This window comes from Streptomyces sp. NPDC002490 (assembly GCF_040296045.1).
Taxonomy (GTDB): domain Bacteria; phylum Actinomycetota; class Actinomycetes; order Streptomycetales; family Streptomycetaceae; genus Streptomyces.
Window position 1 is genome coordinate 1 of record NZ_JBEOWM010000021.1, and the last position, 54,641, is coordinate 54,641.

The 54,641-nt window shown below is 72.7% G+C and carries 57 protein-coding genes and 1 tRNA gene (1 of these 58 running past the window's edge); 30 read left to right on the forward strand and 28 right to left on the reverse strand.

Annotation, left to right across the window (positions count from 1 at the left end; genetic code table 11):
• Positions 1-76 precede the first annotated feature (76 nt).
• The 3 genes from ABT092_RS15510 to ABT092_RS15520 all read right to left on the reverse strand — a co-directional run bounded on the left by ABT092_RS15510 (position 77) and on the right by ABT092_RS15520 (position 2,312).
• Positions 77-706 (reverse strand): CoA transferase subunit B, encoded by a 630-nt coding sequence (locus ABT092_RS15510; RefSeq protein ID WP_351243949.1) that lies wholly within the window; start codon positions 704-706, stop codon positions 77-79.
• 125 nt (positions 707-831) lie between these two features.
• On the reverse strand, positions 832-1,587 hold the full coding sequence (locus ABT092_RS15515) for a CoA transferase subunit A (RefSeq protein WP_351243951.1): 756 nt from the start codon (positions 1,585-1,587) through the stop codon (positions 832-834).
• Between the two features lie 11 nt (positions 1,588-1,598).
• Positions 1,599-2,312 (reverse strand): GntR family transcriptional regulator, encoded by a 714-nt coding sequence (locus tag ABT092_RS15520; RefSeq protein ID WP_351243953.1) that lies wholly within the window; start codon positions 2,310-2,312, stop codon positions 1,599-1,601.
• 217 nt (positions 2,313-2,529) lie between these two features.
• Here ABT092_RS15520 and ABT092_RS15525 point away from each other — a divergent pair, with 217 nt between their 5' ends.
• The 4 genes from ABT092_RS15525 to ABT092_RS15540 all read left to right on the forward strand — a co-directional run bounded on the left by ABT092_RS15525 (position 2,530) and on the right by ABT092_RS15540 (position 5,905).
• Positions 2,530-3,390 carry a fumarylacetoacetate hydrolase family protein gene (locus tag ABT092_RS15525; protein ID WP_351243955.1) on the forward strand — a complete coding sequence of 287 codons (861 nt, stop codon included), beginning with the start codon at positions 2,530-2,532 and terminating at the stop codon, positions 3,388-3,390.
• A gap of 42 nt (positions 3,391-3,432) precedes the next feature.
• Positions 3,433-4,359: a VOC family protein gene (locus ABT092_RS15530; RefSeq protein WP_351243957.1), complete on the forward strand. Its 927-nt coding sequence runs from the start codon at positions 3,433-3,435 to the stop codon at positions 4,357-4,359.
• 240 nt (positions 4,360-4,599) lie between these two features.
• Entirely contained in the window at positions 4,600-5,106 is a 507-nt protein-coding gene (locus ABT092_RS15535) for a DoxX family membrane protein (RefSeq protein ID WP_351243959.1), read from the forward strand.
• 82 nt (positions 5,107-5,188) lie between these two features.
• A complete protein-coding gene (locus ABT092_RS15540; protein ID WP_351243961.1) occupies positions 5,189-5,905 on the forward strand; it encodes an SDR family oxidoreductase in 717 nt (238 codons plus the stop codon).
• A gap of 48 nt (positions 5,906-5,953) precedes the next feature.
• Here ABT092_RS15540 and rpsR read toward each other — a convergent pair whose 3' ends face one another.
• Genes rpsR through ABT092_RS15555 form a run of 3 tightly spaced genes read right to left on the reverse strand, consistent with a single transcriptional unit; the run spans position 5,954 to position 7,561 of the window.
• Positions 5,954-6,190, reverse strand: a complete 237-nt coding sequence (rpsR, locus tag ABT092_RS15545) for a 30S ribosomal protein S18 (RefSeq protein WP_351243963.1) — start codon at positions 6,188-6,190, stop codon at positions 5,954-5,956.
• A 37-nt stretch (positions 6,191-6,227) separates the two neighbouring features.
• Entirely contained in the window at positions 6,228-7,385 is a 1,158-nt protein-coding gene (locus ABT092_RS15550) for a CobW family GTP-binding protein (RefSeq protein ID WP_351243965.1), read from the reverse strand.
• Positions 7,385-7,561: a hypothetical protein gene (locus tag ABT092_RS15555; protein WP_351243967.1), complete on the reverse strand. Its 177-nt coding sequence runs from the start codon at positions 7,559-7,561 to the stop codon at positions 7,385-7,387. The genes ABT092_RS15550 and ABT092_RS15555 overlap by 1 nt, the downstream gene beginning before the upstream one ends.
• Before the next feature lie 65 nt (positions 7,562-7,626).
• Between ABT092_RS15555 and rpmB the strand changes: the two genes are divergently transcribed.
• The 3 genes from rpmB (at position 7,627) to ABT092_RS15570 (ending at position 8,966) form a co-directional block, all read left to right on the forward strand.
• Positions 7,627-7,863, forward strand: coding sequence for a 50S ribosomal protein L28 (gene rpmB, locus ABT092_RS15560; RefSeq protein WP_351243969.1), 237 nt, complete (start codon positions 7,627-7,629; stop codon positions 7,861-7,863).
• Positions 7,863-8,168 (forward strand): 30S ribosomal protein S14, encoded by a 306-nt coding sequence (gene rpsN, locus ABT092_RS15565; protein WP_351243971.1) that lies wholly within the window; start codon positions 7,863-7,865, stop codon positions 8,166-8,168. The genes rpmB and rpsN overlap by 1 nt, the downstream gene beginning before the upstream one ends.
• Before the next feature lie 117 nt (positions 8,169-8,285).
• The gene (locus ABT092_RS15570) at positions 8,286-8,966 is read left to right on the forward strand and encodes an adenosylcobinamide amidohydrolase (RefSeq protein WP_351243973.1); all 681 of its coding nucleotides are present in this window, start codon (positions 8,286-8,288) and stop codon (positions 8,964-8,966) included.
• Between the two features lie 10 nt (positions 8,967-8,976).
• On the opposite strand, the gene ABT092_RS15575 is transcribed toward ABT092_RS15570, so the two are convergent.
• Together ABT092_RS15575 and ABT092_RS15580 are read right to left on the reverse strand one after the other, a co-directional pair.
• Positions 8,977-10,302 (reverse strand): diacylglycerol/lipid kinase family protein, encoded by a 1,326-nt coding sequence (locus tag ABT092_RS15575; RefSeq protein ID WP_351243975.1) that lies wholly within the window; start codon positions 10,300-10,302, stop codon positions 8,977-8,979.
• A 342-nt stretch (positions 10,303-10,644) separates the two neighbouring features.
• Positions 10,645-11,631 (reverse strand): LacI family DNA-binding transcriptional regulator, encoded by a 987-nt coding sequence (locus tag ABT092_RS15580; protein WP_351243977.1) that lies wholly within the window; start codon positions 11,629-11,631, stop codon positions 10,645-10,647.
• A gap of 128 nt (positions 11,632-11,759) precedes the next feature.
• Between ABT092_RS15580 and ABT092_RS15585 the strand changes: the two genes are divergently transcribed.
• The 6 genes from ABT092_RS15585 to ABT092_RS15610 all read left to right on the forward strand — a co-directional run bounded on the left by ABT092_RS15585 (position 11,760) and on the right by ABT092_RS15610 (position 17,356).
• Complete coding sequence (locus ABT092_RS15585) at positions 11,760-12,680, forward strand: ribokinase (protein WP_351243979.1); 921 nt, start codon at positions 11,760-11,762, stop codon at positions 12,678-12,680.
• Positions 12,681-12,722: 42 nt separating this feature from the next.
• A complete protein-coding gene (locus ABT092_RS15590) occupies positions 12,723-14,069 on the forward strand; it encodes an NtaA/DmoA family FMN-dependent monooxygenase (RefSeq protein WP_351243981.1) in 1,347 nt (448 codons plus the stop codon).
• A gap of 34 nt (positions 14,070-14,103) precedes the next feature.
• On the forward strand, positions 14,104-14,628 hold the full coding sequence (locus ABT092_RS15595) for a flavin reductase family protein (RefSeq protein WP_351243983.1): 525 nt from the start codon (positions 14,104-14,106) through the stop codon (positions 14,626-14,628).
• Positions 14,621-15,079, forward strand: coding sequence for a riboflavin kinase (locus tag ABT092_RS15600; protein WP_351243985.1), 459 nt, complete (start codon positions 14,621-14,623; stop codon positions 15,077-15,079). Before ABT092_RS15595 ends, ABT092_RS15600 begins: the two co-directional genes overlap by 8 nt.
• A gap of 123 nt (positions 15,080-15,202) precedes the next feature.
• Positions 15,203-15,967, forward strand: a complete 765-nt coding sequence (locus tag ABT092_RS15605) for a nicotinamide mononucleotide transporter family protein (protein ID WP_351243987.1) — start codon at positions 15,203-15,205, stop codon at positions 15,965-15,967.
• 588 nt (positions 15,968-16,555) lie between these two features.
• Positions 16,556-17,356 carry an endonuclease/exonuclease/phosphatase family protein gene (locus ABT092_RS15610; RefSeq protein WP_351244155.1) on the forward strand — a complete coding sequence of 267 codons (801 nt, stop codon included), beginning with the start codon at positions 16,556-16,558 and terminating at the stop codon, positions 17,354-17,356.
• Between the two features lie 193 nt (positions 17,357-17,549).
• On the opposite strand, the gene ABT092_RS15615 is transcribed toward ABT092_RS15610, so the two are convergent.
• From ABT092_RS15615 to ABT092_RS15630, 4 genes are all read right to left on the reverse strand, one after another.
• The gene (locus ABT092_RS15615; RefSeq protein WP_351243989.1) at positions 17,550-17,843 is read right to left on the reverse strand and encodes an ABC transporter substrate-binding protein; all 294 of its coding nucleotides are present in this window, start codon (positions 17,841-17,843) and stop codon (positions 17,550-17,552) included.
• Positions 17,844-18,021: 178 nt separating this feature from the next.
• Complete coding sequence (locus tag ABT092_RS15620; RefSeq protein ID WP_351243991.1) at positions 18,022-19,041, reverse strand: carbon-nitrogen hydrolase family protein; 1,020 nt, start codon at positions 19,039-19,041, stop codon at positions 18,022-18,024.
• A 244-nt stretch (positions 19,042-19,285) separates the two neighbouring features.
• Positions 19,286-19,915, reverse strand: coding sequence for an MBL fold metallo-hydrolase (locus ABT092_RS15625; protein WP_351243993.1), 630 nt, complete (start codon positions 19,913-19,915; stop codon positions 19,286-19,288).
• Positions 19,915-21,000, reverse strand: coding sequence for an S-(hydroxymethyl)mycothiol dehydrogenase (locus ABT092_RS15630; protein WP_351243995.1), 1,086 nt, complete (start codon positions 20,998-21,000; stop codon positions 19,915-19,917). The genes ABT092_RS15625 and ABT092_RS15630 overlap by 1 nt, the downstream gene beginning before the upstream one ends.
• 333 nt (positions 21,001-21,333) lie before the next feature.
• Between ABT092_RS15630 and ABT092_RS15635 the strand changes: the two genes are divergently transcribed.
• The 8 genes from ABT092_RS15635 to ABT092_RS15670 all read left to right on the forward strand — a co-directional run bounded on the left by ABT092_RS15635 (position 21,334) and on the right by ABT092_RS15670 (position 31,858).
• Complete coding sequence (locus tag ABT092_RS15635) at positions 21,334-22,680, forward strand: glutaminase (RefSeq protein ID WP_351243997.1); 1,347 nt, start codon at positions 21,334-21,336, stop codon at positions 22,678-22,680.
• A 136-nt stretch (positions 22,681-22,816) separates the two neighbouring features.
• A complete protein-coding gene (locus ABT092_RS15640) occupies positions 22,817-24,082 on the forward strand; it encodes a benzoate/H(+) symporter BenE family transporter (protein ID WP_351243999.1) in 1,266 nt (421 codons plus the stop codon).
• 1,379 nt (positions 24,083-25,461) lie between these two features.
• The gene (locus ABT092_RS15645) at positions 25,462-26,415 is read left to right on the forward strand and encodes a chlorinating enzyme (protein ID WP_351244001.1); all 954 of its coding nucleotides are present in this window, start codon (positions 25,462-25,464) and stop codon (positions 26,413-26,415) included.
• Positions 26,416-26,436: 21 nt separating this feature from the next.
• Entirely contained in the window at positions 26,437-26,703 is a 267-nt protein-coding gene (locus tag ABT092_RS15650) for a phosphopantetheine-binding protein (RefSeq protein ID WP_351244003.1), read from the forward strand.
• Between the two features lie 11 nt (positions 26,704-26,714).
• On the forward strand, positions 26,715-27,479 hold the full coding sequence (locus tag ABT092_RS15655) for a thioesterase II family protein (RefSeq protein WP_351244005.1): 765 nt from the start codon (positions 26,715-26,717) through the stop codon (positions 27,477-27,479).
• The gene (locus tag ABT092_RS15660) at positions 27,476-29,119 is read left to right on the forward strand and encodes an amino acid adenylation domain-containing protein (RefSeq protein ID WP_351244007.1); all 1,644 of its coding nucleotides are present in this window, start codon (positions 27,476-27,478) and stop codon (positions 29,117-29,119) included. Before ABT092_RS15655 ends, ABT092_RS15660 begins: the two co-directional genes overlap by 4 nt.
• Complete coding sequence (locus ABT092_RS15665; RefSeq protein ID WP_351244009.1) at positions 29,116-30,324, forward strand: acyl-CoA dehydrogenase family protein; 1,209 nt, start codon at positions 29,116-29,118, stop codon at positions 30,322-30,324. Before ABT092_RS15660 ends, ABT092_RS15665 begins: the two co-directional genes overlap by 4 nt.
• Position 30,325: 1 nt before the next feature.
• The gene (locus ABT092_RS15670) at positions 30,326-31,858 is read left to right on the forward strand and encodes a cation:proton antiporter (RefSeq protein ID WP_351244011.1); all 1,533 of its coding nucleotides are present in this window, start codon (positions 30,326-30,328) and stop codon (positions 31,856-31,858) included.
• Between the two features lie 183 nt (positions 31,859-32,041).
• Here the strand turns inward: ABT092_RS15670 and ABT092_RS15675 are convergent, their stop codons facing one another.
• Complete coding sequence (locus ABT092_RS15675) at positions 32,042-33,181, reverse strand: PucR family transcriptional regulator (protein ID WP_351244013.1); 1,140 nt, start codon at positions 33,179-33,181, stop codon at positions 32,042-32,044.
• Positions 33,182-33,267: 86 nt separating this feature from the next.
• Here ABT092_RS15675 and ABT092_RS15680 point away from each other — a divergent pair, with 86 nt between their 5' ends.
• Together ABT092_RS15680 and ABT092_RS15685 are read left to right on the forward strand one after the other, a co-directional pair.
• Positions 33,268-34,323, forward strand: a complete 1,056-nt coding sequence (locus ABT092_RS15680) for a ferredoxin reductase (RefSeq protein WP_351244015.1) — start codon at positions 33,268-33,270, stop codon at positions 34,321-34,323.
• A gap of 7 nt (positions 34,324-34,330) precedes the next feature.
• Complete coding sequence (locus ABT092_RS15685) at positions 34,331-35,443, forward strand: fatty acid desaturase family protein (protein ID WP_351244017.1); 1,113 nt, start codon at positions 34,331-34,333, stop codon at positions 35,441-35,443.
• A gap of 135 nt (positions 35,444-35,578) precedes the next feature.
• Here the strand turns inward: ABT092_RS15685 and ABT092_RS15690 are convergent, their stop codons facing one another.
• Positions 35,579-36,370: a class I SAM-dependent methyltransferase gene (locus ABT092_RS15690; protein WP_351244019.1), complete on the reverse strand. Its 792-nt coding sequence runs from the start codon at positions 36,368-36,370 to the stop codon at positions 35,579-35,581.
• Between the two features lie 450 nt (positions 36,371-36,820).
• On the opposite strand from ABT092_RS15690, the gene ABT092_RS15695 reads away from it, so the two are divergent.
• From ABT092_RS15695 to ABT092_RS15705, 3 genes are all read left to right on the forward strand, one after another.
• On the forward strand, positions 36,821-37,195 hold the full coding sequence (locus ABT092_RS15695; protein ID WP_351244021.1) for a VOC family protein: 375 nt from the start codon (positions 36,821-36,823) through the stop codon (positions 37,193-37,195).
• Positions 37,196-37,503: 308 nt separating this feature from the next.
• Complete coding sequence (locus ABT092_RS15700; RefSeq protein WP_351244023.1) at positions 37,504-37,884, forward strand: hypothetical protein; 381 nt, start codon at positions 37,504-37,506, stop codon at positions 37,882-37,884.
• Positions 37,881-38,717 (forward strand): SAM-dependent methyltransferase, encoded by an 837-nt coding sequence (locus ABT092_RS15705; protein ID WP_351244025.1) that lies wholly within the window; start codon positions 37,881-37,883, stop codon positions 38,715-38,717. Before ABT092_RS15700 ends, ABT092_RS15705 begins: the two co-directional genes overlap by 4 nt.
• Before the next feature lie 294 nt (positions 38,718-39,011).
• Here the strand turns inward: ABT092_RS15705 and ABT092_RS15710 are convergent.
• Positions 39,012-39,085, reverse strand: a tRNA-Pro gene (locus tag ABT092_RS15710).
• Positions 39,086-39,318: 233 nt separating this feature from the next.
• On the opposite strand from ABT092_RS15710, the gene ABT092_RS15715 reads away from it, so the two are divergent.
• Both ABT092_RS15715 and ABT092_RS15720 read left to right on the forward strand, forming a co-directional pair.
• Entirely contained in the window at positions 39,319-39,960 is a 642-nt protein-coding gene (locus tag ABT092_RS15715; RefSeq protein ID WP_351244156.1) for a thiamine pyrophosphate-binding protein, read from the forward strand.
• A gap of 18 nt (positions 39,961-39,978) precedes the next feature.
• The gene (locus ABT092_RS15720) at positions 39,979-40,899 is read left to right on the forward strand and encodes a transketolase family protein (protein ID WP_351244027.1); all 921 of its coding nucleotides are present in this window, start codon (positions 39,979-39,981) and stop codon (positions 40,897-40,899) included.
• A 108-nt stretch (positions 40,900-41,007) separates the two neighbouring features.
• On the opposite strand, the gene ABT092_RS15725 is transcribed toward ABT092_RS15720, so the two are convergent.
• The 5 genes from ABT092_RS15725 to ABT092_RS15745 all read right to left on the reverse strand — a co-directional run bounded on the left by ABT092_RS15725 (position 41,008) and on the right by ABT092_RS15745 (position 45,847).
• On the reverse strand, positions 41,008-41,934 hold the full coding sequence (locus tag ABT092_RS15725; protein WP_351244028.1) for a zinc-binding dehydrogenase: 927 nt from the start codon (positions 41,932-41,934) through the stop codon (positions 41,008-41,010).
• A 213-nt stretch (positions 41,935-42,147) separates the two neighbouring features.
• Complete coding sequence (locus tag ABT092_RS15730; RefSeq protein ID WP_351244030.1) at positions 42,148-43,515, reverse strand: MFS transporter; 1,368 nt, start codon at positions 43,513-43,515, stop codon at positions 42,148-42,150.
• A gap of 317 nt (positions 43,516-43,832) precedes the next feature.
• Complete coding sequence (locus tag ABT092_RS15735) at positions 43,833-44,192, reverse strand: MmcQ/YjbR family DNA-binding protein (protein ID WP_351244032.1); 360 nt, start codon at positions 44,190-44,192, stop codon at positions 43,833-43,835.
• Positions 44,193-44,240: 48 nt separating this feature from the next.
• Positions 44,241-44,789 (reverse strand): GNAT family N-acetyltransferase, encoded by a 549-nt coding sequence (locus ABT092_RS15740; RefSeq protein WP_351244157.1) that lies wholly within the window; start codon positions 44,787-44,789, stop codon positions 44,241-44,243.
• A gap of 131 nt (positions 44,790-44,920) precedes the next feature.
• Positions 44,921-45,847 carry a LysR family transcriptional regulator gene (locus ABT092_RS15745; protein WP_351244034.1) on the reverse strand — a complete coding sequence of 309 codons (927 nt, stop codon included), beginning with the start codon at positions 45,845-45,847 and terminating at the stop codon, positions 44,921-44,923.
• A 129-nt stretch (positions 45,848-45,976) separates the two neighbouring features.
• Between ABT092_RS15745 and ABT092_RS15750 the strand changes: the two genes are divergently transcribed.
• Both ABT092_RS15750 and ABT092_RS15755 read left to right on the forward strand, forming a co-directional pair.
• Positions 45,977-46,636 (forward strand): HEAT repeat domain-containing protein, encoded by a 660-nt coding sequence (locus ABT092_RS15750; RefSeq protein WP_351244036.1) that lies wholly within the window; start codon positions 45,977-45,979, stop codon positions 46,634-46,636.
• 6 nt (positions 46,637-46,642) lie between these two features.
• Complete coding sequence (locus tag ABT092_RS15755; RefSeq protein ID WP_351244038.1) at positions 46,643-47,656, forward strand: MerR family transcriptional regulator; 1,014 nt, start codon at positions 46,643-46,645, stop codon at positions 47,654-47,656.
• Between the two features lie 8 nt (positions 47,657-47,664).
• Here the strand turns inward: ABT092_RS15755 and ABT092_RS15760 are convergent, their stop codons facing one another.
• The 8 genes from ABT092_RS15760 to ABT092_RS15795 all read right to left on the reverse strand — a co-directional run.
• Positions 47,665-48,885 carry a glycine C-acetyltransferase gene (locus tag ABT092_RS15760; RefSeq protein WP_351244040.1) on the reverse strand — a complete coding sequence of 407 codons (1,221 nt, stop codon included), beginning with the start codon at positions 48,883-48,885 and terminating at the stop codon, positions 47,665-47,667.
• Between the two features lie 40 nt (positions 48,886-48,925).
• Complete coding sequence (gene tdh / locus ABT092_RS15765; protein WP_351244042.1) at positions 48,926-49,954, reverse strand: L-threonine 3-dehydrogenase; 1,029 nt, start codon at positions 49,952-49,954, stop codon at positions 48,926-48,928.
• Between the two features lie 193 nt (positions 49,955-50,147).
• On the reverse strand, positions 50,148-50,729 hold the full coding sequence (locus tag ABT092_RS15770) for a GAF domain-containing protein (RefSeq protein WP_351244044.1): 582 nt from the start codon (positions 50,727-50,729) through the stop codon (positions 50,148-50,150).
• Positions 50,726-51,325 carry a GTP-binding protein gene (locus ABT092_RS15775; protein ID WP_351244046.1) on the reverse strand — a complete coding sequence of 200 codons (600 nt, stop codon included), beginning with the start codon at positions 51,323-51,325 and terminating at the stop codon, positions 50,726-50,728. The genes ABT092_RS15770 and ABT092_RS15775 overlap by 4 nt, the downstream gene beginning before the upstream one ends.
• Complete coding sequence (locus ABT092_RS15780) at positions 51,303-51,680, reverse strand: DUF742 domain-containing protein (RefSeq protein ID WP_351244048.1); 378 nt, start codon at positions 51,678-51,680, stop codon at positions 51,303-51,305. The genes ABT092_RS15775 and ABT092_RS15780 overlap by 23 nt, the downstream gene beginning before the upstream one ends.
• A complete protein-coding gene (locus ABT092_RS15785) occupies positions 51,677-52,117 on the reverse strand; it encodes a roadblock/LC7 domain-containing protein (protein ID WP_351244050.1) in 441 nt (146 codons plus the stop codon). The genes ABT092_RS15780 and ABT092_RS15785 overlap by 4 nt, the downstream gene beginning before the upstream one ends.
• 49 nt (positions 52,118-52,166) lie before the next feature.
• The gene (locus ABT092_RS15790) at positions 52,167-54,251 is read right to left on the reverse strand and encodes an ATP-binding protein (protein ID WP_351244052.1); all 2,085 of its coding nucleotides are present in this window, start codon (positions 54,249-54,251) and stop codon (positions 52,167-52,169) included.
• Positions 54,252-54,488: 237 nt separating this feature from the next.
• Positions 54,489-54,641, reverse strand: partial view of an alpha/beta fold hydrolase gene (locus ABT092_RS15795; RefSeq protein ID WP_351244054.1) — the end only. 699 nt of this gene lie beyond the right edge of the window; the window shows 153 of its 852 coding nt (coding positions 700-852); its start codon lies beyond the right edge, outside the window; its stop codon occupies positions 54,489-54,491.

The window sequence follows — 54,641 nt, forward strand, 5'->3', positions numbered from 1 at the left end:
CCCTCCGCCCTCACCGGGGGGGCGGGGCTGTACCGGGGGGGGCCCCCGGCCCGCTCCCGCGTGTGCGTGCGGTCCGTCAGACGTGCAGCGGGGCGGCCGTCGCCCGGCGGACCTCCTCCTCGCTCACCCCGGGCGCGAGTTCCCGAAGGCGTAGGCCCCGGTCGGTCACGTCGATCACCGCGAGGTCGGTGATCACCCGGTGCACCACGCCCCGCCCGGTGAGGGGGAGGTCGCACCGTTCGACGAGCTTGGGCGCGCCGTCCCGGGTGGTGTGCTCCATCAGCACGATGACCCGGCCGGCACCGTGGACCAGGTCCATGGCCCCGCCCATGCCCTTGATCATCTTGCCGGGGACGGACCAGTTGGCCAGGTCCCCGGTGGCGGAGACCTGCATCCCGCCGAGGATCGCGACGTCGAGGTGGCCGCCCCGGATCATCCCGAAGGACAGCGCCGAGTCGAAGAGGGCGGCGCCGGGGCGGACGGTGACGGTCTCCTTGCCCGCGTTGATGAGGTCGGGGTCCTCCTCCCCGTCCACGGGGTAGGGGCCGACGCCGAGGATGCCGTTCTCGCTGTGCAGGACGACGCTGATGCCCTCGGGCAGCAGCCCGGGGACGAGGGTGGGCAGGCCGATGCCGAGGTTGACGTACTGTCCGTCGACCAGTTCGGCGGCGGCCCGGCGGGCCATCTGTTCACGGGTGAGCGCCATGGCGGAGTTCTCCTGGTGGTGGGTGGGTGCGCGGGAGGCCCCGAGGAGGGCGACGAACGGCCCCGGAAGGGCCCTGGGAGCGGTTGCGGGGTCCCGCGCGCCCCGGGGAGCGGATGGGGGTGGGATCAGCCCTGTACGGGGCGGACGGTGCGCTTCTCGATGCGCTTGATGCCCTGTGCCACCGGGACGACGCGCTGCACGAAGACGCCGGGCACGTGGACGTGCACCGGGTCGAGTTCGCCGGGCTCCACCAGGCGCTCCACCTGGGCGATGGTGATCTTGCCGGCCATGGCGCAGAGCGCGTTGAAGTTGCCGGCCGAGCCGGCGAAGACGAGGTTGCCGTGGCGGTCCCCGAGGGCCGCGTGCACCAGGGCGAAGTCCGTGGTGATCGAGTGTTCCAGGAGGTGCTCCCGGCCCTGGAAGGCGCGGGTCTCCCGGGGCGGCGAGGCGACGGCCACGGAGCCGTCCGGGCCGTAGCGCCAGGGCAGTCCGCCCTCGGCGACCTGGGTGCCGGCGCCGGCCGGGGTGTAGAAGGCGGGGATGCCGCAGCCGCCGGCGCGGAGCCGCTCGGCCAGGGTGCCCTGGGGGACGAGTTCGACCTCCAGTTCGCCCGCGAGGTACTGGCGGGCGAACTCCTTGTTCTCGCCCACGTAGGAGGCGGTGACCCGGTCGATGCGGCCGGCGGTCAGCAGCGGGCCGAGGCCCCAGTCGTCGACGCCGCAGTTGTTGGAGACGATCCGCAGCCCTGCCGTACCGGAGTGCAGCAGGGCGTCGATCAGCTCGTCGGGTATGCCCGACAGGCCGAAGCCTCCGACGGCGAGGGAGGCTCCGTGGGTGATGTCGGCGACGGCGTCCGCCGCCGTGGGAAGGACCTTGTGCATGGGAGCGCGAACTACTCTCGTGCGGGGCTGCCCTGCTCCGTGTTCGGTTCGTCCACGGCGCAGGTGATCAGCAGCCGGGTGGTGTGGGAGATGTGGTCCCGCAGCAGTCGGGCGGCGAGATCGCCGTCGCGGCTGACCGCGGAGTCGAGGAGGGCGCGGTGTTCGCCCGCCAGGTCGCGGTGGGGCTCCTGACCGAAGGAGACCGACCACTGTCGGTAGAGCTCGGCTTCCTCGCGCATCGCCTTGGCCGTGTCCAGCAACCGGCGGTTGCGGCACGCGGCGATCAGCGCGAGGTGGAACGCGGCGTGGGCCTCGGTCCAGTCGTCGGAGATGCCCCCCTGCTCGCCCTCGGCGAAGAAGGGGGTGCGCTCCAGCATGTGGTGGGCGGCGACCGCGTCGGACTCCCAGCGCATGTCGCCCTGCTCGACCGAGAGCCGCAGGACCAGGGGTTCGATCTCCGTCCTGGCCTCGGTGAGGTCGGCGAGGTCGGAGTGGGACAGCGGCGTGACCATGTAGCCCTGCCGGGGCTGGGCCTTGACGAACCCCTCCCCCTTCAGCCTGGTGAGCGCTTCGCGGGCGGCGCCCACGCTGGTGTTGTAGCGCTCGCAGAGGTCGGGGAACTTCAGGCGTTCGCCGGGAACGAGGCGGCCTCCCAGGATGTCGCTGCGCAGTGTGCGGTAAATGCCCTCTGTGCGGGTGGTCCCCCCGCGCCCCTCACGTGCCATGCGAACACTGTATCGGAATGCGAACCCGAGATAAACTTTCGAAAGATGGTTGACCGGTCGAATATCGAGGGGTACACATAGGGCATTCCGTGAACCATCCGGTGTTTCACGGACCAGCGGTCGGCAGCGCCGGGCACCGTTCCGGCGGCCCGTGGACCCGCTCGACGGGTCGTCCCACGGCTGACCAGCCGCTGCACCGAGCAGAGGAGCAGTGCACGTGAAAGTCGCCAACGTTTCCGGTCGATTGAGCCTGATGACCGCCCCCCTAGAAGCCGTTGACGTCGAACGCGCCAGCGCGGGACGGTTCAGCTCGGACGTCCAGTCGGCCTACGAACGCTGGGACGCCCTCGCCGAGTTCGCGGCCACGGTGACCCCGGGCCGCCCCGACGCCGTGCGCGTGCGTCCGGAGGACCTCGGCAACCCGGTCCCCAGCCCGCGCCAGGTCTTCGCCATCGGCCTCAACTACGCCGACCACGCCGCCGAGTCCAAGTTCGCGGTCCCCGACACCCCGACCGTCTTCACCAAGTTCATCTCCTGCCTCACCGGCCCCTACGGCCAGGTCACCCTGCCCGCGGGCGGGGACGTCGACTGGGAGGTCGAACTGGTCGCCGTGATCGGCCGGTACGCGGACCAGGTCTCCGAGGCCGAGGCCTGGAACCACATCGCCGGACTGACCGTGGGCCAGGACATCTCCGAGCGGCGGCTCCAGCTCTCCGGCCCGGCCCCCCAGTTCAGCCTGGGCAAGTCCTTCCCCGGCTTCGGTCCCGTCGGCCCCGTCCTGGTGAGCCCCGACGAGGTCCCCGACCGGGACGACCTGGAACTGGGCACGCTGATCAACGGCGAGCAGGTGCAGCAGGGCCGCACCCGCGACCTGGTGTTCCCGATCCCCGCGCTGATCTCGCGGCTCTCCGCGGTCGCCCCGCTGCTGCCGGGCGACGTGATCTTCACCGGTACGCCGGCCGGCGTCGGCCTCGGCCGCACCCCGCAGCGCTACCTCCAGGACGGCGACGAACTCGTCAGCTACGTCAAGGGCATCGGCGAGATGCGCCACCGCATGGTCGCGGCCCGAGGGGCCTGACGTGACCCGCCGCACCCGCGTCACAGGAAGGGAGGGCGTCCCATGCCCCTGCACGGTCTGACCTCGGTGGTGATCGGCGTCCCCAACGTCGCCGCGACCACCGCCTACTACGAGGACTTCGGCCTCGGCCGTGGTGAGTCGGGCTGGCTCACCACCCTCGACGGCGGCGCACAGCTGCGGATCGTCGACTCCCCCGTCCGTCGCCTGGTCGCCGCGAACATCGGCGCCGACGACGCGGACGACCTGGCGCGCGCCGCGTCCAGCCTCACCGCGCTGGGCGTGCCGGTCACCCTCGACGACACGTCCCTGACGGCCGTCGAGGCGGTGACCGGGGTGCGGGTCACGGTGCGGATCGCCGAACGCATCCGGCAACCCCGGATATCGGCGACGCCCTACAACGGGCCCGGCCGCATCGAGCGGACCGGCGCCCGCGCCCCCGGCGTGCTGCGCGAGGGACCGGTGCGCCCGCGCAAGCTGGGCCACGCGGTGATCGGGTCGGTCGACTACGAGGCGACCACCCGCTTCCTCGTCGACGGGCTCGGCTTCCGGGCCAGCGACTACATCAAGGGCAAGGGCGCCTTCCTGCGCTGTTCCACGGACCACCACAACATCCTGGTCCTCAACTCCCCGGTGAACTACCTGCACCACACCTCCTGGCAGGTGGACGACATCGACGACATCGGGCGGGGCGCGCAGGCCATGCTGGAGGACCACCCGGAGCGTCACGTCTGGGGCCTTGGTCGGCACCACGCGGGGTCCAACTTCTTCTGGTACCTCAAGGACCCGGCCGGGAACTTCTCGGAGTACTACTCCGACATGGACACCGTCTCCGAGGACGAACTCTGGACGCCCGAGGTCCTCGAAGGCGCCAAGGGACTCTTCAACTGGGGGCCGCCGCCCCCGCCGTCCTTCCTCAACCCGGAGGACCTGGCGGCGCTGATGACCGGCGCGCACCAACCGAAGTCCTGACCCCCGCGGCCCCGTCCCGACGGGGCCGCCCCGGGTCCGCCCCCGCGCCACGGCGGGCGCTGCGCACACCCCGGCGGCCCGACCGGTCCAGGCGGTCCGGTCCCGCCGCCGCGAAGCGCCCCCCGTTCGGTGCCGGTCCGCAGCCGGCACCCCGGTGGGCCCGCGAGGATCTCGCGGGCCCACCGCCTCCCCCTCACCACCGCTGCGGCGGACCCGAGAACAGACCACGAGGAGACACCCATGGAAATCGGCCTGCTACTGCTGCGGCTGGCGCTCGGCGGCCTGCTCTTCGGGCACGGCGCCCAGAAGATGTTCGGCTGGTTCGGCGGGCTGGGGTTGGACCGCACCGGCGGGGTGTTCTCCAGTTGGGGCCTGCGACCGGGCCGCACCATGGCCTTCGTCGCCGCCGCCTCGGAGATCACCGCGGCCGCGCTCCTGGTCCTCGGTCTGCTGTCCCCGCTCGCCGCCGCCATGACCTGCGGCACGCTGATCGTGGCCGGCTCGGTGAACGCGTCGAAGGGCCTGTGGGCCCAGACCGGCGGCTTCGAACTCCCCCTCCTGTACGCCGTGGTCGGAGCGGCCCTCGGCTTCACCGGTCCCGGCGAGTGGTCGCTGGACCACGCCTTCGGGCTCACCGAACTGTCGGGGGCGGCCTGGGGTTCGGCCGCGGTGGGCGCGGCGGCCCTGGCCGCGGCCGGGGTGATCACCCGGGCGAGCCTGCTGCGTCGCCGCTCCGTGACGGCCTGATCCGCCCCGCCCCCGCCCATCCCCTTCCCCTCCGCCGTTCCCCCGCCCGGGAACGGCGGAACCACCATCGAGGAGAACGCACATGCTGCGACCGGACAGTCACATCGTCATCATCGGCGGCACCCGGGGCCTGGGCTTCGCGGTCGCGGAATCGGCCGCCGCCCAGGGCGCCCGCGTGACCATCACCGGACGCGACGAGGCCCAGGCCCGGTCGAGGGCGGCTCAGATCGGCGGCTCGGTCACCGGTGCCGCCTGCGAACTGACCGACTGGGACTCGATCGGTGCGCTGTTCGACGGCATGGACCGGGTCGACCACCTGGTGCTCACCGCCCTCGACCGGGACCACAACACCATCAGGGACTTCCGCCCGGACGACTGCGCCCGCACGTCCCTGATGAAGACGGTCGGTTACGCCACCGCCGTCAACAAGGCGCTCCCCAAGTTCAGCGACGACGCCTCGGTGGTGTTGTTCAGCGGGCTGTCGATGTGGCGCCCCGTTCCCGGTTCCACCACCATCTCCATGGCCAACGCCGGGATCATCGGCCTGGTCAACTCGCTCGCCGTGGAGATCGCCCCGGTCCGGGTCAACGCGCTGACCCCGGGGGTGGTGGGCGGCACCGCCGCCGTGGACGAGGCCGATCCGGTGCGGGCCGACTGGTACGAGGCCATGCGCCTGCGGACCCCGGCGAAACGACTGCCCACCCCGGACGACATCGTCGCGACGACGATGCTGCTGCTGACCTGCCGCGGCATCAACGGGGAGAACATCGTGGTGGACGCGGGCATGCGGTTCGCCTGACCGGGCGCGGCCGGGCCCCGCTGAGCCCCGCCCGGGGTGGAGCGGGGCTCAGCGCTCGGCGTAGGGCAGCAGTGCCATCTCCCGTGCGGTCTTGACGGCCGCGGCGAGTGCGCGCTGCGGACGGACCGTCACCCAGGTGACGCGACGGCTGCGGATCTTGCCCCGGTCCGAGATGAACTTCCGCAGCAGTTCGGTGTCCTTGTAGTCGATGGTGGTGATGCCGGCGGCGTCGAGCGGGTTGGGGCGCGGTCGGCCCTGTTGGGCGGGCCGGGGCGGGCGGGTCATGGAGTGCTCCTTCGCTGGGTCGGGGTGCCGGACGGGGTCAGGGGGCGTCGAGGAGGGCGTCGAAGGCTGCGGGCAGTCGCTTCCAGCCGTCGCGGCCGGCCGCGTACTCCGCGTCGGTCAGCAGGCAGGAGTCCAGGAGGCGTTCCAGCCCGTCCCGGTCGAGGCCGGGCGAGGTGAAGACGAGGTGCTGGCAGCAGTCGCCGTGGTCGGGGTGCCAGTCGAGCGCGGCCGCCGCCCGACGCACCGGGGGGACCAGTTCCCAGGCGGCTTCGGGCAGCGAGGCCAGCCAGGGGCCGGCGTTCTCCACGCACAGCGCTCCCCCGGCCGCGTCCCAGGCGAGCAGGGTGTCGGGGCGGTCGGCGAGCCAGAACCGGCCGCGGCTGCGGGCGGCCGCGCAGCAGAGTTCCTCCAGCGCCTCGTGGAGCCGTTCGGGGTGGAAGGGCCGGCGCCGGTGCCAGACGAACGTGGCGACGCCGGCCTCGTCGGCGTCCTGCGGCAGCAGCGCGCTGGCCGCGTGTTGGGCCGCCGCCGCGGCGTCGACGTCGAAGCCGGCGAAGACGATCCGGGCGAGGGCCTCGGAGTCGGCCGGCACCCGTAGGGCGGTGGGGTGCAGTTGGGCGAGGAGTGCACGGTCCTCCTCGTCGACCGGTTGCGCCGTCCCCTCGACGAGGGCGAGCACGGGGGCGTACTCCACCTGCCGGGCCCAGGTGTCGCCGACCGTGCGCCGGTCCGCGGGCGCCGCGGCGAGGCCCACCTCGGCAAGGTCGTCCCCGTTGGCCAGGTAGGGCAGGACGAGCGCCGGGTCCACCGCGGTGACCACGTTCGTCAGGGCCAGCCGTTCGCTGCCGTGCACGGCGATCACCTCCGCCATGGCCTTCGGCTCGACGGAGTCCCACAGTTCGACCACGGCCAGCCGGTTCACCGGGTCGTCGGCCAGCCGCTCCAGTTCGGGGACCAGGTCCTCGCGGAGCGTGCAGCACGCGCAGTCGTTGACCCAGGCCGCGTCCCGGTGGGCGAGGGTGCCGGAGGCGTCGCGGAGCAGGGAGCGGACGGTGCCCCCGGCCGCCCCGGTGAGGTCGTGGTGCAGGGCCACGCTCCCGGGCACGACCCGCAGCAGCCGTTCGACCACCTCGGTCCGCGCTTCGGCGTGGAGTCCGGCGACCACGACGACCGACAGCCGGTGTGCGCGTTCCATCACCGCCCCCCGCCGTCGACCGGGCGGGCGGGGGACTTGCGGGGGAAGCGGTCGGCGGGCGGACTCATCCGGGAACCCTTTCGGTGCGGGTGGAGACGGAGCGGGACGGCGGGGTGTCGTCGAGACGCGGAGGCGGCCGGCAGCCGGCCGATCGAGTGGTCCTCGTTGCGCATCACCAGGGCAGTATATGACAATGATTTCCATAATCATTTACGGAGCCCTTCGAGAGGACGCACCACCGATGTCAGCCCACTGCCAACTGACCGGCGCCAAACCGGGGTTCGGCAACGCCGTCTCCCACTCGCACCGCCGCACCTCGCGCCGCTTCGACCCGAACATCCAGCACAAGCGCTACTGGCTGCCGAGCGAAGGGCGGCACGTCCGCCTCACGCTGAGCGCCCGGGCGATCAAGACGGTGGACTCGATCGGGATCGAGGCCGCGGTGGCCCGCATCCGGGCCCGCGGAGGGAAGGTCTGATGGCCAAGAAGAGCAAGATCGCCCAGAACGAGAAGCGCAAGGAGGTCGTCGCCCGGTACGCGGCCCGGCGCGCCGAGCTGAAGGAGGTCGTCCGACGCCCCTCCAGCACCGACGCCGAGCGGGAGGCCGCCGCCGCGGAACTGCGCCGGCAGCCCCGCGACGCCAGTGCCACCCGGGTGCGCAACCGCGACGCCGTGGACGGCCGCCCCCGCGGCTACCTGCGCAAGTTCGGCCTCTCCCGGGTGCGCACCCGACAGCTGGCGCACGCCGGGTTCCTCCCGGGGACGACCAAGTCGTCCTGGTAGTTCGGACGCGGCGTCCCCCGGGCGGGCGAGGCCCCGGGGACGCCGACGCCGGAGCCCGGGCGGCGCCGCACTGCTTGTACGATCGCCCGGTCCCCGTCGTCCGCGGAAGGTCCCCCGGTGAGCACCGTCGTCCCGCCGCCCCGCACCTCCGTCGGCCCGCTCCGGGTCGAGCGGCTGGCCCGGGTCGAGGACGGCGGGACCCTGGGCGCCCTGCTCTGGCGGGCGGGTCCCGGCTGGCGCATGGTCAGCAGCTCCGTCCTGGGCGGCGGCCTGGGCGAGCGGGCCTGGGTGCTGAACGCCCAGGTCTCGCACGGCTACCGGCGCACCGACCCGGACCGGCACCTCGCCGCACTCGCGGCGGACGCCGGAGCGCGGGGCACGGGGGTGGGCCTGATGACCGCCGCCGACGTCACGGCCCACGGCCGGGCGCAGGACGGCGGGGTCGGCGCGGTCGCCACCGCGGGGCTCGGAGTCCGCGGGTGGGCCGCCTCCCCGGCCGGGAGCGCGACCGTGCCGCATCCGCCCGGCACGGTCAACATCGTCGTCGCACTCCCGGTCGCCCTCACCGACGCCGCGCTGGTCAACGCGGTCGTCACCGCCACCGAGGCCAAGGTCCAGGCGCTGCTCGACGCCGGATACGACTGCTCCGGCACCCCCACCGACGCCGTGTGCGTCGCCGCACGCGTCCCCGCCCCGGGGGCGGAGGTGCACGGCTTCGCGGGCCCCCGCTCCCCGTGGGGCGCACGGCTCGCCCGGGCCGTCCACCGCGCGGTGCGGGCCGCCGCGCCCCCGTCGTAGCGCGGCGGGCTCAGCGGGACCGGCCGAACGCGAGCCGCAGGAGGCGTCGCCAGTCCAGCGGCGGGGCGGGCACGGGCCCGGGCACCGTCCCCCGTGGCACCCGGACCCGCAGCGCACCGGGGCGGAGGGCGCACACGAGGGGAGTGGCCATCCGCAGGGCCTCGCCGTCCACCGCCACCGGAATCTCGCCCGCCGCGGAGGTGACCTCCACCACACGGGCGGTCAGCACGGTCAGCCCCGCGGACCGCGAGCCCCGCACGGCGAGGTCGGCGGCCTGCGCCGCCCCCTCCACCCGCAGCCCGAACACGCCCAGCAGGCCGGAGTCGAGACGGGGCCGGCGACCGGCACCGCCGAACGCGTCGGGCGAGGCGTAGGGGTTGTTGCTGACCAACAGCGCCTGGAGGGAGGTCAGCACCGTGTCGTCCGCCCGTGCGTCCACCCTCCGGACGCCCTCCCCCAGCAACAGGTCCGGCATGAGGTTCAGTGCCGTGCCCGCCTTGGCCCCGCGGTACTCGGGGCGCTGCACCACGTCCGCGTACACGCCGAACGAGACCGTGTTGACGAAGGGACGGCCCGCGACCTCGCCGAGGTCGACGCAGAACTCCTCCCCGTCGGTCAGCGCCTCCAGGCACCGCGCCGGGTCCTCCCGGTCGAGTCCGAGGTCCAGCGCGAAGTGGTTGCGGGTGCCGGCGGGCACCACGAGGAACGGCAGACCGTGTTCGGCGGCCACGGACGCGACCAGCGCCAGGGTGCCGTCCCCGCCGGCCGCCCCCAGCAGGTCGGCGCCCTCGGTGACCGCCGCACGGGCCAGTGCGGTGACGTCGGCGGGGGCCGCGGGGTCGAGCAGGAGCACCCGGGCCCCCCGTTCCTCGGCCCGCTCGACCAGGCCGAAGCGGCCCACCTTCCCGTCCCCCGACCTCGGGTTCATGATCAGCACCGGATGCTCCGGCCGGGGCGCGGCGCTCGTCCTGCGCGGCGGCCGGTCGTGGGAGGCCCGCAACGCCGCCCGGGCGCAAGCCACGGTGGCGACCCAGCACAGGCCCAGCACCAGTGCCGTGAGCCACAGGCCCTCATGGGTGAAGAGCACCAGAACGGCCGCCGGCGCAGCGATCGCCACCACCGCGCCCAGGAGGCGTACCGCACCCCGGTGCGCCAGGAACCACCACGCCCCCACGGCGCAGACGACCACCCCGAGCAGTCCGATGCCGACGATCACCAGCCCGGCTTCGCCCCACGCGGCCACCAACACCACCAGCACGCCCAGCGCGGCCAGGACGGCGAGCCGCGCCAGCCACCGGGCGACCGGGCCCCCCATCCCCCCTTCCTGCTGGCCCATGCCGCTTCCGCTCCTCGCACCCGTCCGGTCCGGTCCGGCCAATCTGCCCGGGCACGGGCCCGGCGGCATCCCGAACGGGCCGGGCGGGTGAGTTCCCCGGCCGCGGCGGGTGCGCCACGGAACCGCCCCGCGGGGGGCGCCTGCCGGGGGTTCTGGCCGACGGCAGGGCCGGCTTCGACGCGGCGTTCGAGGATCCGGGCGTGGTACCGGTGCCGTCCGGGAACCAGTACCACGGGCGCGTCCGCCGCACCGGCGGAAGCTGGCCCAACCGGGAGGCAAAAGGGCCGAGTTGACGCGTCGTGGCCTCCGGTTCGTGCCGCTCCCGGGGCGGTTGACGCGCTGTCAGGACTCGTCGGTCGACGCCCGGACCACGAGCTGCGGGGCGAACCGCTCGACCCGCTCGGCCCGTTCGCGGCCGGGCGCCTGGAGCAGGGCCAGCCCCCGTTCGGCCATGGCGGACAGCGGATGGCGGATGGAGGTGATCGGCGGGTCGAGGAGCTTGAGCATTTCGGTGTCGTCGAAGCCGGTGACGGCGATCTCCCCGGGCACCGCGACCGACGAACGGTGCAAGGTGCTCACCAGCCCGACGGCGAGGACGTCCGCACCGCAGACGACCGCGTCGATCCGGTCGCGCCGCTCGATGATGCGGCGGGCGGCCGTCCGGCCGGCGTCGGTGGTGAAGTCCGGCAGCAGGATCGTGGTGGCGTCGGGCCCCTGCGCCGCGGTGAAGGCGGCCACGCGCTCGGCACCCGCGGAGGACGCCTGGTCGGCCACCAGCGCGATCCGGTGGCGCCCGACGCCCTCCAGGTGGTCGACCAGCAGCCGGACCGCGGCGGCGTTGTCGAGCGTGACGGCGACCGTGCCGGACTCCTCGGCCCAGCGGTCGAAGAGGACGACCGGACGGCGTCGGGCGGCGTCGCGGATGGCGGGCCCGGAGGCGCCCGCCGACACGGGGACCACGAACAGGCCGTCCACCCGACCGCTGAGCAGGGTGTCGATCTGCTCGGCCTCGATCGCGGTGTCGTTCGCCGCGTCGGAGACCACCAGCGTGCCCCCGGCCGCGCGCACGTGTTGGGCTATGGCGTCGGCGAGTTGGACGAAGTACGGGTTGGCGAGCGTGGGGAGCACGACGCCGATGGTGCCGGTCTCGCCGGTGCGCAGCGCCCGGGCCGAGTGGTTGGGCTGGTAGCCCAGCCGGTTCGCGGCCTCCTCGACCCGGCGCGCGAGCTCCGGGGCGACGTTGCGCGGGGTGCCGGCGAGCACGCGCGAGGCCGTGGCGCGGGAGACGCCGGCGGCTTCGGCCACGTCGATCAGTCGGGGCGCTGTCACGTGGGTGGTCCCTCTCGGTCGGGGCGGGGTGGCGCCACGGCATCGGGGCGAATGGGCACGATGAGGCTACTTGACGTCTCGGGTGCTCTGGTACAGCATGTCGGAAATCGATCTCCCAAGGAGTTCACATGTCGCCCATCACCGTCGTAGGTTCGGTGAACCGCGACTTCGTCCTGACCGTCGCGGACCTTCCGCACGCCGGCGAAACCGTGCTCGCACAGCACTTCGTGGAGGGGGTCGGCGGCAAGGGGGCCAACCAGGCCGTCGCCGCCGCCCGCCTCGGATCGCCGGTGCGGCTCGTCGCCAGGGTCGGGACGGACGCGGACGCCATCCTCGACACGCTCGTCTCCGAGGGCGTGGACGTCGAAGCCGTGCGGACGGACGAGCGCGCCACGACCGGAATCGCCGCGGTGGTCGTCGACGGCTCCGGTGAGAACACCATCGTCGTGAACCCGGGGGCCAACGCCGACCTCGACGTCGACGACCTGCCGGAGCGGCTCGTCCGCTCGGCCGGCGAGATCGTCCTCGTGCAGCACGAGATCGCACCCGAGGTGGTCGAGCTGGCGGTGCTGCGGGCCCACGAACAGGGCGGAGTCGTCGTCCTCAACCCGGCGCCCGCCCGTCCGCTGGACGACCGGGTCCTGGCCGCCGTCGACGTCCTCGTGCCCAACCTCGGCGAACTCGTTTCGCTCCTGGGTGCCGACCGGCCCACCAGCGTCGACGAAGCACGGGCCCTGCTGGAGCGCGCCGCGCTCCCGTGCCGGGCCGTGGTGGTGACGCTGGGTGCCGACGGCGCCGTCCTCAAGGAGGCGCACGACACCACCACCCTCCACGTCCCCGCACCGACGGTGGACGCCATCGACACCGTGGGCGCCGGCGACACCTTCTGCGGCGCCCTCGCGGACGCGCTCGCCCGCGGCAGCGGCCTCCCGGCCGCGGTCGAACGGGCGGTCCGGGCGGCATCGCACGCCGCGACCGGCCGCGGCGCCCAGACCTCCATGCCGTACGCGGACCAACTCGACGCACCCGCCGTCGCCTCCTCCCTCTGACACCCCCCGCGGGTCACCCCGCCTGCACTACGGAGAACCACCATGAGGAACCTCAAGATCGGCCTGTTCGAGAACGCGCAGACCAACGCGAGCGGCACCGCCACCTGGCGCCACCCCGACAGCCAGCGGCACCTCTTCGACACCCTCGGCTACTGGCGCGAGCTCGCCACCATCTGCGAGGACGCCAAGCTGGACTTCCTCTTCCTCGCCGACGCCTGGGGCTGGTCCGAGATCGACGGGAAGCGCCCGCCCATCGCCACCGAGGAGACCCTCGACCTCCCCCGGCTCGACCCGGTGGTCGTGGCCTCGGCCCTGCTGTCCACGACCACCAACCTGGGCCTGGTCATGACGGGCTCGGTCCTGGTGGAGCCCCCGTACGCGTTCGCGCGCCGCATGGCCACCCTCGACCAGCTCTCCGGCGGCCGGATCGGCTGGAACATCGTGACCACCGGCACCGCCGACACCGCCGTCAAGGCGTTCGGCATGGAGATGGTGGCCCACGACGACCGCTACAAGATGGCCGAGGACTTCCTGGAGCTCGTCTACAAGTACTGGGAGGGCGCCTGGGAGCCGGACGCCCTGGAGAAGGACAAGGAGGGCCGGTTCGCCGACCCCTCCAAGGTGCACCTGATCAACCACGAGGGCCCGTACTTCCGCTCGCAGGGCTACGGCAACACCGCGCGTTCCCCGCAGGGCACGCCCGTGCTGTTCCAGGCGGGCGCCTCGCCCGCCGGACGCCGGGTCGGCGGGCGCCACGGCGAGTGCATGTTCGTGGGCAGCGGCTCGATCGCGCAGCTCGCCGGACACACCTCCGCCATCCGCGAGGAGGCCGTCAAGGCCGGCCGCGGCGCCGACGAGGTCAAGGTGATGTCGGCGTTCTCCTGCGTCGTCGGAGCCACCACCTCCGACGCGGAGCGGCGCTACCAGCGCATCCTCGACGCCCAGCGGCCCGAGGTGACCGTCGCCAGCTACGCCATGTTCACCGGGCTGGACCTCTCGTCCTACGCGCCCGAGACCCCCATGAAGGACCTGTCCACCGAGCTGTCGCAGACCCAGGTGGCCCGCTTCGCGGACAAGACCGTCGGTGACGTCCTCGCCGACTGGCACACCCACGGCGTGGGCGCCCGTCCGGTCGTCGGCACCGCCGAGGAGATCGCCGACGAGATCTGCTCCCTCGCCGAGGGCGCCGACCTCGACGGGTTCCTGCTGTCCCCGACGATCCAGCCGACCTCGACCACGGACTTCGTCGAGTCGGTGCTGCCGATCCTGCGGGAACGCGGGGTCTTCCGCGGGGAGTACACGGAGGGCGAGAGCCTGCGCGAGCGCCTCACCGGGGCATCCGACCAGGCGCTGCCGGCCAGCCACCCCGCCGCCCGGTACCGGCACTGAGCCCACCACTCCCGACGAGAGGATGACGAAGACCATGGCCACGTCTGCCCACACCCCGCCCGTGGCACCCGTGCCCGCGGAGCTGGACGCGGCGATGCTGCGACGGGCGTTCGGGGCCTACCCGACCGGTGTCGTCGCGGTAGGCGCCCTGCGCGGGACCGAACCGGTCGGGTTCGCGGCGAGCTCGTTCGTCTCGATCTCGCTCGAACCGCCCATGGTGGCCGTCAGCGTGGCCCGCACCTCGGCCACCTGGCCGCGCCTGGCCGAGGCATCCGTCCTGGGGCTGAGCGTGCTCAGCCACGGCCAGGGCGCGCTCTGCCGGCGGCTGGCGTCCCGGGACGGCGACCGCTTCGAGGGCGTCGCCTGGCGGGCGACGCCCGAGGGCGCGGTCCTGATCGAGGACGCCGCCCTGTGGCTGACCGCCCGGGTGAGCGCGGTCTACGACGGCGGTGACCACGAGATCGTGCTCCTGGAGCTGTTGACCGCCGAACTGTTCTCCGGCGTGGAGCCGCTGGTCTTCCACACCAGCCAGTTCCGGGAGCTCATCCCCCATGGATGAGGTCCTGCCGGTGTCCGCGCACCTCACGGGTGCCGTGGTGCACGGCGCCGGTCGGGGCCGTGGGCTCGGGTTCCCCACCGCCAACGTGGCGGCGGACCCGGGCTCACCGGTACCGCCACCGGCGATCTACAGCGGTTGGGTGGTGCGCCACTCGACCGGCACCGTGCACCGCGGCACGATCAGCATCGGGTCGAACCCGACCTTCTGCGACACCCCCGAGGTGCACGTCGAGGTCTACTGCCACGACACCACGGACGAGTTCTACGGAGAGCGCGTGGGGCTGTGGTTCGTGGCCCGGATCCGCGACACGGTGAAGTTCACGTCGGCCGACGACCTGGTGCGCGCGGCCCGGCAGGACGTCCTGCGCTCCGAGGCGCTGCTCTCCTCGGAGCGCGGGCGCCGCGTCCTCACCGGCGCGCTCACCGCGCACGACACGACCGTCCCCGTCTGAGACGTCCCTCCGCACCACTGCACACAGACTCGGCGCGCACTGCCGAAACCCCGCGTCATGACTGGCCCGTCCGGGCCCACACCCCCACACCCCACCTGCCCCGAACGAACAAAGGTGTGAGCAATGAGCGCATTCGAGTGGCTGAACGAGCAATTCAGCTTCTTCGGCCTGCCCGTCTACTGGTCTGACTTCTTCGGCAACATCCTGGCGCTCGCCACCGTCTGGCTGGCCCTGCGCCGGTCGCTCGTGGCCTGGCCGGTGCAGATCACCGGTTCGATCCTGCTGCTGATCGCCAGTCTCAACGTGGACCTCGGCGGCAATGCGGCACGTCAGATCGTGATCATCATATCAGCGTCGTGGGGATGGGCGACGTGGCGGCGCAGCCGGGCGAGGGAGGGTGCGATCAACGTCCGTTGGGCTTCGTGGACGGAACGGATCGTGCTGCTCGTGGCCATGATCGCCGGCACCTTCGCGTTCGCCTCGCTGCTCAAGGCGACGGACGCCTCGTTCTACCCCGGCGCCCCCTGGTGGATGGTCCTCGCCGACGCCTGGATCTTCGTCGGCTCGATCCTCGCGATGTACACGCAGGCCCGCCGGTACGTGGAGTTCTGGTTCGTGTGGCTGGCCGTCGACCTCGTCGGGGTGCCGCTGGCCATCCACTCCGAGCTGTACTTCTCCGGAATCGTCTACGCGATCTTCTTCGTGATGGTCCTCATCGGCATCCGCGACTGGGCGGCCCGCAGCAAGGACCAGGAACTCGCCTCGCCGCTGGAGCCGGCGGTCGTCCTGGAGGGCCGGACCGAGTCCGCCCCGACGGCCGGGACCAAGGCCGACCGCGTGGGCACGGACACCGCGAGCGGCTCCAAAGGAGTCGATGCGGATCGGTGACCACCGCGATTGACACGAGTCAGTCGACGGTACCCGACCCAACGCCCCGGGAACGGTGGCGGTGGCCCGACCCCCGCCACCGTTCCCGGGGCACCGTCGGCGAGTTCGGGGCACGCTGCGTGACGTCGGTCTTCAAGGCCCGGTCGTGGTCTTGAAGACCGACGTCGTCGTACGGGGTGGATGCCGAGGGAGTCCGGGAGCTTCCGGCGGAGCCGGTGCGGGTGGCGCGGACCGCGTTGCCGAAGGGGAAGCCGGCGCTCCGGGTTCGGGACGGGCCGGGGCGCCGTTCGGCTTCGATGACCTCGGCGGTGCCGTTGCCCGTGATCGGGGTGCTGGTGGGCTGGACGTCCGCGTGGGCCCGTCCGGCTGCGGGCATCCGTGCCAGGCGCTCGGCCCGCGTCCGCGCGACGCCCAGGAGCCGGGGACGTACCGACGGGCCGCCCTCGGTTCCGTGCACGGGGGCGGGCGCATCGGGCACGGTGCCGGGTCCGCCGGCGTTAACCTCGTGCGGTGGGCGACGGGCGCCGGGGGCGCCCAGGACGAGGAGGCACGGTGTTCGGTAGGGGTGTGCGGTTGCTCGCGGGCGCCATGGCCACGGCCTGCGTCCTGCTCGTCGGCCCCAGCGCGCCCAACGGGATCCCGTTCGCCAAGCCGCTGCCCGCGGACGCCGTCAAGGCCGTGGTGCCGAACCGGGTCATGTCGTGGAACGTCTGCAACCCCTGCAAGGAGAGCGACGTCGACCGGGCGGCGGAGATCGCCCGGTACGCACCGCAGGTCATCGGCTTGCAGGAGGCGTGCGTGCGGGACGTCGAACGGATCCGGGACTACCTGAGGCGCTTCTACGGGCTGGTGTACCACGTCGAGTACGGGACGGTCCTGAGGGACTGGGGGCGCTGCGGCGGCGCCCCCTGGCACCCGGGGGCCTTCGGCCAGGCCGTCCTCTCGGCGGCTCCGATGACGGACCGGGTGAGCGTGGAGTACCCCGACGGCGGCTCCGAGGACCGCGGGTACATGGCGGTCACCACCCTGGTGGACGGCCGGCCGGTCCGGGTCTTCAACACCCACCTCGCCCAGTTCCAGCAGGGTGCGGTCCGCGCGGACCAGGTCGGTGTGCTCGCCGGGGAGGTGGCCCGGCACGAACGGGCGGTCGTCCTCGGCGACTTCAACGCCGTGCCCCAGGCACCGGAACTCGCCGACATGTGGGAACTGGCCGCGGAGGTCGACCCCCGGTGCGCCGCCTCGCCCGCCGGCTCCTGCCCGCCGACCACCGACTGGCAGAGCAAGTTCGACTACGTCTTCCTGCGGGGCCTCGCCCCGCTCGACCACGGTGTGCACCCCACCGCGTACTCGGACCACCACCTGGTGCGCTCCGACCTGCGCACCGCCTGACTCCTCCCGGCCCCGGCCGCACGGTCACCGCGTCACTTCGCCACGGCCTCCAGGCTCGCGCCGAAGCAGAGGTCGTCCTCGTGCTTCTCCGCCCGCTCGACGATCTGCGGGGACAGGGTCAGGCCCACCACCTCGATGATGCCGGTCATCGAGGTGGTGGGCGTGGAGAAGCCGACGTCCGTGGAGCCCTCGCTCAGGACGCGGGAACGACGTCGAGGGCCGCGGCGATGTCCTCCGACGCCCAGCCGATCGTCACGACGCGTTCCGGCGCCTCGTCCACCTCGTACGTGCCGAACGCGTGCTTGATGGAGACCGGGAACGCGCCCTTCCCGCTCTCGACGGTGGCGGCGGACGATTCCTCGCGCGGCTCCCCGGTCCCGCTCCGGTCGGCGGTGGCCCCGCACCCCGTCGAGGCGAGGGCGGTGCCGACGAGGAGCGCGGCCGTCCGCAGGACGTTCCTCCGGGGGCGCACGGCAGGGCCGGACATGGTTCTCCCAGGCGAGAGAGGGTGGTCCACGGGATCCGCGGGCCCTTCGACCTAGGAGCGGGGGACGTCGCGAAACGGTCGGAACGTGCCTCGATCGAGGACGGGGGCCGGGCAGTGGCCGGAACTGCGGTGCGTTCGCTCGGCAAGAAGGGCAGCCTCACCCATCTCCCCGGGTTGCTCAGGTGGTCTCGCCGACCGGATCGGCGGTGCCGTCGCTCGGGGCGAGGGGCCACGGGCGCTGTCCTTCGTCGTGCCAGAGCGGGCGTCGGTCGACCCGCAGGCCGAGGATCTCCGGTCGTGCGTAGTGGCCGCGGGAGTCGACCCAGACCTTGACGGCGTTGATGTCGGCGAGGTCGATCTCGGCGGTGACGAGCTTCTCCTCGATGCCGGTGTGCGGGCCGGCGAGGTACTGGTTGAAGGGGTGGATCACCGCCGACCAGCCCCCGCCGGCGGTGATGTGCCCCTGGGGCCCGACGGCGGACTCCATCCACCGCAGGCAGGACTCGTCCACCGGGTTCCCGGCGGAGACCACGAACACCTGGGCCGTGAGTGCGTGGGTCTTCATCATGGCGTCGATCTGGATGTCGGCGACGGCCTCGAAGCCGGCCATGGTGGACAGCCCGGGCCAGGCCGCCGCGTGGATCTGCTGGCCCTGGAGGATCAGGGACTGCCGGGCCAGGTTCATGGTGTGCTCCCAACAGGCCAGACCACCGATCCGACCCAGGGCGCTGTCGAAGACGCTGAGGGTGGCGCCACCGCCCTGGGCCCACACGATCCGTTCCGCGTAGGTGGGCTGGAGCTTGCGGTGCACCCCGAGGAGCGTGCCGTCCGGCTCGATGAAGACCTGGCTGTTGAAGCACGTGCGGGTCCCCGCGAGCCGTTCGCTGACACCGAGTACGACCCCCACCCCGGCCCGCTCGCACGCGGTCTGGACCCGGGCCACCTGCGGGCCGGGGACCTCCACGGACGCCTCGGCGTAGGCGGCGTTGGCGCCCTGCTGGTCCAAGGGGGCGTACGCCTCGATCCAGTACGGGTAGCCGGGCACGAAGGTCTCGGGGAACACCAGGAGGTCGATGCCTTCCCGGCCGGCCCGCTCGACGAAGCCGACGACCTTGTCGACGGTCGCCTCGGTGTCCATGAAGACCGGAGCGGCGTGCACCGCCGCGACGGTCCGCTTCGTGGAAGTGGCAGCTGGCATGTCTGGGTCTTCCTGGGGAGTGGGGTGCACGACGGGAACGCCGTCGCGCGGCGTCGGGACCGCCCGGTCCGGATGCGGTCGGACCGAGGGGCCGGTCACACGAGTGTGCCACCGCGCGCAGGAGCACGCGCCCGTTCCGGCCGCTTCCGCCGGAACGCGTGAGGAGCCGTCGGCCCCGCCGGGGCGCGGGCGTCCCGCGCCGGCGAGGGGAAGCACCACCGGCGGGGCCGACGTCGTTCGTTCCTCAGTATCCGCGGGCGCGCCATTCCTCCAGGTGGGGCGCTTCGGCACCGATGGTGGTGGATTCCCCGTGCCCGGTGTGCACCACGGTCTCCGGAGGCAGGACCAGCAACTCCTCCTCCAGGGAACGGAGGATGGTGGGGAAGCTGGAGAAGGACCGTCCGGTGGCACCGGGGCCGCCCGCGAACAACGTGTCCCCGGTGAAGACGGCCGTCAACTCCGGTACGTACAGCGAGACCGCACCGGGCGTGTGGCCCGGCGTGTGCAACACGATCACCTCCGTGTCGGCGATCGTCAGGCGCTGGCGGTGACCGAGGTCGCCGTCGGGCTCCCGGTCGGGGTGGCACGCCTGCCACAGGACCCGGTCGTCGGGGTGGAGCAGGACCCGGCCGTCCGTGCGGTCGGCCAGGGCCGGCGCCGCGTTGACGTGGTCGTTGTGGGCGTGGGTGCAGACGACGGCGCGGACCGTGCGGTCCCCGACCCGGGCCGCGATGGCCTCCGCGTCGTGGGCGGCGTCGATCACGATGACCTCGCGGTCGTCACCGACGATCCACACGTTGTTGTCCACCTCCCAGGTACCGCCGTCGAGCGAGAAGCTGCCCGAGGTGACCAGGTGTTCGATGCGGGGCGCCATCAGAGCACCACCACGGAACGCAGCACCTCTCCGCGGTGCATCTTGGCGAACGCCGACTCGACTTCGTCGAGGGCGATGGTCTCGCTGACGAAGGCGTCCAGGTCCAACCGCCCCTGGAGGTAGAGGTCGGTGAGGACGGGGAAGTCCCGCTCGGGCAGGCAGTCCCCGTACCAGGACGACTTCAGCGATCCGCCCCGCCCGAAGACGTCCAGCAGCGGAAGGTTCAGCTTCATCTCGGGAGTGGGCACCCCCACCAGCACGGTGGTGCCGGCCAAGTCCCGTGCGTAGAAGGCTTGTTCGTAGGTCTCCGGGCGTCCGACCGCATCGATGACCACGTCCGCGCCGAACCCGCCGGTCAGCTCGCGGATGCTCTCCACGACGTCGGCGTCACGGCCGTTGACGGTGTGCGTGGCGCCCAGGCCGCGGGCCGTGACCAGCTTGCGGTCGTCCAGGTCCACCGCGATGATCGTCCCGGCGCCGACGAGTCGGGCTCCGGCTATCGCCGCCGCGCCCACTCCGCCGCAACCGATGACGGCCACGGAGTCGCCCCGCTCGACGTGACCGGTGTTGATGGCCGCGCCCAGGCCGGCCATGACGCCGCAGCCCAGCAGCCCGACCGCGGCCGGTGAGGCGGCGGGGTCGACCTTGGTGCACTGCCCGGCCGCGACGAGCGTCTTCTCCGCGAACGCGCCGATGCCCAGGGCCGGGGCGAGGACGGTGCCGTCCAGGAGCGTCATGCGTTGGGTGGCGTTGTGGGTGGCGAAGCAGTACCAGGGGCGACCGCGCTTGCACGCCCGGCACTCCCCGCACACCGCTCGCCAGTTGAGGACCACGAAGTCACCGGGGGCGACGTGCGTGACGTCCTCCCCCACGGACTCCACCACACCCGCGGCCTCGTGGCCGAGGAGGAAGGGGAACTCGTCGTTGATGCCGCCCTCCCGGTAGTGCAGATCGGTGTGGCACACCCCGCACGCCTGGATCCGCACCACGGCCTCGCCGGGGCCGACGTCCGGGATCACGATGGTCTCGACGCTCACCGGCTCACCCTTGCCCCGAGCGACGACGCCTTGTACTTGTTGGGCCATTCCATTGTCCTATCAGCCAGTGGGAAGACGACGGATCGGTACCCCGCTGCGCGACGATCACCCGTCGTCGAGAACAGTAGTGACGGTCCCGGGCGCGGACGGGGGCGGGTACGACGTCCGGTCGGCGACCGCTCGGCCCGCTCGGTGGCAAGGACGTACGAGCCCGGATCGTAGGGGGCTCCGTCCGCCGTCCACAGGCGTCCTCCCGCGCGGGCGGGCGGTCCGGCCGGGACGTCGGTCCGAGAACGGCGGGTCCGACGGCCCGGCCGCTCGGCGTGCGCCACGGAATCAGCTGGTGAATGCTTGATGGCCCAAGGGTGTGGAGGTGGACGCATGCAGTCGGTCATCCCGGACTACCTGGCCGAGGCCCTCGGGGACGTCGAGTCGGACACCTCCGGAGAACCGGCGGACTACATCCCCGAGCTCGCGACGGCGGACCCGGAGCTCCTCGGGGCGGTCTTCGCCACCGTCGACGGCGAGGTCTACGGCGCCGGCGACATCGACACCGAGTTCACGATCCAGTCGATCTCCAAGCCGTTCGCGTACGCACTGGCCCTGACGGACCGGGGCTTCGACCCCGTGCTCGCCAAGGTCGGCGTCGAGCCGTCGGGAGAGGCGTTCAACCGGATCTCCCTCGAAAGCGACACCGGGCGCCCCTTCAATCCCATGATCAACGCAGGTGCGATCACCACCCACTCGCTGGCCGGTCCGGCGGGCAGGGAACCGCAGGAGCGCGTGGAGCGCGTGGTCCGCGGCCTGTCGGCGTTCGCCGGCCGGGGGCTGCGGGTGGACGAGAGGGTGTGCGGGTCGGAGATGGAGCACGCGCACCGCAACCTCGCCATCGCGTACATGCTCCGCGGCTACGACATCCTCACCGAAGACCCCAGGGTCGTCGTCGAGGGCTACACCCGCCAGTGCTCCGTGCTCGTCACCGCGCGAGATCTGGCCATGATGGCCGCCACGCTGGCCCATCGGGGCGTGAACCCCCTCTCCGGCGAGCGCGTGGTCAGCGAACCGGTGGTGCGTCAGGTGCTGAGCGTCATGTCCACCTGCGGAATGTACGACGCGGCCGGGGACTGGGCGACCCAGGTCGGCATTCCGGCGAAGAGCGGCGTGGCCGGGGGCCTGATCGGCGCGCTCCCCGGCCAGATCGGCATCGCCACGTTCTCGCCACGACTGGACCCCCACGGGAACAGCGTGCGCGGGGTGTCGCTGTTCGAGCGGTTCTCCTCGGACATGGGGCTGCACGTGATGGAGGTGCCAGCCGCGGCGCGCGCCACCCTGCGGTCCAACCACGTCGTCGGCAGCGGTCCGGATGCGGTCCGGGTCCTCCAACTGCAAGGGGGGATCGGGTTCGCCGGAGCCGAGAGGGTCGTCCGGGAAGCCGTGACCACCGCCCCCACAGAGACCAGGGTGGCTTTGGACCTCACGATGGTCTATGTGATCGACGACGTGGCACGGCGCATGTTGTTGGAGGTCGTGCGTCGGCTCACGCTGGACGGTCACCAGGTCTACCTCGTCGACCCGGATGCGATCATGCCCGATCCCGATCCGGGCGACGGCGGCCGAGTCACCGTCGTCAGCGAGGTGGAACAGGCCGTGGTCCCGTCGCGCGAGGCGGCCCCGCGCAGAGGCCGTCCGGAAGAGGGACGACCGCGTCGGTCACACCAACCTCCTTGACGAGAAACGTTCCTGATGGACCGTCGGGATAGCGCACCGCCATGACGCCCCGTTCGCGGCGGCGACGGGTCCACCCGGTCTCGGATCCTGGAACACGGGTTGTCGGGAGCCGACAGCCATCACCACAATCGCTCCGATGAGCGACAAGCACGGGTACGTACGCCGGTTCGCACCGGCTTCCGCCGTCACCGCCGGACTGATCGCCGTACTGGTGGGAGTCACCAGTTCCGCCGCTATCGTCTTCACCGCCGCGAAGGCGGCCGGTGCCGGGCCGAAGGAGATCACCTCCTGGATGCTGGCCCTCGGGGTCGGCATGGGAGTCACCTGCATCTGGTTGTCCCTGCGCTACCGGGCGCCGGTCGTGACCGCCTGGTCCACGCCCGGGGCGGCCCTGCTGACGACGGGACTGGACGGCGTCACCCTGCCGGAGGCCATCGGCGCGTTCCTGGTCTCCTCGGCGCTGATCGTGCTCAGCGGGCTGACGGGCTGGTTCGAGCGGGCGATGGGCAGGATTCCGGTGCCGCTGGCGGCGGGGCTGCTGGCCGGGGTTCTCGTACAGTTCGGCACCGGGCTCTTCGCGAGCATGGAGAACGACTTCGCCGTCGCGTTCTCCCTCTTCGCCGCGTACCTCGTGGGCCGTCGACTGGTGCCCCGGTACGCGATCGTGGCCGCGCTCGCCGTGGGCGCCCTGGTCGCCACCGTTCAGGGTTCCCTGCAACCGGGCCGCATCCAACTCGGTTTCGCCGAGGCGGTCTTCACCGCCCCCGACTTCTCCTGGTCAGTCGTGCTGAGCGTGGCGCTGCCCCTGTTCGTCGTCACGATGGCCTCCCAGAACCTCCCGGGCGTCGCGGTGCTCAAAGTGGACGGATACGGTCGGGTGCCGGTGTCCCCGCTGATCACCACCACGGGAGCCGTCAGCACCGTGTTGGCGCCCTTCGGCTGCTTCGGCCTCAATCTGGCCGCCATCACCGCGGCGATATGCACCAGCCGCGAGGCGCACGAGGACCCGGACCGGCGCTACCTGGCCGGCGTCTGGGCCGGCGTCTTCTACCTGTGCGTGGGCGTGCTCGGCGGCACCGTCAGCTCCCTGCTCACCCTGCTGCCCCCGGCGCTCGTCCTGGGCATCGCCGGGCTCGGCCTGCTCGGCACCATCGGGAACTCCCTGTTCTCCGCGCTGTCGGACGAGGGCTTCCGGGAGTCCGCAGCGGTGACGTTCCTGGCCACCGCGTCCGGCGTGACGCTGTGGGGAATCGGCTCGGCGTTCTGGGGCCTGCTCGCCGGAGTGCTGACCTTCGCGGTGACGCACCGGGGTCGACGCCCCGTCCGTCCCCCTGCCGCACCGTCCCCCTCCACCACTCCTTCCCGCCCGCCGCACGGCTCCGTCCGCCGCCCGTCGAGCTGAGACGGCGCGCGGAGGGCAGGAGCACCGCCCCCGAGCCGGCGGCAGGAAGAGTGCGTCCGGCCGCCGCACTCCACCTCTCCCGCCTCGCGCGTGGAAAGGAACACGCCACTTTCTCCTGCGAGGGGTGAGCGGTCGTCCTCGTCGGGAGCGAGAAGCGGAGGCAACTCCCCTACAGAACAAGGCACTTCACACGACTTCCTGCGGCGACGCACATGACGACCCAATGGGGCGATGTCTCACCATCTGGACGCCTCCCGGAGCCTCTAAACACCCTCTGACGTGCGAGTGTTCGAGAATTCCGGCGAACTCCCCAGTAGACCCCCTTGAAAAGCCTGTCGATCACATGCCAATGTCATGCGTCGATGACACGAGCCGCAGCGTAACCCCGCAACGGTGGTCGTGCAGTCGTCTCAAGTCCCCCCATCCGAAACCCGGATTGGGTCAGTGCGTGGCCCCGTCACGGGGCTGGTCGTCCGTCATTGCTCCATGGCTATTTCAGCAGAGGGAGCCCCATGCACGGCTTAGGCGCATTCACGTCAGGACTCACACACATTCCCCCGGGTAGCCGGTCGGCATCCATCGCTCGACCGATCCGTCATTGCCCGGTCGATTTCCAGAAGCTCCACCGATGTTTCCGCGGCGGACTGCTCCCCCCGTTCCGCGCCGGCAGTCAGGCCCTCGTGCCTCACTCCTCGACCGGCGCGACGTCCCTCGCCGTCGCCACCGTCGGCGCGGCACCGCCCGGGCATCGGGTCGCGAGTCCTCGGCCGTGGCGGTCGCCCCGTGCCAGCAGGAGTCCCGGGCCGGTCGAGCCCAGCCCGCTCCCCCGCCGCACCCGGAGGAGCCGCCCCACCTCGCCGCCCACCGCTGAACCGTCGCACCACGGCCTCCACCTGCGCTCTTCCCGCCGCTCGTGACGCCCCTGCCCGTACGCACGGGTCACGGAGGGGAATGACCCCCGCACGTCGCGACGCCCCGGCTCCGGTACCGCCTCCCCCGTCCACGCAGCGCTGAGCCCGCTTCCCCGTACTCCCGGACCGACGCCCGGGGTCCCCCTACCTACACGTGTCCGTCTTCCCACGTCTCCCACGTCTCCCAGGTCCACCTCGTGCACCTCCCTGCCCGCGGCAGGCAGGGGCACCGTGCCGGTGGTGCTCGGCACCACCGTGCTCGGAACGGGCCCGCCCCACCCCGCACCGAGGAGTCGACCAACCGCGTCCCGGGTACCGCCGGCAGCGCCGCCGGCCGGACCCGTCCCACCTCACCTCCGACGCGCTCCCACCCGGCGTCCGAAAACCCACCCGACCGGTGTCACCGGGTCCGCGCACGCCTTCCCGGTGCCCCCAGCCCGACAGATCACCGAGAGAAAGAGTCGAGACATGAGTCAGCCCACGCGGACCAACACGTTCTCCCTCACCCCCGAGGAGCTCAGGAAGTTCCACCAGGACGGCTACATCGGCCCGTTCGACCTCTACGACAAGGACGCGATGGAGGCGGACCTCCAGGCCCTGCGCCCCAAGCTGCTGAACACGAAGAGGGCCATCTACAGCAGCGGAAAGGCGGTCTCGGGAAACACCAACCTGGCGAACTACGACCGGCACCTCGACGTCGACTTCCTCGCGGACCACATCACCCGGCCCGAGATCGTCGACCGGGTCTCCAGCATCCTCGGCCCGGACACCCTGTGCTGGCGGAGCGAGTTCTTCCCGAAGTACCCCGGCGACGAGGGCACCGACTGGCACCAGGCCGACAACTTCTCCAACGTCGCCGGTTCCAAGCATCCGCAGATCGTCTGGCCCGAGGACGCGGACTTCGGCGGCACCATCACGGTCTGGACGGCGTTCACCGAAGCCAGCGTGGAGAACGGCTGCCTCCAGTTCATCCCCGGCTCGCACAAGACGATGAACTACGACGAGTCCAAGACCATGGACTACGACCCGGACGCCATCAACCGGACGGAGAAGAACGGTGTCCGCCGGGGATTCTTCGGCCATGACTACCGTCAGCTCCAGAAGGACCCGAACTGGAGCCCCGACGAGTCCAAGGCGGTGTCCCAGGTCATGCGCCAGGGCCAGTTCATCGTCTTCTGGTCGACGTTGATGCACGCCTCGCACCCGCACTCGGGCCTCACCGATCAGATGCGTCTCGGCTTCGCCGCCCGCTACCTGCCGACTTCGGTGAAGGTCTACCCGTACTCCACCGATCTGGAGGAGTTCGGCGGGCAGGCGAGCCTCGCCCAGTTCGGCAACGTCCTCACCACCGGTCAGGACACCCACGGCCACAACCGCTTCGTCGACCGCACGGTCACCGGCCACCCGTTCCGGACCCGCTGACCCGCCGAAAGGACTACCACGGTGTCGAACAACACGCAGAGCAGCAGGACTCCGAGCCAGGAGGAACTGGAGCAGTGGGTCCTCAGCGCCTGCCGGGACATCGGACTCGGTGCCGAGGACGCCGATTCCGACTTCTTCGGGGCGGGCGGCACCTCGCTGACGGCGATCCGACTGATCGCCAAGGCGGAGGAGGGCTTCGGTGAGGACGCCCTCGACCCGGAGGACCTCTTCGCCCGCAGCAGCGTCCGGGAGATCGCCGCCACGATACTCCGCAGCACGCGGACATGAGGCGACCGGCCGTGCAGTCTGCCGGCGACACGTGGGTACCGCTGATCCGGCCCGCCTCGGGGACCCGTCGCATCCGACTGATCTGTTTCCCGTACGCCGGCGGCGGCCCCGACCTCTTCAGAACCTGGGCGGACGGCCTGGACGACGGGGTCGAACTGCTCGCCGTCAGGCTGCCCGGCCGGGGACCGAGGCTACGGGAACCGCTCTACGAGAGTTGGGAACCGCTGGTCAGGGACACCTACCGGGCGCTGTCCGAGGCCGGCTGCCTCACCGACCCGCACGCCTTCTTCGGTCACAGCTTCGGCGCCCGGCTGGCCTACGAGACGGCCCGCCTGGCGGCCGACGCCCGTCCGGGCGCCACCCGGCGGCTGTTCGTCGCCGGCAGCCGCAGTCCCAATCGCCCCCAGCACCGGCCGTACCTGCACCGACTCCCGCACGAACGGTACGTCGAAGCCGTGCGTGCCATGGGCGGGACCCCCGCCGAGGTCCTGGACAACCGGGCCATGATGCGACTGTTCCTGCCGACCATGCGCAGCGACATGCGCCTGGCGGAACTGTGGGGCGACCGTCCCGGGAACTCCCCCTTGGACGTGCCCATCACGGCGCTGTACGGGCGGGACGACCCCGTCGACGGACGGACGGCGATGCGCGACTGGACGCTCTACACCCGCCGGGAGGCGGAGCTGCTGGAACTGCCCGCGGGCCACTTCTTCCTGGACACGCACCGCGAACTCCTACTGGAAACGATCAACGCAAGGCTGGTGAGCAGCGTATGACCACCGCGCCCGACCGGTCGGCCGCGCCGACAGCGGCACCCCTGCGGATCGAGGCCGGGCCGGCCGCCCTGGCCGCCCACCGGGCCCTCAACCAGGACACCGACACCCCCTACCCGGACCTCGGCGTCAAGGAGTTGTTCGAAGCACAGGCCGCCCGCCGCCCCCGTGCCACCGCCCTGGTCCACGAGGGCGGCAGACTCGACTACGCCGCGCTGAACGGCCTCGCCAACGACCTGGCGGAGACGATGCGGAGCGCGGGCGTCCGTCCCGGTGACACCGTCACCGTGCTGATCGGCCGCTCGGCTGAGCTGATCATCGCCCTGCTCGCGACCGTCAAGTGCGGCGGCACCTACCTCCCCGCGGACGCGGACTGGCCGGACGAACGACTGCGCGCCCTCCTGGACCGCACCGGGTCCGTCCACGTCCTCGGCCGGGCCGGCGACCTCGACGCCCTCGCCGCGCGGCTGCCCGGTCGGCGGTTCCTGCCCGTCGAACGCGACCGGTTGACCGAGCGGGAGCAAGCCCCTGCGCACCGCGGCTCGCCCGACGACATCGCGTACATCAACTTCACTTCCGGCTCCACGGGCGTCCCCAAGGGCGTTCCGATCCGCCACCGCAGCATCGTGCGTCTGGTCCACCGAGCCCGGTACTGCCGCCTGGACGAGGAGTCCGTCCTCCTGCAACTGGCCCCGGTCTCCTTCGACGCGGCCACCTTCGAGATCTGGGGCGCCCTGCTCCACGGCGCCACCCTGGTGCTGTACCCGTCGTCCTTCGTGAGCCTGGGCCGACTCCGCCGCGTCCTGACCGAGCACCGGGTGACCGTGGTCTTCCTCACCACCGCACTGTTCAACACCGTCGTCGACGAGGCGCCGGACACCCTCGCCGGCGTGCGCACGGTCCTCACCGGCGGCGAGGCGCACTCGCTCACCCACATGGCCACGGCGCTGCGGATCTACGGGCCGGATCGCGTGGTCAGCGTCTACGGACCCACCGAGTGCACCACCTTCGCGACCTACCACCCGGTCCGCGCCCTCGACCGGGACGAGTCGAGCCTCCCCATCGGCCGGCCCATCCAGAACACCCGTGCCTACGTGGTGCGGGACGGGCACCTGTGCCCGCCCGGCGATCCGGGGGAGGTGCTGCTCGCCGGCCCCGGCCTCTCCCCCGGGTACCTGGGGCTTCCGGAGGCCACCGCGCGCCACTTCGTGGATGCGGAGGTCGACGGCGTGCCGGAACGGCTCTACCGCACCGGTGACCGGGCCTTCCTCTCCGAGCGCGGGCACCTGGTGTTCCAGGGCCGCCTCGACGACCAGGTCAAGATCAACGGATTCCGTGTCGAACTCGGTGAGGTCGCCTACCACCTGGACGCGCAACCCGCCGTGCGCCGCAGCTTCGTCACCACCCGGCCGAACCGGCAGGGCGGTCGGGAGCTGGTCGCCTTCGTCGTGCCGGACACGGCCGACTGCGACCCCGAGACCCTCCGCGCCCACCTGCGCCAGCGCCTGCCCCACTACCTCGTCCCCACCGTCCTGCGGCTCCGGGCCGACCTGCCGCTGACCGCCACGGGCAAGGTGGACCGCAGTGCGCTGCTCGCCGGCCTCGACGCCCCCGCCGCCGCCGTGGAAGGAGGAGCGTCATGAGCGTCTCCCCGCCCCCGGTCGGCCGCCTCCTCACCGAGCGCGCGCTCGCCCACGACTTCCCGTTCTTCGACCACGGGCACGACGCCTTCCGGGCGCTGGTCCGCGCCCGGCTCGCGGAGCACGTCCTGCCGCACGCCGAGGCGTGGGAACGGCAGGGGCGCATCGCCGCGGAGGGCTGGAAGGCCCTCGGCGCGGCCGGCCTCCTCGAAGTCGGCCACAGCGGCGACGACTTCCTGCACAGCGCCGTCCTCCTGGAGGAACTCGGGGCCACCGGGTACGCGGGCATCAGGGCGTCCGTCGGGGTGCACGCCTACATGGCGCTCTCGTACGTCCTGTTGTTCGGCACTCCGCAACAGCGGGAAGCGTGGGTTCCGGCCGCCCACCGCGGCGAGTCGGTCACCGCACTGGCCATCAGCGAGCAGAACTCGGGATCGGACCTGCGCGACCTGCGCACCCGTGCCCGGCCGTGCGACGGGGCGGACGGCTTCGTGCTCGACGGACGCAAGAGCTACGTCGCCAACGGCACCCGGGCCGGTCTGCTCGTGGTCCTGGCCCGCACCCGGCACCCGGACGGCGCGAGCGCCGGTACGGGCGGCGGACGCGGGCTGGCCAACGCCAGCATGCTGCTCGTCGACGCCGACAGTCCCGGTGTGACCCGCCGGCCCCAGCCCATGGCCGGCTGGCGGGCCGCGGACATCGCGGAGATCGACTTCGACCACGTCGAGGTCCCCGAGACGGGGCTGCTCGGACGCCGCCACCGCGCCCTGCTCCAGCTCATGCGCGCACTCGACTTCGAGCGCCTGGTCGCGGGCCTGTTGGCGGTCGGCGGGGTGCGGTACACCCTCGAACTGCTCGACACCCATGTGTGCACGCGGCACGTCAAGGGCGTGCCGCTGGGCGCTCACCAAGCGGTGCGACATCGACTCGCGGAACTCTACGGCGAGTTCGACATGGTGCACCGGTACGCCCACCACGCGGCGTGGCTGCACGCACAGGGGCGGCTGGACACCCGCACGGCGTCGGTGCTGAAGCTGCGTTCCACGGAGCTGGCGGTGACCGCCGCACAGGTGTGCGCCCAGTACCACGGGGCGCTCGGCCAGCAGGAAGGGGCCGACGCCGCCCGTGTGCACCGTGACGCGACGGCCGGGACGATCGCCGCGGGAGCCAGCGAGCTGCTGCGCGACATGATCTTCGAGGGGAACTGACATGGCCGCACGCTCCTCCGCACCCGAGCGTTCGACGCGTCGCCGGCCCTGGGCGGCCGTCGCCCTCACCGGTGTGCTGCCGCTCGTCGTCATCGTCCTCGTCGTGGTGATCGCCGAGGGCAGTTCCGTCGACGCGTCCGGTTCGACGGCACGCGACGGAGCCACCGGCCCGCACCTCGGGGCCACGGGGCACTTCCTCCTCGCCGCGGCCGTCGTGGTGGCCGCCGCCCACCTCGGAGGCGCGCTGCTGAAGCGGCTCGGCCAACCCCGGGTCGTGGGCGAGATATGCGCCGGCCTCGCGCTGGGGCCGACCCTCCTCGGGAATCTGGCCCCCGGCACCATGGCCTGGCTGTTCCCGGAGAGCGTGCTCGGTCCCATCAACGGACTGGCCCAGATCGGTCTGGTCCTCTTCATGTTCGGCGTGGGGCAGGAGTTGGCGGGCATGCGGCTGCGCGGCGCGGCCACGCGCATGCTCATCGTCAGCCAGTCGTCGACGCTGGTGCCCTTCGCCCTGGGCGCGGCCGTCGGCGTCCCCCTGGTCGCGCACTACGCCGGACCCCACGGGGACGGCATCGTGTTCGTCCTGTTCATGGGCTGTGCGCTGAGCATCACCGCGTTCCCCGTCCTGGCCCGGCTCCTCGCCGACCTGGGCATCACCCGCACCGAGGCCGGGCGGCTGAGCCTGTTCGCGGCGGCGGTGGGTGACGGTGCGATCTGGCTGGTCCTCGCCGCGATCCTGGCCGTGACACATGGCGGGGACCCCACGGCGCTGCTGCTCAACGGGGTGATGGCGGTCGCCGTGGTCGCGTTGCTCCTCGGGCCCGTGAAGCGTCTGCTCTCCCAGTGGGCGGCGCGGAAGCGCAGTGGTGAAGTCGGCGTGCTGATGGTCGTCGTCGGGGTGACCGGCGTCGCGGCCCTCACCGCCGCCATCGGCGTGCACCAACTGATCGGAGCCCTGCTGGTCGGACTCGCCTGGCCGGTCCGCCGTGAGGGAGCCTCCGGCATCGGCCCGGGCATCGAACAGCTGATCGATACGGCCAGGACCGTCCTGCTGCCGTTCTTCTTCTTCGGATTCGGCCTCACCGTCGACCTCAGTGCGCTGGAGTGGGGCGCCCCGCTCGTCGTGGTGTTCCTGGCGCTCCTGGCGCTGGCCGTCTTCGGCAAGGTCGCGGGCCCCGGCCTCGCCGCGTGGTTGTCCGGCATGCAGCCGCGCCCCGCGATCGTCCTCGGCGTGCTGCTCAACGCACGGGGTCTGACCGAGCTCATCGTCATCCAGATCGGCTACGACGCCGGCATCATCGACTCCCGGATGCAGGCCGTCCTCACCCTCGTCGCCCTGAGCACCACCATGATGGCCAGTCCCCTCCTGCACCTGTTGAAGGCGGGCGGGGACGAGCGGCCCGGCGGCCGCGCCCAGACCTCGTCCGGGACGGCAGCACCGGGCGACGGACCGGGCCCACCGTCCCAGGAACTGACGTCCGCCGTGGAAGGACCCGTCACGGGCCCCTCGCCCGGCCCCGCCCGCACCCGGTGACCAGGCGCTGACGCCCCGGCCCGCCGGCGCACGCCCCCCGACTCCCGGCGACGGGCCGGGGGGCGTGCGCCGCCGTCCGGTGGCGTTCGGCGCCCGTTCGGCGGACAGCAGGAAGCCGGAGCAGGCCCCCCGCGATCCCCGGACCGTTCACGGACGCGGTCGTGGGGACGGGCGGGGCGCGCGTCAGTCGGCCCGGAGACCGACCGCCAGCGTCAGTTCAAGGACCCGGTGCGGCGATGCGAGATCCGGAAAGAGCTCCCGCAGTTGCGACATCCGGTACCGGACCGTCTGCGGATGGACGAACAGCGCCGCCGCCACCTCCTCCCGTCTGCCCTGGTGCAGCAGCCACGCCCGCAAGGTCTCCTCCATCCGCCGTGCCGTCGCGACGGGCAAGGCCCGCAACGGTGCGAGGGCTCGGGCCCGCAGGTCCGCGAACGCGTCCGCGTCGGCGCTCAGCACCAGCTCGGGCAGGTGGTCCTCGGTGTCGCGAACGTCCGGGGAGAGGGAGCGAGCGCGCACGGCCCGTGCGTACGAGGCGGACGCCCGGGTCCACGGGCGGGCCGGACCGACCACGGCGGTGCGGTCGGTCAGCTGGTTCAGGAGGTGTGGCCGGTCGGCATCGGGGACGAGCAGCACACCGGTGGCGTCCGGCACGTCGTCGAGGACGAGGGTGCTCGGGTCGAGCGTGCGGTAGGCGGGCCGGGCCTGGGCGGCGGGCAGCAGGACCGCGGTCAGCGACACCGGAGGCTGCCACCCCGCCCGTTGGGCGGAGGCCAGCAGCACGTCCGGGCTGGCGCCGGCGAGGAGGTCGCGGGCCAGGTGTTCCAGGTGGAGCTCGTGGGCCCGGCCACGGGCGGCCAGTTCGTCGGCGTGGCCCGCGGCGCTCGCAGCGGAGAGCTCGTCGATGTAGGCGAAGGTCAGCTCGGCGAACTTGGCGACCTCGGCCGCGGGCAGACCTGCGGGAACGGCACCCGCAGCCAGGCATCGCCAGGCCACGCGGGCACCGACGCGGTAGGCGCTGAGCAGGGCGTCCATCGAACGGCCGTCGCGCACCTCGCCGCGGCCCAGCTCGTAGGCTGCGTCACCGGCGTCGCCGCCCGTGACGTTCCCGCTCGCGAGGTCCAGGTAGTGCCCGAGGGCGGTGCGGACCGATCGACGGATGGTGCCGCCCATGCGGCCCGAGAGGGCGTTGGCGTACGGCGGAACCTCATCGATGATCGCCTGGACGACCTCGTCGGCCGTGCTCTTCAGCGCGGCCCGAAGTGCGGTGACCGTCGCCTCGTCCAGGGCCAGCTCGGTGGCCCTCCGGATAGTGTACCCCATGCTTTGTTCCCAACAAACAAATCAGCCGACCAGATTCACGTCCTACGGGTAAGACTTTACGCGCGGAGGCACATCAAGCTGGAGCCATGACGAGTGCAGCCCTCCGCAGTAGGGCGTGGAAACTGCTGGAGATGGTCACGACGCCGCTGTTGCCGTCTGACTACCTCGACCTGGTCAGCCCCCTGCGCACGGGGGCCGACCTGCGGGGGCGCATCGAGGCCGTGCACCCCGAGACGAGTGACGCCGCGACCATCGTGATCAGGCCCGGACGGGGCTGGCGCGGCCACACGGCCGGCCAGTACGTGCGGATCGGGGTCGACGTCGACGGGGTGCGCCTGTGGCGCGCGTACTCCCTCACCTCGCCGACGAACCGTCGGGACGGCCGCGTCACGATCACCGTGAAGGCGATCCCGGACGGCAAGGTCAGCAACCACCTGGTGCGCAGGGCGAAACCGGGCACGCTGGTCCAGCTCGACCAGGCGACCGGTGACTTCGTGCTGCCGGAGTCCCGGCCCGCCAAGGTGCTCTACCTGACCACGGGCAGCGGCATCACGCCGGTGATGGGCATGCTGCGCGACACCGAGTTCGACGACGCCGTCATGGTCCACTGCGCGCCACGGTCGCAGGACGTGATCTTCCGCAGCGATCTGCACGACCTGGTCGCGGAGAAGAAGCTCCGGCTCACCGAGGTGCACACCGACACGGACGGCGTGCTCGACATCACCCGTCTCGACGCCCTCGTGCCCGACTGGGCCGAGCGCGAGACCTGGGCCTGCGGACCCGCGGGCCTGCTCGACGCCGCCGAGGAGCACTGGGCCCGGCACGGCCTCTCCGAGCGCCTGCACACCGAACGCTTCCGCCCCACCGTCACCGTCGTCGGTGACGGCGGCGAGGTCACGTTCAGCACCACCGGCAAGAGCGTCGACGCGGACGGCGCCACGCCGTTGCTGGACGTCGGCGAGGAGGCCGGCGTGCTCATGCCCTCCGGGTGCCGCATGGGCATCTGCTTCGGCTGCGTCACGCCGCTCAAGGCGGGCGCCGTCCGCGACCTGCGCACCGGCGAGATCACCGAGTCCGCGCCGGGCGTCCTCATCCAGACCTGCGTGTCCGCCGCGGCGGGCCCCTGCGACATCGAACGGTAGGAGCACCGTGACCGCCATCGACCCCACCGCCCACCTGACCGCGGAGCAGATCGAGGAGCTCGGCCGCGAGCTGGACGCGATCCGCGACGAGGTGCTCGCCAGTCGCGGCGAGAAGGACGCCGCCTACATCCGCAAGGTCATCTCGGTGCAGCGCAGGCTAGAGCTGGCCAGCCGGGGCGTGCTGCTGTTCTCCCTCTTCCCGCCCGCGTGGGTGATCGGCACCGTCGGTCTGTCCGTGGCGAAGATCATGGACAACATGGAGATCGGCCACAACGTCCTGCACGGCCAGTGGGACTGGATGCGGGACCCGAAGATCCACTCCACCACCTGGGAGTGGGACCACGTCTCGCCGGCCGACCAGTGGAAGCACTCGCACAACGAACTGCACCACACGTACACCAACGTGATCGGCAAGGACAACGACCTCGGCTACGGCATCATGCGCGTCGACGAGGACCAGCGGTGGCACCCGTTCCACCTGGGCCAGCCGCTGTGGAACTTCATCAACGCCTGCTTCTTCGAGTACGGCATCGCCGCGTACGACCTGGAGCTCGGCAAGAACCTGCACAAGCGTCGCCGCAAGGACCCGGAGTTCCGCGCGCGGGCCAAGGCCGTGGGCCGCAAGATCCGCAAGCAGGTGCTCAAGGACTACGTGATCCACCCGCTGCTGTCGGGCCCGTCGTTCCTCTCCACGCTCGCCGCCACCTTCACCGCGAACCTGGTCCGCAACCTCTGGTCCCACTCGGTGATCATGTGCGGGCACTTCCCCAAGGGCGTGCAGGTCTTCGAGCGCCGGTCGATCAAGGGCGAGACGCGCGGCCAGTGGTACCTGCGCCAGATGATGGGCTCGGCGAACATCAGCGGCAGCAGGACCATGCACTTCATGACCGGCAACCTGTCGCACCAGATCGAGCACCACCTCTTCCCCGACCTGCCGAGCAACCGGTACGCCGAGGTCGCCGTGAAGGTGCGCGCGCTGTTCGAGAAGTACGAGCTGGAGTACGTCACCGGGCCGCTGCCCAAGCAGGTGTTCTCCGCGTGGTGCAAGGTCTTCCGGCTCTCCCTGCCCAACAAGAAGCCCAAGGCCAAGACGCCGGACCGCGAGCTCCTCGCGGCCTGATCCCGGTACGGGTGCGGACCTGTCGGCCGCGGCGGCGGCACCGGACCGTGGGCGGCGTGGACGCGGTGGGTCGGGTGACCGCACCGCCGCCCCCGCGGTCCACGAGCGCGCCCGGCCGACGTCGTCCCCCCGCGGTCAACCCGGTTTGACCGCCAGCGTCGCGAAGTAGCCCGACATGTACGAGGCGGATGCGTCGGAGTGGTGCGGCGCTTCCGCGAAGCCGGTGAGGACGAACCCCGCGGCGAGTTGCCCGCCGATCTGGGCGGTGAGGGTGTGGCCGTACTCAAGAGCGGCATCCGCACCGAACTTCGTGGCGCGCTCCTCGGCGGAGTAGTGCGTGACATCGCTGTAGGGCAGCTTGTGCACGACGATCAACTCGTCGCGCTCGTCGAGCGCGTCCTGGTCGAACAAGTACGCATCGGGGTTGAGGAAGCCCGCGAGCAGGGTCCCGCCCGGTCGCAGGACGCGGAAGCACTCACTCCACACCGGCGCCAGGTCCGGTACGAACAGGTTGGAGACCGGATGGAACACGAGGTCGAACGTCGCGTCCTCGAAGGCGGCGAGGTCGCGCATGTCGCCCAGGACGGTGCGCAGTTCGAGCCCGTCGCGCGCCGCCACCAACTGATCCTGGTCGAGCTGACGGGGTGAGTTGTCGAAAACGGTGACCCGCGCCCCCGCGGCGGCGAGGATCGGAGCCTGTTGGCCACCGCCGGAGGCCAAGCACAACACGTCCTTGCCGGTCAGATCCGCCGGCAGCCAGGAGCGGTCGACCGGCTCATGCCCGATGAGAACGATGGACCAGTCGCCGGCGCGGGCGCGCTCGATGACCTCAGCGCTCACCGGCCTCGTCCACTCGCTACCCTCTTCGACGTACTTGTCCCAGGCTGCCCGATTGTGGGCAGCGGGGTCGGCCACCACGTCCTGCACGTGCAACTCCCTGCTTCAGCCGGGCGTACACCCGCGGTACTGACAGTTCGACGTTGCCAGCCAACACGATCACGGAGCGCGGCTCAACAGGATTTGCCGGACCTCCGCACCTCGACGGATCCCTCCGTTCGCCACACGGACCCCGCCGAGAGCCGGGAAGCCGGGCGAGGACTCGCCGATCCGATTCATCGACCGGCTACCCGGCCTGGGCCGCCCGACGAGCCAACTACAGCCCGTCGCTTCGCTGTTGTGGCCATCGGTCCGATCGAGTAGGGTCACCCGACGTGAACACCGGACCGGCGCTACGCCACGCACGGATTGGCCACCCGGTGGGGGGCTGATCGCACGGCGGGTGCAGAGAACGCACCCCCTCAGTTCGGCACGCGGACCTCCCGGCACTCGCGCACCGCGAGTCCGTTTTCCGTGTCGAACCATCACGAGGTCAATCGAATGACAGCCACGTTCAACCACACCATCATCGCTGCCAGGGACCGCACCGAGTCGGCTCGTTTCTTCCGGGAGCTGTTGGAACTCTCCGAAGCTCCGTCCTGGGGACCGTTCACCAACGTCCAGCTCACCGACGGCGTGCTGCTGCAGTTCGCCGAGCCGCCGATGGAGATCCAGATGCAGCACTACGCGTTCTTGGTCGACGACGAGCTGTTCGACCGCGCGTACCGGCGGCTGTGCGATCGCGGCATCGAGCACTGGGCCGACCCGCAGATGCGCCGTCCAGGCGAGATCAACAACGAGCACGGCGGTCGAGGCGTGTACGTCAAGGACCCCGCCGGTCACGCGATCGAGCTGATCACCCGCCCGTATCTGTAGCGGAGGGAGGACCTGGTCGGGCGCCCGCAGCAGCGCGCCCGACCGGGCGGCCGACTGGCCGCGCCCCGCGTTTCCCGGGGCGTCCAGCGCCCGGTTCATCGCCTCGCACACGATCGCCGTCCGGACCTCGGCCGGCGTCACCAGGGGCTCTTCCCCCTCGACCACGGCACGGTGGAGTCGAGGACACCCGTCGCGCGGCCGGCTCCCGCGGATGCGGGGTAGTCCCGTGTCTACCATCGGAGGGAATCACCGGATGCGCACAGACACGCCTGCGCACATCCGGGTCGGGGCCCGGCCACATTGGCGCCATGACCGCGCACTCGATGAGGGACCTGCTGCTGCGTGCGCAACGCGACGCGGCCTTCGCTGAACTGGCACGTACCGACCCGGACAGCGCCGCTGCCGACTACGACCTGAGCACCGGGGAGCTGGAGAGCCTGAGGCGCCTCGACTGGGACCTCTACCGGTATCTGGTCCCCGCGCTCGCTGGCGGAGATCTGTCCATGACGCTCCCGCCCACCACGCTCACCGAGCCCATGCACCTGACCTACCACTCGTTCTCGGAGCTGGTCCGCGGCCCGAAGGGCCCCGAAGCGGAGGCGAAGCGACGGGACCTGGTGGCGGAGATCCCGACACTGAGCGGCTCGGCCCGCCGCGCCAAGCTCGAAGAACTGATGGAGTACGTGTGAACGCCCAGGAGAAGACCGTGCGTCGGCCGGTCGACATCTACATCGTCGGCCTCGGCATCCGCAACGTCCAGCAGATCACCCGCGAGGCCGAGCAAGCGGTGCGCCTGAGCAAGAAGGTCTTCACCGTGGACGCCGGTTTCGGCATCGACGAGTTCCTGAGGACCTTGTGTCCGGACGTGCGCAGCATGTTGGACCACTACGAGGAGGGCGGCGACCGGCTGCGCACCTATCGGGCGATGGCGGCGGAGGTCGTGGACGCCGCGGTGGACGACGCTCCGGTCTGCTTCGCCACCTACGGGCACCCGAAGATCTACGTGTATCCCAGTCAACTGATCGAGCAGGCGGCGTCACTGCTCGGTCTGACGGTCAGGATCCTGCCGGGCATCTCGGCCCTGGACACGATCATCACCGACCTGAGCCTCGACCCGGGTCCGCACGGCCTCCAAATGTACGAGGCGACCGACCTCCTGGCGCGCGAGCGGCCCCTGCAGCCGGAGGTGCCCTGTCTGCTGTGGCAGGTGTCAGCCGTCGAGACGGCCATGTACACCACGAAGCGGGGCAATGCCGAGCGGTACCGGCGGCTCCAGGACTACCTGCTTCGGACGTATCCGACGGACCACGAGGTCACCATGGTCCTCAGCTCCACCTACGCGCTGTTGGAACCCTTGAAGGAGACCTTCCCCCTGGGGGAGCTGGCTCGGTTGCTGGCTCGTGGCCTCCAGGTCGGGACCCTCTACATTCCGCCGTTGAAGGAACGACCGATCAGCAACCCCGACATCCTCAACGACGCCTTCAACGCCGACCACCTGGAGCGCATCACCGCCGCGTCCTGAGACGAACGGACTGCCGTGACGGCGAGCGCGCGGCCACCCGGACACCTTGCTCGGCCTTGCAGCGCTCGCCCGGTGGCCCCCTCAGCACGCCCACGACCCCGTCGTTGCCGGCGCCCGCTCCCCCGATGGACCGATGGCGGTCGGTCTGGGGCGTGCCGTTGACGCACCCCTCGGCCTCGCCGTCCTGCCCCCGAAAGGCGCTGCCGGACTCCGGTTCCCCAACCGGTCCCCAAGAACAACGAAAAGGCGGTACCGGATTCCTCCGATACCGCCTACGACCTGCGAAAAGGCAAGTCGGGACGACAGGATTTGAACCTGCGACCCCTTGACCCCCAGTCAAGTGCGCTACCAAGCTGCGCCACGTCCCGATGCCCGCCCTGACCTGGGGTTTCCCCGGCCGAACGTGCAAGGAAACCATACCGCACTCCGTGCCCTGGTCGCGCACGTCGCGCCCGGTTGACCCCAAGTCCACTTGAGGTTGCACAGTGGACGCATGACCAAGGCGACCGACGCCAGCTGGCGTGAGAGGCCCGGGGAACGGGCGGGGAAGCAGCTCGGGGTGCAGGGGGGAACGCACGGGTACGGGGATCTGGAGCGGCTCATGGGGCTGCTGGCCGGGGACGAGAAGCACGACACTGCGGCGACTTCCACCCTGGACGTGCTCTGGGTGCTGTACGACCGGGTCCTCCGGGTGGACCCGGCCACGATCGGAGCGCCGGGCCGGGACCGGTTCCTGCTGTCCAAGGGGCACGGGCCGATGGCGTACTACGCGGTGCTGGCGGCGAAGGGGTTCGTGCCCGAGGAGTGGTTGCCCGGTTTCGGGGAGTACGCGTCCCCGCTGGGGCACCACCCGGATCGGACGCTGGTGCCGGGGGTGGAGATCGGCAGCGGCTCCCTGGGGCACGGGTTGCCGCTGGCCGTGGGCACCGCGCTGGGGCTGCGCGCCCAAGGGCTGGCCGACCCCGCGGTGTGGGTGCTGATCGGGGACGGGGAGCTGGACGAGGGGAGCAACCACGAGGCCATCGCCTTCGCCGGGCCCGCCGCCCTGGACCGGCTCCACACCGTGGTGATCGACAACGCCTCGGCGAGCCGGTCCCGCCCCGGGGGGATCGCCGCCCGGTTCGAGGCGGGCGGCTGGTCCACCGTCACCGTCGACGGACGCGACCACACCGCCCTGTACGCGGCCTTCACCGCCCCGCACCCGGGACGCCCGCACGCGGTCGTCGCCCGGGTCGACGTCTGAACACGGAGAGGCTGATCGATGGAGACGATGCGTGACCGTTTCGCACCCGTGCTGACCGAGCTGCTGGACGAGGACCCCCGGGTGGCCGTGGTGCTCGCCGTGATCGGCTCGGACGGCTTCGCGGAGGCCGCACGCCGGCACCCGGAGCGGGTGATCGACGTGGGCATCCGCGAGCAGTTGCTCGTGGGAGCGGGCGCGGGGCTGGCACTCACCGGACTGCGGCCGGTGGTACACACCTTCGCGAGTTTCCTGGTGGAGCGGCCGTTCGAGCAGATCAAGCTGGACTTCGGCCACCAGGGGGTGGGCGGGGTGCTGGTGAGCGCGGCGGCCTCCTTCGACTGGCCGTCGGGCGGCTTCACCCACATGTCGCCGGGCGACGTGGCACTGCTGGACACGCTGGACGGCTGGACGGTCCACGTCCCCGGGCACCCCGACGAGGCAGAGACCCTGCTGCGGCACGCCGTCGCCGCCGGCGACGACAAGGTGTACGTGCGCCTGTCCGTGCAGTCCAACCCGCGGGCGTGGGACGTCGACGGGGAGCGGTTCCTCACCGTGCGCGACGGCGGGCGGGGGGTCGTGGTGGCGGTGGGACCGACCCTCGGCAACGTGCTGACCGCCACCGAGGGCCTGGACGTCACCGTCCTGTACGCGACGACGGTGCGCCCCTTCGGCGCGACGGCGCTGCACCGGGCGGCGCTGGCCGCCGCGGGACCGCACGGCACGCCGGACGTCGTCCTGGTCGAGCCGTACCTCGCCGGTACGTCCACGGCCGCCGCCAACGACGCACTGGCCGACGTACCCCACCGGGTGCTCGGGCTCGGCGTGGGCCGCCGGGAGCTGCGCCGCTACGGAACGGTCGAGGAGCACGTGGCCGCGCACGGGCTGGACCCCCGCTCGCTGCGCGAGCGGATCACCGGCTTCCTGGGCGACGGTCGGTGACCCGAGTCGGGTGTTCGGCACCTGCGCAGCGCGCCGCGGACTGACCGGGCGGCTCCGCCCGGTCAGTCCGCGTTCGCCACCCGCTGAGGCAGGGGTGGCGGGGCGACCTCACGGTCCGAGCGTCAGCACCGCCTTCCCGCGTAGCCGGCGCGCCAGGAGGTCGTCGATCACCGACCCCACCTCGTGCCACGAGGTGACGCTGCCGACTCCCGGGTCCAGTTGCCCCGCGGCGACCAGGCCGACCAGGTGGGAGAGGTCGGCCGCGAAGCCGTCACCGGGCTGGAAGCCGATGAGCCTCAACTGTCCCTTGACCAGTTGGTAGGGCGCGAGGGGCGTGTCCTGCCAGGAGGTGGCGCCGATGGACACCACCGTGCCGCCCTGGGCCATGTGCCCCAGGATCTCGGCCAGTTGCGGTCCGCCCACGTTGTCCAGCACCACGTCGAGCGGTGCGTCGAGTTCCTTCGGGCCGACGAGGACGTGGTGCGCCCCCAGTTCGACGAGGCCGGCTCCCCGCGCGGGGTTGCCCACCAGGGCGTAGACCTCGGCACCGAGCCGGCGCGCCAGTTGCACGGCGAAGTGCCCGACGCCGCCGGACGCCCCGGTGATCGCCACCCGCTGCCCGGGCACCACACCCGCTTGGCGCAGGGAGCGCAGCGCGGTCAACCCCGCGACGGGCACGGCCGCGGCCTGCGCGAAGGACACCCCGGACGGGAGGACCGCCAGGTCGTCCACGCGGGCCGTGCGGAGTTCGGCCCATCCTCCCGACCGCCCCCAGGTGACGACCCGGGCGCCGGGGGCGGGGCCTCCGCCCGAAGGGGCGGCCCGCTCGACCACGCCTGCCGCGTCCCAGCCGGGGACGGCTTCCGGCGCCGTGTTCAGGTCCGTGGGGATCTCCCCGTAGTTGAGGGAGGTCGCGTGGACTCTCACCAGGACTTCGCCCGGCCCCGGGACCGGGTCCGGGACGGTGGTCAGCCGCAGCCTTCCGGGTGCCTCTCGGTCGACGACCAGCGCGCGCATCGAGCTCAGCCTCCTCATCGGTCGGACACCGTGACCGCGCCGGGACCACCGACGTCGTGGACGTCGCCCGCACGGACCTCGGCACCCGGTGCAACGAAACGGATGCGGGCCGACGCGTCGAGGTCACGTCGCGCCCGCCCTCCCCTACGCTGATCAACCCTACGTCCCCTGGGCGCAGTTGACGGATGGTTGGTCGAGCGGGCGCTCCCGTGGGGCCCGGCCGGCGCCGCCCTAGCCCTCTGCCGGCCCCCGACGGCCGGCACCGCCTCCGGGGTGGACCGCCGGGGGCTGTTCGGGCAGGCTGCCGTGGCCGCCGGCGATCACCGGTGCGGGCCGCGGATCGGCGCGGACCAGCCCCCGGATCGCCGGGACGAGCAACAGGGTCGCGGGGACGGCCACGGCCATGGCCGCGCCGAAGAGCAGGACGCCGTCCCCGCCCGCGGCGGTGGCGGTGGCGGCGGGGCCGGCGAGGGCCTGGCCGACCGGCATCATGGCGAGGGAGCCCGCCACGTCGTAGGCGTGGATGCGGTTGAGCACGTCGGGCGGGACCTGTGTCTGCACGCTGGTGGCCCACATCACGGCCCAGAACGAACCGCCGGCACCGGCGACGGCGGCGCCCAGGCACATGGCCCACACCGGCAGGTTGGCGCCGACGGTCGCCGGATGGGCGGCGAACCCGAAGAGGGCGATCGACCCGGCGCGCAGCATGCGGCGGGGACGCAGACGCAGGGCGATCAGTCCGCCGATGACCGTGCCGGCGCCGAGCGCCGAGTTGACCAGGCCGTAGGCGCGGGGGTCGTGGTCCTGGATGACCTCGGTGGCCACCAGGGGGATGGCGGGACCGGCGACGGCGACGGAGTAGGCGCACCAGATGGCGATCACGCCCCAGAGCCAGGTGCGGGCCCGGAACTCCCGCCAGCCCTCGACCAGGTCGGCGCGGAAGCCGTGGGGGTGGCCTCGGTCGTCCGGGGCGGGCGCGGGGAGGCGCATCAGCACCAGGCACAGGGCGCTCACCCCGTAGGTCGCGGCGTGGGCCGCGAAGACCCCGCCGGCCGAGGAGACGGCGACCAGCAGCCCGGCCAGGGCGGGGCCGGCGAGGTGGGCGGTGGACTCGGCGACGCGGATCGCGCCGTTGGCGGCCTGCACGTCGGCGGCGAGCCGGGGCACCGTGCTGGCGACGCCGGGCTGGAAGATCGCCGCGGCGGCGCCGTTGACCGCGCCGATGACGCAGATCTGCCACAGGACGACGTGCCCGGAGAAGAAGAGGCCGGCGGTGAGGGCCTGGGTGCCCAGGCGCAGCACGTCGGAGCCGATCATCAGCAGTCGGGGGCTGAAGCGGTCCGCGAAGACCCCGCCGAAGATGACCAGGCCGGCGAAGCAGGCCACGGAGGCCGCCATCGCCAGGCCCACCGCCCCCGCTCCGTAGCCGTGTTGGAGGAGACCGGCGGCGAGGGCGACGGGCAGCATGGTGTCGCCGAGCTTGGCGACCGCGCGGGCGGTGAAGAAGAGGTTGAAGTTCCAGGACCAGAGGCGGGGGCGCGACTCGCCGCCCCGGTGGGGGCCGCCTCCGGCTCCGGGGCGAGGGCGCCGGGTGGGCACGGGCGCGCCCGGCCCGGTGGCGTCCTGCGCGGCGGGTCGGTCACCACCGGCGGGCGTTTTGTCCCCGGCCGTCCGGTGCAGCCGTCCGGGCGCGGGACGGCGGAGCGCCGGGCCGTCCGCCCGTCTTCGGCGGGCGGACGGTTTCCCTCGTCGTCCTCCGCCCGTGGAGAAACTCCATGCGTCGGACCCGATCGATATCGCTGGCATCGCCGTCCGTGCCCTCCCCAGTACCCCCGGGTCCGCGGTCCCTTGTCCCCTGGGGTCCCCCGACCCCTGTGCGGATGATGCCAGGTGACCGCGGTCCGCCGAAAGCGGTTTCACCGTGCGGGCGGGGCCCCCAGTCGGGGGTGGGCCTCCACCAGGCGGGTCGGGGCCGCCTGGCGCCAGGAGTCGGCGAGGATGTCGGCCAGTTCCGTCTCGTCCTCCAGGGCGGCCAGGCGCACCCGGACCCAGGCGAACGCCTCTTCGTGGCCGGCGATCCAGAACTTCTCCGGCTCGGCCAGCACCAGTTCGTCGCGCTCCTCCTTGGGGCAGCGGACCGCGATGGAGGTCTCCTGCTCCGGCAGGGTGGCGAACATCTTGCCCGCGACCCGGAACGTGGGCATCTCCCAGGCGGTCTTCTCCGTGGTGTCCGGGAAGGACAGCGCGATCCGGCGTACGTCGTCAGCGTCTGGCATGGCACGAACCGTAGTCAACGCTACTGACAACCGCTCTCCGCCCGTCCCTCACCGGGACCGCGCGGACCTCGCGCCGCTCTCCGGACCGTCGACGCGCTTGTAGAAGAGCGTGGTGGCGCGGAGGGTGCCGTGCGGGTCGGCGGCGTAGTCCGGGATCGTCCCGGCCGCCTCCCAACCCGCGGTCCGGTACAGGCGCTCGGCGGGGCTGTCGGTCTCGGTGTCGAGGCACAGCAGCCGGACGCCCGCTTCGGCGGCCCCTCGTTCGGCTGCGGCGAGCAGCGCGCGGGCCAGTCCCCGGCCGCGCGCCCTGCGGTGCACCATCAGCTTCACGAGTTCGGCGCGGTGCACGCCGTTGGGCGTCTCGGTGAACCGCACGCCCACCGTGCCGGTCGGCCTCGCCGCGTCGAGGGTCACCCAGACCGCGTGCAGCCCGGCGTCGACGGCGGGGGCGGCCCCGCGCCACCAGGCGGCCGCGGCCGCGGGTTCCAGGGAGGCCAGGAATCCGAGGGAGGCCCCCGCGCGCACGGTGTCGACGAGGAGGTCGGCCAACGGGTCGACCAGTTCCAGCAGTTCGGCCCCGGTGCGCAGTCGGGTCACCTCGTCGGCCGGTCCGGGGCCGGCCCGGTCCGGACCCGCCGCCGGGGTCGTGCGGTCGCTGCTCACGGTGTCTCCTCCAGTGCTCGGTGGGGGTGCCCGTCGCCGGGGCGGCGGGACGTGCGGGGCGGGCGCTACCGGACGGCGGGCGCGGTCCCGCGGGCCGCGGCGGCGCCGTCCAGCGCGCTCAGCACGGGACGGATCAGCGGGTGCTCCTCGGCGCCGCAGCGCACCGCGGCGAACACCCGCCGGGTGGGGGCTCCGTCGAGGGGGCGGACCACCACGCCGCCGAGGTCCATGTCGCGTAGGGCGGCCCGGGGCACCAGCGCCACTCCGGCGCCCGCCGAGGCCAGGGCGACCACCGCCCGGAAGTCGTCCGACTGGTGTTCGAGACGGGGGCGGAATCCGGCGTGTTCGCAGGCCAGGACCACCACGTCATGGCAGGGGTTGCCGGGGTAGGGTCCGATCCAGGTGTCGTGGGAGAGTTCCGAAAGCGCTCTCAGCGACCGGAGTCCGGCGAGTGCGTGCCCGAGCGGGAGCACCGCGTCGAACGGTTCGGCATACAGCGGTACCCGGGTCAGTCGGGGGTCGTCCGCGCCGGGCGCGCCCCGGTACTCGACGGCGACCGCGATGTCCACGCGCCGGTCCAGGACCATGGGGAGGCTCGCGTCCCCCTCGGCGTCCTGCACCCGGACCCGGATGCCCGGTGCGTCCGCGGCGAGCCGGGCGAGCGCGGGGGCCACGACCAGCCCGATGCCGGTGGCGAAGGCCGCGACGGTGACCGTGCCGGCGGCTCCCGAGTGGTAGGCGGCGAGTTCCGCGTCGGCACGTTCGAGTTGGGCCAGCACCGCATGCGTGTGGCGGAGCAGGATCTCCCCCGCCGGGGTGAGCCGCACGCCCCGCGCCCCGCGCTCGACGAGGCGGTGACCGGTCTCCTGCTCCAGCGCGGTGAGCTGCTGGGAGACCGCGGACGGGGTGAGGTACAGGGCGGCGGCGGCAGCCGTGACCGTACGGTGGTCGGCCACCGCACGGAGGATGTGCAGCCGTCGTGCCTCGATCATGCGCGTGCCCCGGTCGTCTTGCCTGCTCGGTCAGGTGTCCGATTCTCGCAGGTGTCGCGGCCGGCTCCGGAGCCGCTTGACCTTGACACGGTGACAAGGTCTTCACTGTGGCCGCAGGAGGTGGTCCCGATGGCCATGGAGACGGACCCGAGGACGCCCCGTCCGGGGTTGGAGCACGACAGCGCGTCGGTGCGGCTGCGGGCGGCGCTGGCGATCGGCACCGACCCGGATCCGGCGCAGGTCGGTCCGCTGGTCGAGCGGTGCGCGCAGGAACCCGACTTCTCCGTGCGCGAAATGCTGACGTGGGCGCTCACCCGCCACCCGGCCTCGGTGACGGTCCCGCTGCTGGTCGACGAGGTCCGCACGGGGGGCGCGCAGGCGCGGAGCCAGGCCCTGCACACCCTGTCCAAGATCGGCGATCGGCGGGCCTGGCCGGTGATCACACCGGCGTTGTGGTCGGACCCCGACGAGGAGGTGGCCCGCAGCGCCTGGCGGGCCGCGGTCGCCCTGGTGCCCGAAGGTGAGGAGGGCGCCCTGGCCGTAGGGTTGGCCACGCAGTTCGGTCGCGGGGAACGCGAGACGCAGCTCAGCCTCAGCAGGGCGCTGATCGCGCTCGGGGAGGCGACGGTTCCGGTCCTGGCGGACGCGAGGACGGCCGCCGACCCCCGGGTGCGCGCGCACGCGCTCGCCACGGAACGGCTGCGGCGCGACCCGGACGCCGGATTCGACTTCTCCGTCGAGGAGGCGAAGCGCGTGGTGGCCCTCGGCGGGGCCGGTGAGGAGGAGTGACGGACCGTGTTGATCGGTGAGGTCGCACGCCGTTCCGGGGTCAGCGCCCGCATGCTGCGGCACTACGAGTCGCTCGGCCTGCTGGGAACGACGCGGCGCACCGGCTCCGGCTACCGCGCGTACTCCGACGAGGACATCCGGCGGATCTTCCACATCGAGAGCCTGCGGTCCCTGGGGCTGTCGCTGCGCGACGTCGCCCGGGCCCTCGACGACCCGGGCTTCACACCCGCGGCGCTCGTCGCGGACCTGGTCCGCCGCACCCGGGAGCGCCTCGCGGCGGAGACGGAGTTGCTCACCCGGCTGGGCCGGATCGCCGCGGCGGAACCCGCCGGTTGGGAGGACGTCCTCCGTACCGTCGCGCTCCTCCAGGCACTGGGGTCGCCGAGTGCGCCGGACCGGCAGCGCGCGGCGCTGTCCACGGTCGGCGACCGGCCGGTGCCGGTGGCGGCGCTGGTCGAGGCCGTGCTGGCGGAGCCGGACCCGAACGTCGCCGGTGCCCTGCGATGGGCGCTGGCACGATCGGGCGCGGACGGGCTGGCGCTCCTCGCGGAGGGCCTCGGCTCCCCCGCGGCCGAGGTGCGCGAGCGTGCCGTGCGGACCGTCGCCGAGCTCCCCCGGGACGAGGCGACCGCACTGCTGCGAACCGCCCTCGACCACGCCGACCCGGTGGTGCGCGGCCAGGCCGCCCTGGCGCTCGGCGCACGCGGGCTCACCGAGGCGGTCCCCACGCTCATCGAAATGATCGTCGAGGAGGGCGGGGCGGGCAACGACGCCGACGCGGCCGATGCGCTCGGCGCGCTCGCGGGCGACTCCGCGGCGGCCGACCGGATCGCCGGCGCACTCGTCGCCCACCTCGCCGACGACGCCCTCGGACCGTCGACACGCCGACGGCTGGCACAGGCCCTCGCCGACGTGCCGGGACCGCTGGCCGCCCGCGCCCTCACCGAGCTGTCGCACGACGAGGACCGGGCCGTCGCGCTGACCGCCGCCTACGGGCTCGTGCTGCGCACCCGGCGGTAGGGCGCGCGTCAGCGCGCCGCCCGCTCGGCCGCGAGGTCCGCCCGAGCCGCCACGAAGGCGTCGACGGCCCGGTCCACGTCGGCGGTGGAGTGGGCGGCGGAGAGCTGGACCCGGATGCGGGCCGCGCCCCGGGGCACGACCGGGAACGAGAAGCCGATCACGTACACGCCCCGGTCGAGCAGCAGCTCCGCCATCCGGGCGGCCTCGGCCGCATCGCCGATCATCACCGGGACGATCGGGTGGTCACCGGCCAGGATGTCGAAGCCCTCGGCCGCCATCCGGGTACGGAACCGGGCGGTGTTCTCCACCAGCTGCCGGCGCAGGCCGTCCGCGGACTCCAGCAGGTCCAGGACGGTCAGCGAGGCCGCGGCGATCACCGGGGCGAGGGTGTTCGAGAAGAGGTACGGCCGGGACCGCTGGCGCAGCAGGGCGACGATCTCGGCCCGGGCCGCGACGTAGCCGCCGGAGGCGCCGCCGAGGGCCTTGCCGAGGGTGCCGGTGACGATGTCGACGCGGTCCTCGACGCCGTGCAGGGCGGGGGTGCCCCGGCCGCCGGGGCCGGTGAAGCCGACCGCGTGGGAGTCGTCGACCATGACCATGGCGTCGTAGCGGTCGGCGAGGTCGCAGATCTCGGCCAGCGGGGCCACGTAGCCGTCCATGGAGAACACGCCGTCGGTCACGATCAGGCGGCGGCGCGCCCCGGACGCCGCCTTGAGCTGCTGCTCCAGGTCGGCGAGGTCGCGGTTGGCGTAGCGGAGTCGGCGGGCCTTGGAGAGCCGGATGCCGTCGATGATGGAGGCGTGGTTGAGGGCGTCGGAGATGACCGCGTCCTCCTCGCCGAGGAGGGTCTCGAAGACGCCGCCGTTGGCGTCGAAGCAGGAGGAGTAGAGGATCGTGTCCTCCTGCCCGAGGAAGGCGGAGAGCCTGGCCTCCAACTCCTTGTGGACCTCCTGGGTGCCGCAGATGAACCGCACCGACGCGAGCCCGTAGCCCCAGCGGTCCAGGGCGCCGTGCGCGGCGGCGACCACCTCGGGGTGGTCGGCCAGCCCCAGGTAGTTGTTGGCGCAGAAGTTCAGGACCTCGCCGCGGGCGGGGGACCCGTCGGGGCCGGTGGTGACGCCCACCGTCGCGGACTGCGGGGTGGCCAGCACGCGTTCGGGCTTGTGCAGCCCGGCGGCCCGGATCTCGTCGAGGGTGGCACGCAGGTCGTCACGCACGGAGTCGAACATCGTCGGGTCCAGTCTTCGTAGGGGCGGCGGAGGGGGTGGGTCAGGCGGTCCAGTCGAGGATGACCTTGCCGCCGCGTCCGCTGGCGGCGTCCGCGAAGGCGGCTTCGTGCTCGCGGTAGTCGTAGCGGCCGGTGATGACCGGGGCGAGGTCGAGGCCGCCCTCCAGCAGCACGGACATCGCGTACCAGGTCTCGAACATCTCCCGCCCGTAGATGCCCTTGAGCGTGATCATGGAGGTGACGATCCGGGCCCAGTCGACGGGGAACTCCTCGGTCGGCAGGCCGAGGACGGCGATCCGGCCGCCGTGGGTCATGTTGGCGATCATGTCGCGCAGGGCCTCGGGACGACCGGACATCTCCAGGCCGACGTCGAACCCCTCGCGCAGGCCCAGTGCCCGCTGTCCGTCGGCGACGGTGGCGGTGGAGACGTCGAGGGCGAGGCTGACGCCGATCTTGCGGGCGAGGTCCAGGCGCTCGGGGCTGACGTCGGTGACCACCACGTTGCGGGCGCCGGCGTGCCGGGCGACGGCCGCGGCCATCAGTCCGATCGGCCCCGCACCGGTGATCAGCACGTCCTCGCCGACCAGCGGGAACGTCAGCGCGGTGTGCACGGCGTTGCCGAACGGGTCGAAGACGGCGGCGACGTCGAGGTCCACCGGGGCCCGGTGCACCCACACGTTGGTGGCGGGCAGCGCGACGTACTCGGCGAACGCCCCGTCGCGGCCCACGCCCAGGCCGACCGTGGCACGGCACAGGTGGCGGCGGCCGGCCAGGCAGTTGCGGCAGGTCCCGCAGACCAGGTGTCCCTCGCCGCTGACCCGGTCCCCCACCGCGACGTCCCGCACGTCCCGGCCGATCTCGACGACCTCGCCGACGAACTCGTGCCCGACGACCAGCGGGGTCCGGATCGTCCTGCGCGCCCAGCCGTCCCAGGCCCGGATGTGCAGGTCGGTGCCGCAGATGCCGGTGCGCTGGACCTTGATGAGGACGTCGGCGGGGCCGATCCGGGGATCGGGCACGTCCATGAGCCGCAGTCCCGGTTCCGCTCGGTCCTTGACCAGTGCCTTCATCGCCACGGCTCCCTGTCGTCGTCGCACACCAAGGCACGGCGGAGCAGGGCTCCGCCGTCCGTGGAGGGGTGGTTGACCGGCGGGCGGACGCTGGGGCCCGCATGCCGACGGGACGAATCTGCCGTACGGCGGGGTCCGGGTCCATCGAGGATTTCTTAACCGGAGCCGCAGGTTTGCTACAGGTGGCGGGCGGTCACAGGAAGTCGGCCTCCCGGCGCCGGATCTCCGCGGCGAGTTCCGCGGCCCGGCTCTTGATGGTCTCCAGTCCGGCCCGCCCCCAGGGGCGGGGTTCCGTGTCGATCACGCAGACCGTGCCGAGGGCGATCCCGGTGCGGTCGAGCACCGGCGCACCCAGATAGGTGCGCACCCCGACCTCGTCCACCAGGGGGTTGCCCGCGAACCTCGGGAAGTCCCGCACGTCCTCCAGCACCAGGGCGCGGCGCCGGACGACCACGTACGGGCAGTAGCCCCGTTCGCGGCCCATCCGGCGGCCGGGGGACGACGCCCCGGCCCCGGTTCCGGCGCCCAGCAGGAGCGCGCTGCGCCCGCCCGGGGTGCGCAGGCCGGCGAGGAACTGCTGGTGTTCGTCCACGAAGTTGACGAGGGCGAACGGGGACCCGGTGGTCTCGGCGAGCAGGTCCGCGAACGCGTCGAACACCGGGTCGGGCAGCCCGCCGAGCCCCAGTGCCCGCAGCCGCCGCGCCCGTTCGGGTGCCTCCCGGTCGACCGGGGTGAGCAGGAACGGAACGGGTCGGGCGGCCGGTACCTGCCTCATGCGCGGGCCTCGTGGCCCGTCGGGTGGGCGGGTGCGTACACGAGGAGGTGGCGCACCAGGGTGAGCAGGGTCTGGATGCCGGAGCTGGAGATGCGGGCGTCGCAGCGGACCACCGGGACCTGCGGGTCCAGGTCGATCGCGGCGCGGACCTCCTCGGGGTTGTAGCGGTGGGCGCCGTCGAACTCGTTGACGGCCAGGACGAAGGCGAGGCCGCGCTGTTCGAAGAAGTCCACGGCCGGGAAGCACTCCTCCAGCCGGCGGGTGTCCGCGAGGACGACCGCGCCGAGCGCACCTTCGGAGAGTTCGTCCCACATGAACCAGAACCGTTCCTGGCCGGGGGTGCCGAACAGGTACAGCACGTGCTGCGGATCGAGGGTGATCCGACCGAAGTCCATGGCGACGGTCGTCTCGGTCTTGTTCTCGATGCCCTCCAGGCTGTCGGTCGTCGCGCTGACCGTGGTGAGCAGTTCCTCGGTGCTCAGCGGCGAGATCTCGCTCACGGCGCCGACGAAGGTCGTCTTGCCGACCCCGAAGCCGCCCGCGACGAGGATCTTGAGCGCCGTGGGGAAGGGGTCACAGCTGCCGTCGTAGTCCATCAAGCACTGCCTCCAGAAGGGACCGGTCCGTGGGGTTGTGGAAGAAGGCGGGCGGTTTCGTCGTGAGGGCCCCGCAGTCGACGAGGTCGGAGAGCAGCACCTTGGTGACGGCCGCCGGCAGTCTCAGCTGGGCGGCGAGTTCCGCGACGGAGACGGGCGCGTCGCACAGCGCCAGGGCCTGGGTGTGCTCGGGCCCGAGGTAGCCGAGGGGCCGGGCGCCCGTGGTCATCACCTGCGAGAGCAGGTCGAAGGAGGTCGAGGGCCGGGTGCGGCCGTTGCTCACGGTGTAGGGGCGCACCAGCCGTCCGGCCGCCTCGTCGAGCCACGGCCCGTCCGTGGGGGCGACGGTGCTCAACGCGGTGTCCCGGTGGGCACGACGGCGGAGGCCGTCTGGCGCGGGGCGGTCATGAGGTACGGGCGCACGCTCTTGACCAGCATGGCCATCTCGTAGCCGAGGACGGCGGCGTCGGCGCTGCGGTCGGCGAGGACCGCCAGGCAGGTGCCCGATCCGGCGGCGGACACGAACAGCAGGGTGTCGTCGAGTTCGACCACGACCTGCCGGACGTCCCCGCCGTCGCCGAAGCGGATGCCGGCGCTGCGGCCGAGCGAGTAGAGGCCGGACGCCAGTGCGGCCATGTGGTCGGCGCCGTCCGGTTCGAGGCCGTGCACCGACTTGACCAGTCCGTCCGAGGACAGCAGGACCGCGCTGCGGGTGTGCGGCACCCGCTGGACCAGTCCGCTCATCAGCCAGTCGAGGTCGGTCGTCTGGCCGGACTGCACATCGCTCGCCATGGTGGTTGGGCTCCTTGGGGTACAAGCGGTACGAAGAGGGGTGCGGGGGTCAGCGTCCGGGGGGCGGGGGGCCCTGGTCGGGCGCGGGCCGGGGGTTCCCGGCAGCGGCCGGCGGGGCGGCCGACTGGGCTGCGGTGAAGGCGCTGAGCGCCAGGTCGTGGATGGGCGTGCGGGTGAGGGCCGGCAGCTCGTGGGCGGGGACGTCCAGGGCGGTCAGCACGGCCGGCTTCGTGGGCGGCGCGTGGTCCACCGGGGGGTGGTCCCGGGCCGTGGGGGGCTGCGGCCGGCCGGCCGCGGGGGCGGGGGCGGACGTGTGGCGGGCTTGCGGAACGGCCCGGGCGGCGGGGAGGCGGGCCTCGTCCTGCACGCGTTGGGCGTGCTGGGCCTCGGCCAGGTCCACCCCGCGTTGGAAGGCGGCCATCAACCCCGGGTCGGCCTCGGCCGACGGGCCGGGGGCGGGACGGCTCGGGGCCTGCCGGAGTTGCGGGACGAGGTGCTCCTGCGCACGGCGCCGGGGCAGGTGGGGGCGGTCCGGCGCGGGGGCGGGGGCCGTCCGCGAGCCGAGTCGTCGGGTGGGGCGCTCCTCGGCGAAGTCGTCGCCCCGCGGTCGAGGGGCGCCCCCGGGGGCGGGGGCCGGGGGGAGGGCGGCCGGGTCGCCGGGGACGGGGCGGGAGCGGGTCGCGTGCCCGTCGGGCGCGGGACCGGCGGGGATCCGGGGGCGGGACCGGGAGTCCCGGACCGGGAGGGAGCCCGAGCCGCCGCGCGGCGGCTGGGGAGCGGCTCCGCCGGTACCGGGGGGCGGAACGGGCACCACGGCCCGGGAGCCGAGTCGCAGGGCCCCGGGGGAGGACGGCCGTCCGGTGGGGGCGGTGGTGCCCCCGGCGCCGGACGGGAGGCTCGGGGCCGGGGTGCCGCCGCCGGCGCCCAGCAGGTCCTGGGGCAGCACCAGGACGGCCTGGGTGCCGCCGTAGATGTTGCTCTGGAGTCGGACGACGATGCCGTGCCGATGGGCGAGTTGGGAGACCACGAGCAGACCGATGCGTCCGTCCTGGAGGAGGCTCGCGACCTTGAGCTGGTCGGGGGCCGCCAGCAGGTCGTTCATCCGGGCCTGTTCCTCGACGGGCATTCCCAGCCCGCGGTCCTCGACCTCGATGGCGATGCCGGAGGCGACCGGGGCGACCCGCAGCAGCACCTGGGTGTGCGGGGCGGAGAACACGGTGGCGTTCTCCACGAGTTCGGCCATCAGGTGGACGACGTCGGCGACGGCGTGGCCGCGCAGGGTGCCGTCGAGGGGGGGCACCAGCCGCACCCGCGCGTACTGCTCCACCTCGGCGACGGCGGAGCGCATCACCTCGTGCAGGGAGACCGGGGTGGTCCACTGCCGGCGGGAGACCGCGCCGCCCAGGACGGCGAGGTTCTCGGCGTGGCGGCGGATCCTGGTCGCGAGGTGGTCGACGTGGAAGAGGCCCTTGAGGAGCTCCGGGTCCTCGACCTCGTTCTCCAACTCGTCGAGGATCGTGATCTCGCGGTGCACCAGGGACTGAAGTCGGCGCGCGAGGTTGACGAACACCTCCACCTTCTGTTCGCTGCCGGCCCGGCCGGACAGGTGGGCGGCGTGGTGCACGGCCCGTTCGGAGGTGGCGCGGGCGTGTGCCAGTTCGCGGGCGAGCCGGGTGAACTCGTCGTCGGCGGAGGTGGCTTCGGGCTCGGGGGCGTCGGTGAGCGGGGGCGGTTCGGGGGTGACCTCCCCCCGGTCGAGCGCCGCCACCAGCTCCCGGACCGCTTCCCGGCCCTCGATGCTGGTCCTGCGCAGGGCGCCCAGCCGGTCGCCGAGGGCGCGGGCGGCGCGGCGGGCCGCCACGGCGGCGATGACGATCCCGGCCAGGGCGACGGAGAGCGCCCCGGCGAGGACGGCCCAGAGGACGATCCCGGCGGGGGTGGTGGAGGCCCGTACGGTGAACAGTACGGCGGCGGTGGCGCTGAGGGCGACGGCGACGGCGGGCAGCACGGCGATCCGCAGCAACTGCGCCCGTATGTGGGGCTCGGGCAGGGGGAGGGCTGTGCCGCCCGGTCCGCCGTGTCCGGTGTCGTCCCGGCGGTCTGCGCGTACGGCCGGTGCGCGGAGGTGTGGCATCGGTGTCCTTCTCGGGTCCAGCTGGACTGCCGGGTGCGGGGACGGGCACGCGGACGGGACCACGCCCGTCCGCGCTCCGTTTCGTCACCCGGCGACCACACACCGTAGTCGCCCTTCGTGCGGCCGCGTCCCGTAGTTGGAGAACTCCGGCGCGGAACGTCCCGCTCTGGTATGAGGCTCCGCACGGACATCCGAAATCGCCAACCTCCCTGGTTCGGGAGCGTGTTCGAGGGACGGTCAGCCGGGTCGGGGGCCGGTGTCCCGAAGGAAGGAGCCGATGTGGGCGGCGAGGACCTCCGGCTGGTCCTCGGGGAGGAGGGTGTAGCTGTCGGCGATCTCCACGTGGCGGGCGTTCGGCAGGATCTCGGCGAGCCGCCGGCCGTGGGCGGG

Excerpts from the sequence above, each read along its gene's own strand:
- ABT092_RS15615 (WP_351243989.1), bottom strand. The coding sequence starts at position 17,843 with ATGTCCGGCCCTGCCGTGCGCCCCCGGAGGAACGTCCTGCGGACGGCC.
- ABT092_RS15595 (WP_351243983.1), top strand. The coding sequence starts at position 14,104 with ATGGCCACGTCTGCCCACACCCCGCCCGTGGCACCCGTGCCCGCGGAG.
- ABT092_RS15715 (WP_351244156.1), top strand. The coding sequence starts at position 39,319 with ATGGGGCTGCTGGCCGGGGACGAGAAGCACGACACTGCGGCGACTTCC.
- ABT092_RS15760 (WP_351244040.1), bottom strand. The coding sequence starts at position 48,885 with ATGTTCGACTCCGTGCGTGACGACCTGCGTGCCACCCTCGACGAGATC.
- ABT092_RS15640 (WP_351243999.1), top strand. The coding sequence starts at position 22,817 with ATGAGCGACAAGCACGGGTACGTACGCCGGTTCGCACCGGCTTCCGCC.
- rpsN (WP_351243971.1), top strand. The coding sequence starts at position 7,863 with ATGGCCAAGAAGAGCAAGATCGCCCAGAACGAGAAGCGCAAGGAGGTC.
- ABT092_RS15635 (WP_351243997.1), top strand. The coding sequence starts at position 21,334 with ATGCAGTCGGTCATCCCGGACTACCTGGCCGAGGCCCTCGGGGACGTC.
- ABT092_RS15665 (WP_351244009.1), top strand. The coding sequence starts at position 29,116 with ATGAGCGTCTCCCCGCCCCCGGTCGGCCGCCTCCTCACCGAGCGCGCG.
- ABT092_RS15660 (WP_351244007.1), top strand. The coding sequence starts at position 27,476 with ATGACCACCGCGCCCGACCGGTCGGCCGCGCCGACAGCGGCACCCCTG.
- ABT092_RS15675 (WP_351244013.1), bottom strand. The coding sequence starts at position 33,181 with ATGGGGTACACTATCCGGAGGGCCACCGAGCTGGCCCTGGACGAGGCG.
- ABT092_RS15745 (WP_351244034.1), bottom strand. The coding sequence starts at position 45,847 with ATGATCGAGGCACGACGGCTGCACATCCTCCGTGCGGTGGCCGACCAC.
- ABT092_RS15590 (WP_351243981.1), top strand. The coding sequence starts at position 12,723 with ATGAGGAACCTCAAGATCGGCCTGTTCGAGAACGCGCAGACCAACGCG.
- ABT092_RS15515 (WP_351243951.1), bottom strand. The coding sequence starts at position 1,587 with ATGCACAAGGTCCTTCCCACGGCGGCGGACGCCGTCGCCGACATCACC.
- ABT092_RS15680 (WP_351244015.1), top strand. The coding sequence starts at position 33,268 with ATGACGAGTGCAGCCCTCCGCAGTAGGGCGTGGAAACTGCTGGAGATG.
- ABT092_RS15720 (WP_351244027.1), top strand. The coding sequence starts at position 39,979 with ATGGAGACGATGCGTGACCGTTTCGCACCCGTGCTGACCGAGCTGCTG.
- ABT092_RS15750 (WP_351244036.1), top strand. The coding sequence starts at position 45,977 with ATGGCCATGGAGACGGACCCGAGGACGCCCCGTCCGGGGTTGGAGCAC.
- ABT092_RS15540 (WP_351243961.1), top strand. The coding sequence starts at position 5,189 with ATGCTGCGACCGGACAGTCACATCGTCATCATCGGCGGCACCCGGGGC.
- ABT092_RS15585 (WP_351243979.1), top strand. The coding sequence starts at position 11,760 with ATGTCGCCCATCACCGTCGTAGGTTCGGTGAACCGCGACTTCGTCCTG.
- ABT092_RS15700 (WP_351244023.1), top strand. The coding sequence starts at position 37,504 with ATGACCGCGCACTCGATGAGGGACCTGCTGCTGCGTGCGCAACGCGAC.
- ABT092_RS15735 (WP_351244032.1), bottom strand. The coding sequence starts at position 44,192 with ATGCCAGACGCTGACGACGTACGCCGGATCGCGCTGTCCTTCCCGGAC.
- ABT092_RS15645 (WP_351244001.1), top strand. The coding sequence starts at position 25,462 with ATGAGTCAGCCCACGCGGACCAACACGTTCTCCCTCACCCCCGAGGAG.
- ABT092_RS15725 (WP_351244028.1), bottom strand. The coding sequence starts at position 41,934 with ATGAGGAGGCTGAGCTCGATGCGCGCGCTGGTCGTCGACCGAGAGGCA.
- ABT092_RS15530 (WP_351243957.1), top strand. The coding sequence starts at position 3,433 with ATGCCCCTGCACGGTCTGACCTCGGTGGTGATCGGCGTCCCCAACGTC.
- ABT092_RS15535 (WP_351243959.1), top strand. The coding sequence starts at position 4,600 with ATGGAAATCGGCCTGCTACTGCTGCGGCTGGCGCTCGGCGGCCTGCTC.
- ABT092_RS15610 (WP_351244155.1), top strand. The coding sequence starts at position 16,556 with ATGGCCACGGCCTGCGTCCTGCTCGTCGGCCCCAGCGCGCCCAACGGG.
- ABT092_RS15620 (WP_351243991.1), bottom strand. The coding sequence starts at position 19,041 with ATGCCAGCTGCCACTTCCACGAAGCGGACCGTCGCGGCGGTGCACGCC.
- rpsR (WP_351243963.1), bottom strand. The coding sequence starts at position 6,190 with ATGACCCGCCCGCCCCGGCCCGCCCAACAGGGCCGACCGCGCCCCAAC.
- ABT092_RS15575 (WP_351243975.1), bottom strand. The coding sequence starts at position 10,302 with ATGGGCCAGCAGGAAGGGGGGATGGGGGGCCCGGTCGCCCGGTGGCTG.
- ABT092_RS15790 (WP_351244052.1), bottom strand. The coding sequence starts at position 54,251 with ATGCCACACCTCCGCGCACCGGCCGTACGCGCAGACCGCCGGGACGAC.
- rpmB (WP_351243969.1), top strand. The coding sequence starts at position 7,627 with ATGTCAGCCCACTGCCAACTGACCGGCGCCAAACCGGGGTTCGGCAAC.
- ABT092_RS15695 (WP_351244021.1), top strand. The coding sequence starts at position 36,821 with ATGACAGCCACGTTCAACCACACCATCATCGCTGCCAGGGACCGCACC.
- ABT092_RS15630 (WP_351243995.1), bottom strand. The coding sequence starts at position 21,000 with ATGGCCCAACAAGTACAAGGCGTCGTCGCTCGGGGCAAGGGTGAGCCG.
- ABT092_RS15600 (WP_351243985.1), top strand. The coding sequence starts at position 14,621 with ATGGATGAGGTCCTGCCGGTGTCCGCGCACCTCACGGGTGCCGTGGTG.
- ABT092_RS15625 (WP_351243993.1), bottom strand. The coding sequence starts at position 19,915 with ATGGCGCCCCGCATCGAACACCTGGTCACCTCGGGCAGCTTCTCGCTC.
- ABT092_RS15605 (WP_351243987.1), top strand. The coding sequence starts at position 15,203 with ATGAGCGCATTCGAGTGGCTGAACGAGCAATTCAGCTTCTTCGGCCTG.
- ABT092_RS15670 (WP_351244011.1), top strand. The coding sequence starts at position 30,326 with ATGGCCGCACGCTCCTCCGCACCCGAGCGTTCGACGCGTCGCCGGCCC.
- ABT092_RS15550 (WP_351243965.1), bottom strand. The coding sequence starts at position 7,385 with ATGGAACGCGCACACCGGCTGTCGGTCGTCGTGGTCGCCGGACTCCAC.
- ABT092_RS15775 (WP_351244046.1), bottom strand. The coding sequence starts at position 51,325 with ATGGACTACGACGGCAGCTGTGACCCCTTCCCCACGGCGCTCAAGATC.
- ABT092_RS15785 (WP_351244050.1), bottom strand. The coding sequence starts at position 52,117 with ATGGCGAGCGATGTGCAGTCCGGCCAGACGACCGACCTCGACTGGCTG.
- ABT092_RS15520 (WP_351243953.1), bottom strand. The coding sequence starts at position 2,312 with ATGGCACGTGAGGGGCGCGGGGGGACCACCCGCACAGAGGGCATTTAC.
- ABT092_RS15510 (WP_351243949.1), bottom strand. The coding sequence starts at position 706 with ATGGCGCTCACCCGTGAACAGATGGCCCGCCGGGCCGCCGCCGAACTG.
- tdh (WP_351244042.1), bottom strand. The coding sequence starts at position 49,954 with ATGAAGGCACTGGTCAAGGACCGAGCGGAACCGGGACTGCGGCTCATG.
- ABT092_RS15770 (WP_351244044.1), bottom strand. The coding sequence starts at position 50,729 with ATGAGGCAGGTACCGGCCGCCCGACCCGTTCCGTTCCTGCTCACCCCG.